The following is a 57,671-nucleotide window of genomic DNA, read 5'->3' as shown; positions in this document are numbered from 1 at the left end:
TCAAACCGGACGGACACAAATCGACGGTCACCAAGTGGGCAGCCCTAGCTCAATTGGCGCAATTCGCCTTGCAAGAGGGGACGTTCCGTAAATATCACACGTATTTGAACCTGAGCGGATCGGCAAATATTTTTTTACAGCGGGCTGTTTCTGCTGCTGAAGAGATTATGAAATCGGCCAAATTTTCGATCAGTACCACCGGCGGTGTCAACCGTGCCTATCGGGATCTATTTATCAGCCTCAATCTACAGGCAAATCCTGAAACTATCCTATTTATTGATTACGATAAAGATCTTAGAAGAATGCGCAATGCGCATACGGTATTGGACTATGAATGGGCGTTGAGCCAAACGTTGATGGAAAGTTATCTGATGAAGGATGGAAAACGTTTTACTGAACAAGCAGGTTATAAAACAAAGAATATTGATCAGGTTTTCGTTAACCGCGATCCGCGTTTTGAGCAGACCTTTATGAAACCCGGATTTCAGCCAATCAATGTTTCAACGCCACATCGTCTGAAACCAACATTGGGTGGTTACAATCAGATCAAGTTTTACCCCGAAATAACAGAAATGATCGCCTGGGAATCGGCCTACACAGATGCTTTTGTGTTTCGTTATGCCGAAGTTCTGTTAATCTTCGCGGAAGCCAAAGCCGAGCTGGGAATTCTCACGAACCAAGCTGATCTCGATAAATCGATCAATCTCTTGCGGATGCGTGTGGGAATGCCGGTCATGCAGCTGGGGGAAGTTAATGCCAATGTGGACCCGGTATTGCAAAACTACTATCCAAATGTGAAGGGAGGCAATGTGGGACTTATCCTCGAAATCCGCAGAGAAAGACGTGTCGAACTAGCCTGTGAAGGTCAGCGATACCGGGATGTCTTTCGATGGGAAGTGGGCGAACGCCTGGCCGATCAACAACAAGGGATGTATGTAAAGGCATTAGGCCCGATGGATGTAACGGGAGATGGTAAAATTGATATAGCGATACTCGAATCTGCAAAAGATACGGGTCCGATCAAAGAGCTGACCGAAGAGCAAAAGAAGAATATTTCCCTGTATTATTTAAAGGATGCCAATGGCAACAATACGACCATCTATCTTGAAAATGAAAACAGCGGCCATATTATGTTTACGGTGGCAAGAGATAAAAAGAAGACATTTGAAAAACCCAAATATTACTATTATCCAGTGGCCAATAGCCAAATGGTGCTGGATGGCAGTAAATTGGTGCAGACAAATTTTTGGTAACTGAGAGATTTTTTTTGAGAAAGGTAAAGATAGGTGAATCCAATTGTCGGAATAGATCCTATCTTTCCTTGTATATATAGCTAATGAATTTTGAATAGATAATTGATATGAGACGACCGATACAAAAGTTTATACTTCCACTCTTGCTTTTGTGCAGCAACGCGATGTATGCGCAATATCAGGGACATGTCTTTTTGGATCTTGATAAGAACAAAAAGATGGATCGCAATGAAAAAGGAATGCCGGGTGTGGTCATATCCGATGGTTACGATGTTTTACCGACTGCTGCTGATGGTAGCTTCAGCCTCAAGGGGAATGAGAAGGCAAAATTCCTCTTCGTGCGTATCCCGGCAGGCTATAAAGCGAGCGGTACCCATTATATAAAGATTGACCCCAAATTGAAACGTTATGATTTTGGCTTGACGCTGGATGATAAGCAGCAAGGAGATAATCTTCGTTTTATCCAGATTACGGATACCGAAACACCGCTATATGGCGACTGGATAGACAATATCCGTAAATTTTCGCAACAACAGCAGGCTGCGCTGATTATGCACACGGGCGATATCTGCTATGAACCGGGCATGGAATTTCATGCGCGGCAGGTCAATAGCCAACTGATGGGAGTGCCGACTTATTATACGGTAGGAAACCACGATCTTGTCAAAGGTGAATACGGCGAGAAGCTATTTGAAGATTTATTTGGTCCGGTGTATTATTCGTTTGAGGCCGGACCGGCACATTTTGTCGTTACCCCGATGCCCGGTGGTGACTATGCAGCGAGCTACAACCTGGATCAGGTAATCGCTTGGCTTAAAAAGGACTTGGCCCTGAAAGCGAAAGATAAACCACTTGTTTTTATCAATCATGATCTGATTGTCGGCAAGGATTTTGTCATGAAAGGCAAAACCGATTCCATCGATTTAAAACAGTATAACCTAAAAGCTTATCTGTATGGTCACTGGCACAACAACTACAGTTTTGGGAGTAGGGATGGGGTAGCGGTGATATCAACAAATGCACCCAACAAAGGTGGGATAGACAATTCTGTGGCGCAATTTATGGTCATTGATATGGATAAAAATGGGGTAAGGAACATCACACCCAAATATCCCTATCTGTCGGATCATATCGCTTTGATTTATCCGCAGAGCGGGCTGATGCAGATTTCAAACGGACAAAAGCTCGAGATTGGCGCCAGTGTATACCATACCGAAAAATCTGTTCTTTCTGTATATGCCAAGTTGTTAAATGAACAGGGCAGTGTCCTAAAAACAGCCACGCTGAATAAAGCGAGTGACTGGAACTGGCGTGGAACGCTAATGAGCACTGCGTCGATGAATCAGAAGCAAACGATCCTGCTGGAAGTGAATTATGGGGATGGCACGCAAGCCTTGAAGAAATTTGGATGGAATAACGAGCCTGCTTCGTCAAATTTGCTCCGGTTGACCTGGTCAAAAAACATTGGGTCTAATATATGGAAGAGCTCACCTCTAGTACAGGGACAGCGGGTATATGTGGCCAGTATTGATGATGCTATTGGTGGTAAAAGTAAAATCCAGGCCTTAAAAGCCCAATCGGGTGAAACCATCTGGACTTTCCACACCCAGAACTCCGTTAAGCAGAAGTTGGCCTATAGCAATGGCTTGATACTGGCGACAGACATGGGCGGAACAGTTTATGCGATTGGCGAAAAGGACGGTAAACTTGTCTGGAAAAAAGAGTTGAGTGGGGGAAGGCTCCCTGGATATGTAAGTGCTGGTGTCGTCCGTGATGGTATTTATTATACTGGGGCAGGAAATTATCTGTCGGCATTAAAAGCTGATGACGGTACGATCATCTGGCAAAACCGGGATTGGAATGGAGGTGAGGGTATGCCCGGAGAGCTGCTCATCACAAACGATTATTTAATTACTGGTGCCAACTGGAATAGCTTATTTGTACATGATCGCAGGAGCGGAAAACTACTATGGAAAAGAAATGAAGATGGTTTGCGTTTTAGAACGGGTGGAGCAAGTGCCGATAGCAGTTCTTTTTATGTCGCTGGACTGAACAATGTTTTTCAATTGGATCAAAAGACGGGGGCAGTAATCAATAGGACACAGAGCCAAGACGATTTTAAAGTGATGGCTTCGCCGCTCCTGACCGAAAGTTTGCTGATCATGCCAACGGCGACCGATGGGATAAAGGCTTTCGATCGCGGAAATTTAACCGAAAAATGGAATTTCCGGACCGGTGAAGCGCTGATCTATACTTCAGCATACTCTAGTCCGGATCAGCATAAAAAAGTGAGTACTGTTGAGTCGAGTATTCGTTATGCGGCTGGAAAATTGTTTTTTGGAGGGTCGGATGGTTACTTGTATGTCTTAAGCCTGGACGGAACTTTAGTGCAAAAAATTAACCTAGGCACGCCGATTTTGGCTGAAGTCACTATTCAGGGAAATGAGGTCTATGTTGCGGATTTTGCAGGTAATGTGTATTGTTTTACCATGACAAATAGCTAAACAGATAAATCCGGGTATAGCTTTTCCGCTGGCTTTGTCCTTAATAAAGGCTGATTTTTGCAATAGAAGGTATCAAGAGAACTTCATGAAAAAACTAGTCGTAAGACTAGTTCTTTTGCCTGATTAATACTGGTCGGGAGGCCGTCCGGAGCTTTTTGAACCGTTATCGCCAAGCCCCATGGATTGCATAGGCCGTTTTAGATAGGTAAAGGGGATTTTCTAACTGTACAGGAAGGCTTTCATCAGGCCGTGAAATTGGTGTCAGACCGTGATATCCAAGTCGTGGAGAATCAATTCGGTAAAAATAGTTGGTTTTAAAAAGGTCCGGGTACAGCTGATACCCGGACCTTATATGCGGCATTAACGTCTTACGCCTAGCAGTTTCTTATATTCATTCAGCAATTTTGATTGAGATCTTTCCTTTTTCCGCTTCTGATGTGATGAAGTACTAAAATGGTCGATTTCGCGTTCGAGTTTAAGATAATTTTGATAAATCTTCTGATCCAGGTTACCATTCTTGACTGCTTCCAATACGGCACAGCCGGGTTCATTGTGGTGCGTGCAGTCTTTAAAGCGGCACAATCCAACATAGTCTTTCATATCCAGTGTATCGGTCAACGTTTCGGTACCGTCAGTGGCCAGTCCAAATTCGCGGACCCCGGGGGTATCGATCAGTATCCCGGCATCAGTCATCTCAACCATCTGCCGTCGTGTGGAAGTATGTCGCCCTTTGCCTGTGGACTCGCTGATCGCGGAAGTGTGAACAGCCGGTTTTTCGCATAGGGCATTGACTAGTGAACTTTTTCCTACACCGGATGAGCCCACCAAGACAACAGTTTCGCCTGTTCCGATAGAGCTGCGTAAAGCCGTAATTGTCTCCGGCTGATGTATACTTGTCAGGTAAACAGGCATCCGTAGCTGAAAGTGCTTTGTCGCCTCTGCTATCGTTCCGTGGTCGAAATCCAGGTCGGCCTTGTTGAGTACCAGTATCGGCTGGATATTTGCCTCAAAAATCTGGACGGCAAAACGTTCAGCACGGCGCATGTTAAAATTTGAGTCGAGGCTCTGTACGATAAGTGCTTTGTCTATGTAAGCGGCTATTGCCTGTTTATCTGAAATAGTGCCGTTTTTTTTACGGACCAATACACGTTCTCTCGGTAGCATGTCTACAATAATACCCTTATCTTCCTCAAATTGCTGGAAAATGATCCAGTCTCCCGTGCAGGGAAGCTCATAAGCTGATTTTCCGAAAAGCATATTTCCGGTCAGTTCACATTGCAGCAGTCCATTTTCGGATACAATTTCATAGCAGGTCCGATGGACAGTCGCAATACGACCGTGGGGAAGCGATTTAAATAGAGAATTTTGTTTCAGTTGATTTAATTTATCGTTCCAACCATATTGATGAAGGTTAAAACTGAATTCGTCTCTGTTGACGAGATGCTCATTATTCATGATATAGCAAATTTTGGCGCATGCAAAAAGATTGCGTTGTTTGCACGGCATTTATAAAAAAAAATACGTAATTATTCCCGGATAGATTTATCCAGGAGCAGTTGGAGAGACACGATATACGGAGCGTACGACGTGTTTACTAAGCTATATCCGATTGATGTGTTTTAAGCATATGGCAAATATACACAATAGCATTGATTTATTTTCATAATATGCACTGATAAGGCCCATATAACTTACATCTATTTGGAGATGATTATCAATAGGGTACAAAGTTAATCTTTTTGGACCAACTCACGTAAATTGGGAAATCCCGGATCTGACTGGATACAAACCGGCCTCCGCTGCCACATTGTTAATTTATCCATTTTTTTTACCATAGATAATGACCGATCAGTAGCGGGGAAACGTCTACCTGGAAAAGACTGTCCGTGATACCACAATTGTACGGCCTGAAATTTCCGTCAGCAAAACCTAGGATCGGTTGACGCTTAGCTATGGCGCCATACCATTTAGTTGCCAAACCGATAACTCAATGACAATAATACTTTTCTGTTGTCCGGAAAATCGGAGTAAAATACCTTCAGATCTCCGTATTTACTGATTAACTGCGGATTAGCATTTCGGAGTAGACCATTGGCTGTAAGCTTGATCATGCCACGGTCACCAAACATCTTCTTTTCTGCAGCCAGATCCAGTCCGTACCTTTTGTCGGTCCGCGAAGGACCGGTGGTAATTCCCGAACGATAATAAAGTGCTATTTCAGCGCGCAAGCCATACTTGAATTGTAGCGTATGGCGGCTATTGGCCGTCCAGCTGGAACCTTTTGAATCTAGGTTTACATCGCCGATTTCACCGGAATAGTTGTTGTAGAATGCATTGATATAATGGCTTGCTGTCCACCAGGAGCGCAATGTCTGATTGTACATCACGCTGGCGCTGTAATTCAGATAGCGTCCTATATTCTCTGGCCGCGACAGATTTTCGCCGACTTGATCCCCTTGTCGAACAATCCAATTGATCATATCACGGCCATAAGAAATACCCAATGTAGTGAATAACTTATTTTTATAACCATGACCGATTTCAGTAATGTAACTCTTCTCCGGTTTTAAATCCGGATTCCCTTCGTTGTAACTATAGGCATCCTCATAGATCCGAAATATATTGATGTCGTGATCGCCCGGTCTCTCAATTCGACTGCTGAAGGATGTCCTTATGGTATTTTTATCATTGAGGTGATAAAGCAATGAGCCACTTGGGAACAGGTCGAAATAGCGTTGGTCATTTTTCTTGTCTAAGGTCACCTGATTGGCATCTATAAAGGTATATTCTCCACGTAGACCAGCCTGATATTCGAGTCGCTTGAATTTGCCAGAGTAGATGGCATAGAGTGCTTCAATATGCTGGGTGTATTGAAAACGGTTGGAAGTCGCATCATCACGTATCCATGTACCTTTATCCAATAGGGTATTGACCACATCATTATTAATGAAAAAGTAGGTCCCTTTCCAGCCAAGTTCGATTTTACCCGAATCAGTTAAGGGTTTGCTATAATCGAGTCTGCCGGAATAGGTCGTATTACTTAAATCCTGTACATTGGTACGTCCTGTACTCGTTTTCGTATCGGTTTGTAAATTGAACTTATCCGTTTCAAAACGATTGTTGTAATCGTTGCCATGGGGTGCGAAGTCAAAATTGAATTTTAAAAAATGATCTTCTCCTTCGTATTTATTGCTATAATTCACATTAAATGTCCAGTTTTTAAAAGTCTCGTCAAAGCGGTTCTTACTCAGCGCCTGTTCTGTCTGGATGTTCGCGGGATAGTTCCATGTATCCATCTCAATGGAGGCATAAGGTTGATAGTTGCCTTTCATCCAATGTACGCTTCCATCGAGGATTCCCCCGTCGGAAAATTCATATTTTGCTCCCGCCCGTAGGCTATGGAAAGAGGCGTCATCCAGTTTCTTGCTTTCATGCTGCCGTTGAAAGGAAGTTAAGCTGCCTTGGTTAAAGAAGCTTCTTTCGGTCAGATTATGGCTATTGCCACGGTCGTAACTTGTGTTGCCCTGCAGGTACATATCCAGGCCGTTTACTTTATAGTGGAGGCCCCCGCCAAAACCACCATGGAATTTTCTGCCTTGGCCGGCACGGACAAACGCATCGCCACAAAAGCCTACTTTCCCATTTCGCTTGGTTACGATATTGATGATCCCCGCTGTCCCAGAAGCATCTTCGCGGGCTGAGGGATTGCTGATCAGTTCAAGTTTTGAAACTTCGGCGGCCTGGAGGCCGCGAAGGATACTCGCGAGCTGTTCGCCCGATACATACATATCGCGCCCATTGATCCGTATATTAGCCCCGGCACGCCCCTGAATGGAAAAATTTCCCTTACCATCGGAGACTAGGCCGGGCGTTTTTTCTAAAAGCTCGAGCACATTGTTCCCTTCTGCTAATACGCTTCCTTCAATATCAACAACCATTTTATCGGCATATTGGCGCACAGCGGCTTGTTTCCCGGTGACATGAACCGTCTCCATGATCTGTGCGAGAGGTTGTAAAAATAGGGGTGTGGCAATTTGCTCTGCACCGGATAATTGATAGGACCTGCTGAATACCGTCGTGAATCCAACGGAACTGTAGCGAATCATATAATTCCCATTTTTAGCTGCCTGTAACAGAAATAAACCATCTTTGTCGGCATCGGATTGTGCGACTAATGTCGAATCTGGTAAGCGTAAAAGACTGGCGGTAGCTCCTTTAAGTGGCTGCCCGTCTTTGTTAAATATTTTTCCGGATAATTTCGTCTGGGCCAGGAGCCCTAGAGTTGAACTTGAAAGCAGAATCGCTAATAATGTGGATTTCGTCATAAATAATATTCCCTGTTCTTTCAAGAGAAAGAACCTTCTTAAGCATAAATTAAACAAGTTTTATTGTCAATGAATTCAAAATTTAGCCTTCCTTTTTGAACGGTGATTCCGGACCTATAAAATCTTATAAGTCCGTAGGCTTCGGTCGAAAACGGACCGGCGGTTTTCTTATCGTTGTAGGTGCGACCGTATCGGAATCGCGCTTATCTTCGGGGGTGGCAGTACCCTTTAACAATGTATTGCGTCCTTTTTTCTTTCCCCATTTGCGGTTGTACCAAATAATAAATCCTGTAATAGGTAAAGAACCAGCGATCAAGGTGAGAACAAAGGCCAGCACTTTCGTCGGAAAGCCCCAGATAGACCCCACATGAATATCGTAATTGAGCCGTCTGAATTGTTCCCCTGCCCGGAGTTCATAAAAATCCTTGTTAAAGAGTGTTATATTATTGGGCAGAAAGGCACCTGTATACCGGTCGAACGAATAATAGCGGTTGTTATACTGCCTATCCATGTCGTTGCGAATATACACCGAAATTGTAGCATCTTTTTTTTCAGCATCCGGATAAGTGATCGTCAGGTAATGTGGATCTTTATATTGTGTAAGTATGCGATGGATCTCTCGATCAAAAGCTTTCGGAAAATGTGCCAGCTGATCAATTTTTGTTGAATCGGAATGAACTGATGTTCGTTCGGCGAGGGGAGTTCCCCAGTTGGTTGACCAGTATAATGCGCGGTTGAACCACTCGATACCATAATACATGCCCGTTACCGCCAGTAATAACACCAAAAGAAAAGAATAAAAGCCTACTACATTATGAAGATCCAGGTTGACGCGTTTCCAGCCGGCTTTCCATTTTATCCGAAAGCTTTTTTCGCGGGTGGATTTTGTCCATTTTTTTGGATACCACCATACCAAGCCTGTGATCAGGGTAATACTGAATATCAGCGTCGCATAATTAACGATAGGGCGGCCGATATCCCTTGGTAGCCAAAGGAAGCGATGCCCGTTCAGTGTCCATGCAAAAAAGCTATTCAATTTCTCTCTTAACTGTGCTTCTTCGGAATTATCTTTCACTTGCAAACCCAGGTACTTACCCGTGTAAGGGTGCAAAAGATGCACCTGTGGTTTTACTTTTGGATTCCGACCCTTTCCTTTATCCTCTTTTTGTTGGATGGTAAAAGAAATGGGGTGATCGCGGGTATAAGTAATCTCCCCTACAACAGCATTCGGATCGAGCGAATCCGCGATCCCAATAATGCGCGACGGAGAAACCAGGGACTGACCGGATGCAGAGATATATTGGCGCTCTTTTTTCGGGATGAGGAGATCGATAATTTCATGATTAAACACCCAAAGGCAACCCATCAGGCAAATCACAAAGACAATACTGCCAGAGATTAATCCCATCCAGAGGTGCAGCCAGTTATTGACCAGTCGAAATACCGAATTATTTTTCTTTTTTCTTACCGCCATCTCGGATTTAGTTTACAGCAAAACTCATGGAGCTGGCACGGCTATATTCTTCAAAAGCCTGTCCTTCGATCTTTTCTTTCCGGGATACCTCGGCGTAGTATTTGCCTTGCCATTCCGGAATGAATTTGATGACACCCTGTGCATCTGTTTCCAACCATTTGATCCAGCCACTTGGGGCAATGATCTGAACAGCAGCATTTGGTGCGGGTTTGCCTTTTTGAAATAAGGTCAGCGAGACCTCTTTTTTATTTTTAAAAACAGTTTGGTCGGCAAAGACAAACAACTCATTGGCAAGATGTGCGGAAGTATGACCAAGGGTGACGCTTCCAACTTGAATTGTGGCGATTGCATTGATCTGATATTGTGTCTTGGCGCCTTCTTTGCGCTCTGTATCTCTTTTTAACGAAACATGATAGACACCATCCTGATCAGGAATAAATGTGGCCAATAGATGATTTCCCTGCGGGGTAGTCGTTAGTAATGCTGTACTCCCGTCCGGTTTGATCAATGTCAATGTAACCTGCATACCTTCTTTGTACCACCACCATTTGGAGATGAGCTCGTGTTCATCCGGTTCGCCATAAACCACTTTTACGGTATGGGATTTTCCTTTCGTACCTTGCAATGAAGTTTCAATAAATACGGCATGTGCCGATGCAGACAGGAAGATAAAAAAGCTTAGGATGCTGAACAGTAATTTTTTCATATGTTTAAATTTTGGGGTGTTGGATAGAGAAATGCCCCGCCTCGATTTCGCGTATGCTGAAATCTTACCCATCCCCTTTAAAAGGGATATCGGCAGGGTACTTCTTACGTTTTGCCGGAACTTATCTGAGCTTATTTAGGTGATAAACTTGGCTGATTCCAGGATCGATCTCAGCTCCGCGTTTTACAGAATTTTTTGCCGGATCATATTCATATACATACCATTTGGACTCGTCTGTTTTAAAGACATCGTATAGTTTGCCATTCTCCATAAAATTCATCGTGGTTTTTGACTCACCGCCACCCACTAATATTCTGAGGTCGGCAACAATCTTTTTATTTGCTGGATCGATGACAAAAGGGCTGATGTAAACTTTACCATCACCTAGTTTCTGTACCTGCGATATATTATTGCTGAATACGTTGTAATCTTTTAAATCGAAGAAATAATCTGGATCAAAGGTTGTCTGTCCCGATTTAATACGTAATAGGCCATAGGTCGCCGCATCTGTCTTTTTGGTTACAACATAGAGGTCCTTATTGTCATCGGTAAAAGTAAGTGTCTGCACTTCCCAATGGCCAGCTGCAAAACCGCCTCTAGCATCTTTTATAATTTTTCCGTTGGCCAAACTTGGGTAATCACATACATACATATAGGCGGTGTCGATAATATCCTTACGCGTTTCATTACTTCTATATTTGTGACCTACAAATAGTTTGTCGCCTCGTTGCGTGAAGCTTGTAGGTACGATATAAGGGTTATGATCTTTGCCCTCCGGTGTTTTGGGATTAAACGTGATCATCGGGATTTCGATACCGATGGTCTTGTTGATTGTCAGATTGTTGACGTTCATGAAATAGATTGGTTGTTCCAATACATTTTTGGTCTTATTGGTGGTCCCTGCTGTTTTGGTCATGACCATCTCATCTTTGGTGCTAATATCTTTTAGGACTTTGCCTAGGTAAAAATTTCCAGGGAATGCATAGTTGTTCGTTTCTTTCCAGGATTTACCGTTGACAACTTCAAATTGACTGAATCGTGTGCCATCGTTTGAAAGGTAATACTTTCCTTCGTAGGCATAGGCGTAAATCGCATAAAATGCTGCTGGCAAATGCGATGTGATATCGATGCCTTGATTGTTTGCGGCGGTCAAAAGGGTATCTTTCATCAGATTATCTGCTGTCAGTAGGTAGGATGAACCAGCCGCGGTTGTCACCCAAACACTGTACAGACTATTTGAAGTAGGTGTTGGTTCTTCCGGTGAAGTGATTTCAGGTGATGATTTCTTGCAGGAAGAGAATAATACAGTCGCAGCGAATATAGCGACGGCGAATTTGTTGATTTTCATAAAAATATGTATTTATTTGTTTTACATGATTGATAATCTCAGCTTGACGTAAAATGCACGTCCGGGCCGTTGGAGACGGAAATTGTCGTATGCTCTTTCATCTGTCAGGTTTCTTGCTTCAAAGGATACGTTGTACTTATTGCGATCCCAGGCATAGCTGAGCACAGCAGAGTGGATATTTTGGGACGGAATGAGATCTTTGGATTCAAGCGATCCTTGATCTGATTCGGTGAGATAAAACCAGTGGGTATATTGATATAAGTACGATAGTTGAACTCTGCTTCCCTGTTGAAACCAGTTATTCTGAATTAGGCTGATATCGGCATTTCCATAGACCCAAGGCCGGTTTATGAGTTGTTTGTTATAATTTGAACTGATTTGTTGCCTGGAGTCGTCTGTGTATTTTTTATTGTATAAGGCTTTATCGTAAGATCCATTAAGGGTAACCGCCAGCAGATCTTTAAAACCGTATTTGACTTCGGCCTCGAAACCATAGAGCTTCACCCCCTCTTCGTTGTAGCTTTGAAAATAGGAAATTCCATTCTGAATGACCGCCCGGCTGTTTATATAGTTTGCTGCCAGGCGATAGAAGCCTGTCACATCTACGTTCAGAAAATGATTTTGGTTGATGTAGGTATTGTAATAAAATCCGGTGTTGATGTTGTCACTACGCTCGGGTTTTACAGCCCAGTTCCCTATTGTATTGACACCATCGCCAAAAAGCGCAGTCATGGAAGGTAAGTTGTATGCCCTTTCGTAGGATAGTTTCCATCCGCCATCCTTGGTTATTCTATACCGGGAGGCAAGGCTCATGCTATAGTAATTACCTTGTTTTTTTTGATGAATTATTTCACCGCTGATCAAATTGTTGTTTCCATCGAATTTGCGCTCATCAATATCTTTCGAAGCATCCATGCGATAGTATTTTACCGCCAATACATTTGATAAGCGCTTGTCAAACCATTGGTTCTGCCAGGATAGCCCCAAAATATGTCTTCCCAAATAGGATGGTAAACCTGAGCGGTTATAATTGCCGACCAGATCATACTCTTTCTGATCATTGCTGTTAAAGTTGTAGTTGAAATTGATGCTTTGGTTACGGGCTTCGTCAAAGTCATAGTTTAAATTCACCCGCGCTAAATAGTTCGACAGATTATACTTCATGTCTTTTTGGGGATTTGGTGTTGTGCCCTCGTAATTTGAGACCCAGGCACCGGTCCAGTCGTAATTATACATGGCGGTATCTCTCACATATCGGGTGTCGTAGCTATAACTTGTGAAAATATCCGCATATAAGCGATTGACCAGAAAATTGCTTTTTTTATAGTTTAAGGTTGGCATCAGATAGTTGCTTTCGGACCATGCGCCACCAAATACCTTGCTGAGGGAAGCGCCGATCTGATTTTCCTTATGATTTTGGGAATAGGTGAAGCCTGCATAAAATTGATCTGCCCAGGATACATCGCGAAAACCAACCTCCAGTTGTCCCATAGTAGAGGTATAAGCATCGTTAAATCGCTTAGCTTTGGGGACGGCGAAATACTTGTTGTCGACCGTTTTCTCGATAAGAACATTGTACTTTTCGTTGGTATACATATTATAATCATTGTCTGAATGATTGTAATATGCATTCATTCGAAATGATAATTTGTTTTTTGGATTGGTAAAGGTGCCCACGATCGCAGCTTGATGTGTATTGAAGGAGCCATAGGAATAACTCAGGTCCAGGTAAGGTCGCGCGCGACGTTTGGTAATGATATTGACAGCACCGCCTAGTGCGTCGGAACCCAAAAAAGCAGGTACCACACCCTTATATACTTCAACACGATCAATCAAATTGACAGGAATATTATTTAAAGACATCGAGGAACCAAAATTCTCCATAGGAACACCGTCAATGTAGATCTTTGCATCGAGTCCATTGATTCGGAACACAAAGTTAGAACCGAGTCCACCATCTTCACGTATGGTAACTCCCGTAGCGCGCTTCAAAATCTGTGTCAGATTGGCTGCTTCGTTGGCATGTTTGTTCATGTCAATGACGCTAACATTGAATCCTGATCGCTTGATCTCGGCTACTTTCTTCTCATTTTCAGTTTTCCCATATGCCGATACGGTCACTTCCTCCATATAATTGCGATCTTCAATAAGCTGAAAATCCTGAATGAGTTTTTCGTTTACGGCTCTTTCTTCGCTGTGGTAACCAACAGCAGTGACATGTAAGATGGCGTCCGTTGAACTGTTTAATTGTAATTTATAATAGCCGTCTATATCGGAAGATGTGCCTGTATGCTGATCTTTTAAGCGTATGGTTGCTCCTGGAATGGGTTTCCCAAAGTTATCTTTGACAAAGCCTGAGAGGGCATGCTTTTTTGGGCTCTGTGCCTGTGTAAACAAGGTAAAAATTAATAATAGAATAAAAGTAGATGTTGACTTCAACATTTTATTTAGATTAAGTATATATAAGAGGGTTGCTTATACTTATCCTTTACCGAATGTTGATAGGGGGTATTTTTTTAAAAAAATATACAAATGGTTGATTGTGAGGTTGTTTTTTTTGTAGGGATAGAGCTCTTATTTTAAATAATCCATCCGTACGATAAAATTGGTGTTATTGGGAAGCTTAAGTCCTTTCGAAATTTCTTTCGTTTGTAAATCATATTTCCAGACACGGTGCTGGTCATTTGAGCCATCTATGGCAAAATACACGTACTTTCCATCCGCCCATACGTTTTCTTTCTGGGTACCTTTATCCAAGGGAATCTGGATTTTCTCTATAGAACCGGATTGTAGATCGACCAACCTGTATTCAAACTGATAGACAGCATGAAAATTGGAGAAATCGGTATAAAGCTTCTTTTGTTCGTTGCGGATAATTGCCTTTCCGTTGCCAACATACCAGATCCCATAGGCGTGATTTCCGATTGATCTGGAAATATTGATCATGTAGTCCTGGTCAACGAGCAGCTGACCTTTTCTTTTTCTAAAGATAGCTGTTGGTAATTTGGGGTTATTTCCCAGTGCTATGCCAGGATTAGTCATAAAATAATAATCACCTTCTTCGTCTTTAAAACTATAGGATTGTATGATATTGAAGCCGCCGGGATAAGTTGAACGTGTTTCTATCTGAATATTTTTAAGTTTAAAACTATCGTATTTTATGGTGGCGTAATAGGTTGTGTCAGATGTTGTATGCCCATACTTCCCCGTGGATTTAAAGAAGGAGTAGGCCAGCCAAAGATCGTCGTTTTCAATATTCACAAGCCCTAGGTGCAGCGCGCTATATTCCTTATTGGCAAAGGGGAGAACAATCGTATCTTGTTTCACGATTTTCATCCCCGCAACATTAATCTGATATAGTCTAGCTTGCGGTGTTCTATTTTCGGCATCCTCTCGGCAGACGGCAATTAGGTTGTCGTCATCTTTCCAGGTAATGGTTTCAAAATCACGGTTTTTTAATTGTATACTGTCTACAAGGACAAAGGATGAACCCTGTAATTGGTATTTTGTAAAGACACTCGTCTGACTCGATAGTCGATAAAAGAAGCCATTTTTGTAGATATATTCCCTCTCTTGAATACGCGAACTGGACAGTGGAATCTGAAAGATAGGGCGTCCGTCGTCATCTAAACTTTCGGTAAACAATAAGCTGGTGGGGTTTTCGTCTTTATTATACAGACAAAAGACAAAGTTGGGGTCTATATTTTTTTCTGAAATTTGTGTACATGAAAAAATGAAAATTACAAGGAAAAACAACACTAGTAATCGCTTCATACTTGTCAATTAAATGCTTTGAAATTGTTCCCTGATTTTAATTTGCATATTGTATGGTAAAAAAGCCAGATCACTTTTTTGAAATGCTACAATTTTACCAAAATCTGGAGAATTCGATACAAAATACTCTCTTCCGGCTTTAAATACCAATTTGTTGTGATGACTATCCAAAAGTTCAAAATCCCGTTTAGGTTTTATGATAAAGTCACCGGAGAATGCCAGTTTTTTATTGACCAAATCAATATTGGCCATACTATTTTTACTTAACTGCACATCGTAATAATCTTCGGTGAAGAACTTACTATTTTCAGCAGATGTATTGGTAAAGGTATGATTATCCAAAGCAGGATTGGAAAAATAGAAAATAGAAAAACCGATCACTAAAATAACCGCTGCTGCTGCTGCTGCAATTTTGCGCCATTTTATTTTGCCGTTTTGTGTAGCATCCGCCGTGATCTTATTCCACATGGACGATCCAACTTCTTCATTTACTTGAGTGCTTTCGGCGATACTGTCCCAGGAATCATTGTTCAACCATTTCTCAACTAAATGCCTATCAGCCTCAGAACATTGACCTGAAGCATATTTTTTTAGTATATTTTGGTTGATTTCCATTTGTTTTGATAATTCGGATACATTCAAAAGTACAAAAAAGTAAGCAATAGAAATCTAGTAATATTGATATTGCAATACTTTTTAAGTCTGATCTTAATAACTGATAATGCCTTGCTGATATGATATTCGACCGCTCTTTCCGAAATTAGTAAGTTTGTTGCGATTTCTTTATTGGTCAATCCCTCGTCACGGCTCAGTTTATATACATTTTTACATTGTCTTGGCAACGATTCAACTGCATCATCCAGATGATTTTTAAGTTCTTTGTAATAGAGATTGGTATCTTCGTACAATTCAGTTTTACTGCTTGACAGCGATTCATGGTGCCGTTGCTTAATACCCTTATTCCTTAAAAATTCCAGTGATTTTAATTTCACCGAGCGCAAAAGATAGCGTTCTGCATCCTGTAACTGAAGATCAGCTCTTCTTTCCCATAGGGATTTAAAAACATCTTGGACAATCTCTTTGGCATCATCTTCATCGCCAATGCTTTTTAATGCGAAAGAATACATTCTCTTCCAATACAATTGGAAAAACTCCTCAAATTGCCTTTTGTTGAGTGCTATTTTATGTACTGAGTTTTTCAAAGCGAACAAATATACGTTCTATTTAGACTTATTACAAATAAAAAAACAGTTGATTAAAGACCTACGGTCTAAGATTCTATTCCTGAGTATATGTTTAATTATTCTGGTGCTAATTTTTTAATTATAATTTTATTCGGTAGTTTTGGTGGCTGGTAAACCATACTATTATTTTCTTATTACTCTTTATTGTGGATAATCAAACTATTATTACACTGCTTATTGTCGGAATTGTTATCAGCAAAACACTTATCGGTGTACTGATTTACTTTTTGATTCGAAAAAACCGTCTGCTGAAATCCGAGCAGTTCAAGCTAGCCGCGGCCAACACTGCTCTGCATGAACAGGCCCAACGTATCCGGCATTATAATCAGGAACTTAAAATAGCGGAGAATTTTAAAACAAAGGTCCTGTCAATAGCATCACACGATCTACGCGCGCCATTTGCGTCGGTCGAGGTGCTATTGACGATCAACGATATTTCTTTAATCGAGAAGGAAGATCTCAGCCTGATTTTTACAAATTTGAAGGGGCAGGTTGCCCGATCCCGGAAGATGCTCGAAGAGGTGTTGCGCTGGACAGATGCCCAGTTGCGGGACAAACTTGAGAATACCGAAACCTGTAATATACTTGATCAAATAAATGACCTATTGGAAATGTATCGCCTAGAACTTCAAAAATCCAAGATGCTGGTTTTAAATACTGTGGACCGAAACTTTTCGGTCGATATACATAAAGAAATATTTTGTTTCGTGGTTAGAAATGTCATCAGCAACGCAACTAAATATGGGCGGACAGGCGGGAAGATACAGATCCTACTGAGGGATAATACGGTCGATCACTGGGAACTGACCATTATAAATGATGGTGATGAATTGTCTCCGGAAGTTCTTTATCATCTAAATTTTGTCAATAGCTGGGAACGTAAAAAAGCTGAAAATAAGAACGGTGCTGGATTGGGTATTTCCCTCTGTAGAGATCTCCTGAAGCGAATTAACGGAAGTCTGCAATTTGCGAACAGCAGTGGTGAGGGTGTTTCCGTAAAATTGATGTTTCCCCGTAAGCGTATAGGTGCATAACGCGAAAGAAATTGGACCGTCCAAAACATTTTAGTGCACATATTGTTGTAAATGCAGGGTATGGCCAGAATGATGAAAATATTTCTTTTAAGAATAAGACCTTTTCTTGTATTGCCTTTTCTGCTTTTGACCGGCTGTTCAACGTTGATCAACAATGTTCAGGTGCAGACACTGACAAAGAACTACTGTGCACCGAACGTAGCCTACGGATCAATTCCCGTACAAACAATTTCAGCTGCTGACAGTACCAGGCTCAGAGCTGTTTTTTCTTACCATGATTTTTTATTGGTTAAATACCTCAACCTTTGGCCACATATCATCGGTTATCTGGACAATTCCGGTAATCCCACGGTGAAGCTGGCGGCAAAACAAAAGGTGAACGACAGATACATGCTTTTTGAGACCGAATTGAATGCCATTGCGGCGGAACTGGACTGCAATGGAGAGCGCATTGATAAGCTCGCAGGCTACATGGACGAATTGAATTCGAATACACAGACCCGACTGACAGTGGCCTCTATTCTTTTGGGGGCTGTCACGGCGGTTACCGCAACGATTGTCAAAAATGATAAGCTCAATAATGGCTTGAGTATCGCCGGTGGGGTAGGCACAGCGGTTTTGGGATTTATGACCTTAAATCCCAAAGGAAAAAAGGTGAGTATGCATCTGACGCGCAATCTGCTCCAAAGCATCTGGTTTCAGAACAACCATGCGCAATTCTATCCAGCTTCGATATGGGGGATATTATCGGAAAAAGGGTTTAGTAACTCCGAAAATCTGTCGCTGGTAGAGACCACCCGGCAACGCTGGTTAAAATATGGCCTCGACGATCAGCAGGGCAGTCCTCTGGAAAAACTTTATTTTAGGGAGGGCGGCGTCTTTACGGCGGCGGAACTGCATGATCTGGCCAATATGCACAATGAACTGCAGGCAACCATACGGTCCGTACAACAGGATATGCGGAGTCTGATGCAGACCCTCAGTACACTGGACTGAGCTGTCGGTCTGTCGACACTGCTTTTGCGCTTTTTTGACTTTCTATTTTAGTTTGACGCCCCTATTTCCGTCTGATCTGCAATTTGACACCCAGGGCAAGCCCAATATAGTCATCAAATTTTAGGTATTTATTCTGAATACCACTGACCAGATACAGATCACTGGTATGTAGGTCATAATAAAATTTTATTCCTTCAAAATAGGAGGAATTGGATTTTAATTTATAGCTGAAGTCTTGACCAACAAAAATATTGATGCGTAGCCTGGTAGAGAACCTATAATAACTGTTCGGATATTTGTCGGGCTCCTTGTACCAGAACTGTTTGCCCAGCGTTGTGTTGAGGTAAACCCCGGTGCGCAGCGGATGGTAGCTGATCTGCTCATGCAGCTGTACTTTAAAAGGCGTATAGGTCTGACGCAGGGTTAAGGTGAGCTTGGCACGGTCGGTATCATATTTTGGGACATAACCCATTAAAAAGTCCGTCGACCACTGTTTCTGCCGACCATAATCCCAGCCCGCACCTGCCGAAAATAAACCGATGGATCCAGCATACTGAACCAAGTAACTGGAGGGTACAAGGCTGAAGGCCGCTTTTTTGAGTTCTTTGGTTTTGTTGCGTCCCGTAGGTGTTCTGCTGTCGGAGCCCGAAATTATGTCATACTCCCCGGCGAGTGTCTGGGCTGTCGTGATCGTGGAAAAGAAAAGGGAAACAAACGCGAGGAGTGATGTGCGTGCTTTAATAGGAAACAAGTTCATGAGCATAGTGATCCTTGGTGATTGTAAAAATTAGAAATTGGCGTTTGCCGATGTTGGGAGTGCCATAATAAATGATGCCGTCCTTGAAAATATCATCTTTCTGGTAAATATGGTCATGACCATTATTGCAGTAAAGCAGGTTAGGGTACTGTTTAATGCTGTATTGAAAGACAGAAGCCACATTGTTGTTGAACTGATCGGACATAGGCCTGGCATGCATGATCACTACACTCTGCTCAAAACGCTCTTTATCCGTCTGGCGCTCATGCTCAATAAATGAAAAATCAGGCACCGGTGTGGAATAATCCGATTCCAAGGCGTTTGTATTTAAGCATAGAAATTTTGTTTTTCCGGCTATAAAGCTATAATTAGGGCTGCCAAATACCTGTTGAAAAATCTCTTCCCCATTCGCCAGACAGTCGTGGTTGCCAAGCAACGCGACGTAAGGCTGTTTCAGTTTATCCAGAATATCGCGCTGCCATAGAAATTCTTTGGTAAGCCCAAAGTCACTGAGGTCACCGCCATGAATGATAAAGTCTATATCATTTCGAAGGTTGACTATTTTTACAAAATCGTCAAGTTCGTCATGCCATCGCTGCGAGTCGCTGATAAAAGCGTATCTTATGGTATCTCGATCTGCATAATCATGTTCTATTTTTGCGATATTTTCAGTGTTAATATGCTGCCTCCCATCGATTTTTCCAGAATAGGGATGGACATCAAACATGTCACAGCCTTGGATAAGAAAGAGGACGAAGAATAATGCGATGTATGTGCAATTTTTTTTCATGTGAATGCTGTTATTGACTTTTTGAACTCAAAAGTAAGTTTTAAACCCTGACCTCACTTTTTTACGGATTATTATTACCTCAATATGATATTACACGACATTGCATTAACATAAACTCATTCATTTTTTTTCTTTTTTTTATGGGTATATGTGTACATATACCTTCCATTTACGATAACGTTACCGCTACTTTATCCGGTAAATCTGTTGGATTTCTGTTCGTTAAGGTCTTTCTTTGGACTATAACGCAATTAAATAAACTCAAAATCTTACCTAAAAATGGATAAATTATGATAGTTCATATCCACAGTAATCGCAGAGTTGCCATTGGCACGACGCTGGGCTGTCTCTTCCTCTGGACAGGCATTGCCGCCGCGCAGACGACAACCATCAAAGGAAAGGTCAGCAGCACTACGGACCAAACTGCCCTGGTAGGTGCCACGGTTAGCAACCTGATGAACAAACTGGCTACAAAGACCGACAAACAGGGGAATTTTAGTATTAGCGCCAACGCAGGGGATAAACTCAAGATTTCGCTGCTCGGTTTTAAGACCATTGAAATCGCTGTTCCCGCCACGGGAGACCTCCAGGTCACGCTCGAAACGGAAAGCCAGCAGATGGAAGAGGTCGTCGTCACTGCACTGGGCATCAAGCGGCAGGTCCGGGGACTGACTTATGCGACACAACAATTGGATGGTGCCACGGTCAACAATGCCCGTGACAATAGTGGTAATGTGCTGAGCAGCCTGACGGGGAAAGTCGCCGGTGCTGTGGTCACCACCGCAGCAACAGGGCCTGGGGCATCTGCCAGGGTGGTTCTCCGCGGCAACAAATCTATTACGGGCAACAACAATGCGCTTATTGTGGTGGATGGTGTGCCCTACGATAATTCCAGTGCGCAGCAGGCCAGCGGCACCACCTACAATTATGGTACAAGTGACGGGGCAGCGAATATCAATCCCGATGATATTGAATCTATTAATGTGCTCAAAGGCCCTTCGGCAGCAGCGCTTTATGGAAGCAGGGCCGCAAACGGTGCCATTCTTATTACCACAAAACAGGGCAGAGCGGGGCGGTACCAAATTGACTACAACGGCAGCGCATCCCTGGACCAGGTCAACCTGCTGAGTAGATTCCAGAATAGCTATGGCCGTGGAAATGGGGGTGTCACGGGAACCAATGTTGGTGAAAGCTGGGGTCCCCAGGGCAGGACTTACAAAAATAATGTCCGTGATTTTTTTGAAAATGCAGCTACCTTTAACAACAGTGTCAGTACCTATGGTGGTACCGAAAAGGTCCAGGGCTACGTTTCCTACACCAATAATAAGATCGGCGGCATCATTCCGGGCAACGATCTCAAACGGAACAGCCTCAACCTGCGTGTCAATACGGAGCTGATCCCTAAGCTGAAAACCGATGTTAAGCTCAACTATGTCAACCAGCAGATCGACAACCGACCCCGACTGGGTGATATGGGAATCCCCGTGGAAGTCTATGTGATGCCAAGGGATATGGATAAGGCTGAACTACAGGATTATGAAACCATCGATCCCGTCACCGGCGAGCCACAACGGAAATATTGGTCTGGTTCTGCCGTCTACGACAACCCTTACTGGAGTACCAACCGTACCTCGGTCAATGAAGTTCGGGACCGCATCACCGCCATGGGCTCGGCAACCTACCAATTGACGGACTGGTTAAATGTCATGGGGCGGTTCAGTTATGATAAATACATCGATAAGACAGACGGTTCTTTCTATGCGGGTACAGTGTCCATAGGGGATGTCCGTCCCGGCGGTAAATATTTTGAAACGCATGCACGCTACCAGGAACGCAACTTTGATCTCTTATTTAATGGAAAGAATTCGATCAGTGAAGCCGTTAAAATCACTTACAACGTTGGCGCAAGTTCGTTAGACCGGCGGTATTCCAGCTTTCAGAATATGGCCAATGGGTTATCCATTCCCAATGAATTTAGCCTAAAGATGGCCACAACGCCTGAATTTTTGCTGATCAATGGCTATCAGCGCCGCCTCAATTCGATTTATGGAAGTGCGCAGCTAGCTTTTTTTGACAATATTTTTCTGGATATGACAGCAAGAAACGACTGGACCTCGACCTTGAAGTCACCGCACAGTTACTTTTATCCTTCAATCGGTGTATCTGCGATTTTTAACGAATGGCTCAAATTACCGGCTTGGGTCAGCTATGGCAAGCTGCGTGCCTCCTATACGCAGGTGGGCAATGACCCGGATCCTTATCTGCTCCAGCAGCTGTATTCTTTTGGCCTTGGTGCAGGAAAGGGCTTTATCTCACGCTCACCGATAAAAATGATCCCCGAACTGAAGCCGGAGCTGACAAAATCCTATGAAACAGGGCTGGATATGAAATTCTTTGCCAACAGACTGGGGTTTGACCTGACCTTGTACAAAAGTAATACGATCAACCAGCTGCTGACTCTTGGTCTGCCCATGGCGAGTGGTTATAGCCGGCAGTACATCAATGCCGGAAATATCGAAAACAGGGGAATCGAGGTCCAGCTGACCGCATCGCCCCTGAAAAAAGAAAATCTGGAATGGCAGACCACTGTCAACTTTGCCGCCAACACCAACAAGGTGATAGAATTGCACGAAAAAACAAAACGTGCGACGATCACAGAAAATACCAAATATGCTTCGGTGGTGGTTAATGAAGGGGAGCGATACGGTGATCTGTATGGCTATAAATGGAAAGTGGACGGGCAGACTGGCAAATATGTGGTGGACAATAGTGGCCTGCCCGTGGTTGAGGCCAATCAAAAACTGGGTAATTTTAATCCAAAGGCTTTATTGGGCTGGTCCAATTCAGTGCGGTACAAAAATTTCACGGTCAATGCTCTGATTGATACCCGTATCGGTGGTGAGATCGTATCGGGAACCTCGGCTTACCTGGCGGCTTTTGGTGTGGCGGATTATACCGCTGATTACCGCGATGGGGGGCTGGTGCTGGATGCCGTGGATGCCTCTGGTGCCGCCAATACCAAGGCCATCACGGCACAGCAGCTCTGGACCCGCGTATCGCAAAATGGCCGTGATGCCTGGGGTGAATTCTTTACCTATGACATGACCAATGTACGCTTGCGTGAACTGTCTGTCAGTTATAAGTTTAACCTCAAGAACACAGCAGCGATCAAAAGTGCGCAGCTGATGTTGACGGGCCGCAACCTATTTTTCTTTTACCGCGGAAAATCTAAGCTGGATATTCCGGGCATAGGCAAAACGGATAATCCTATCGATCCGGAAGCAGCGCTTGGCGCCGGTAATTTTCAGGGAGTCGAAGTGGGCCTGCCGCCTACAGTGCGCTCCTTTGGGCTGAATGTGAAGTTAACTTTTTAAATCCGTGAGAAAATGAAAAAGAGCACGATATATACCTCGCTATTAGCATTAAGCTTGCTGTCCTGTACCAAAGACTTTCAGGATGTCAATACTGATCCCAATAATATCACGGTGATCACACAGCGTGAATTGCCTTTTATGTTTGCCAAGGCCCAGTCTTCGGCTGCAATGAACAGATCTTTTTACCAGACAGTACAAAACCTGGGCGCAGATTTATATGCCCAGTATTTTGCACTTACCACGAATTCCTTCAGCACGGACCGCTATCTGCTGACGCCGGACTGGCAGCGCCGGTTCTGGACCGTTGTCTATGTGGATACGGCACCTCAGCTCAAAAGTATTCTTGAAAATACCGATCCCAAATCTGGGGAGGCTGCATTGGCCAATATTATGTGGGTCTATGCCTTCCATCGCCTGACAGACCATTTTGGACCGATCCCGTATTTCGGGGCTGCCGAAGCCAATGATGTCATTCCCTACGATCCCATGGATAAGATCTATGCGGATTTCTTTGAAAGACTGACGGTTGCAGTGGCCAATTTAAAGGCGCTGCCTGCGGGGACGAAGATTTTTCAGGGCTACGACCTGATTTTTGACGGGGATACCGATCGTTGGACCCGTTTTGCCAACTCACTCCGTCTGCGACTGGCCCTGCGCATTGCTAAGGTCGATGCGGGTAAAGCAAAAACCGAAGCGGAGGCCGCTGTTGCAGCAGGATTAATGTCAAACAATACCCACAATGCCAGCATGCTCAAATCTTTATCGGGCAATGATACCAACGGACTGGCCCAGGTCGCCGTATGGAATGAGTTTTCCATGAGCTCCACCATAGCCTCTTATTTAAAAGGCTATGCCGATCCGAGGCTAGGTATTTATTTTCAGCCCAGTTATACCGGAAAAGCATTTAATAGCGTCCGTAATGGTGCCACGGCAACCGACCTCGGCAATGTACGCAACCAGTCGGGGTCCAATTCGAATGTGGGTACATACTGGGTACGCTACAATGGTGCAGCCATTGAAGGCAATTTCACGCAGAACTTTCATGTGATGTGTGCCGCTGAATCTTTTTTCCTTCGTGCAGAAGGAGCGTTAAATGGTTGGAACATGGGGGGCGAGGCCCGGCAGCTGTACGAAGAGGGTATAAAAACCAGTATGGAGCAATGGGGGGTAACAGAATCGGCTCAGATCAACAGCTACGTGCTATCGGATCGTGTACCAGCAGCTCCGGGTGACTACCACAATTCAGCTGCAGTCGCCAGTATTCCTGTCAGATGGGCGGCAAGTCCGGCTGAACAGCGGGAGCAGATCGGTATACAGAAGTGGCTGGCCATATACCCCAATGGCATGGAAGCCTGGGCTGAATACCGGCGTACCGGATTCCCTAAAATGTATCCGCTGATCCAATCGGATAACGCGGATCTGCCTGTAGGGACGTTTATCAAGCGATTACCTTATCCATTGACTGAAGCGACGGACAATCTGACTGAACTTAACAAGGGACGCGCTCTGCTTGGCGGCACCGACAATGCTGCAACAAAACTCTGGTGGGATGTGGATTAATTTGGGTAAATTAAAATGATAGACTTCAAAATAGGGCTGATATCTTTAGGCATATTTATGGGATTAAATTCGAACATACAAGCACAACAACAGCCGGCATTACCTCGTGTGCTGGCGATGCCGGCAGAAATAGACCCGTTAAGGGTCGGGTTGGACGACCGGGTGGAACAGCTAATGGCAGGACTGGATCATCACACTACGGCAGATCCGCAGGAAATTATCCGGACGGTGAGAAACAACCTGAAGCTGGACGGATACGCCGTACCGCCACTGGATATGCAGCTTATTTCTTCGATTGAAAAGGGTAGCTACAGCATCCATACCCTGGTGTTCCAGAGCCTGCCCGGGGTATATGTGCCGGCAAGCTTATATGTGCCCAAGGGAAAGGGACCCTTTCCGGCGATACTGAACAGCCATGGGCATTGGCCTCCGGGACGGCGCAGTGAAATTGTCCAGCGAACAGCGCATATGCTGGCATCCAATGGCTATGTATGCCTATGCATTGATGCCATGGGCTCGGGCGAGCGCGGCCGCGGGCATCAGCATGAATATCATGGGGCCAACCTGGGTTCGGCGCTGCTTGATCTGGGCACGCCCCTGATGGGGATGCAACTGCTCGAGAATAGCCGTGCGATCGACCTACTCTGCGATCTGCCTGAGGTGGATCCCGAAAGGATAGGAGCTACCGGAGCAAGTGGTGGCGGCAATCAGACCATGTGGCTGGCTGCCATGGATCCTCGGGTCAAAGCAGCTGTCCCCGTCGTTAGCGTCGGTACCTTCCGCGCCTATATCATGAACAGCAACTGTGTCTGTGAACTCCATCCAAATGGATTGCTACATTTTGAAGAAGGGCAACTTTTGCAGGCAATGGCTCCCAAAGCAATCAAAATTATTACGGCACTCCGCGATGGTAATGCGGCCTTTAATGCGCAGCAGATGCTCAAATCTTTTCGCATTGCGAAGCGCGCTTATGAGCAGCAGGGGGTAGCGGAACGGCTCGACTATGAACTCTTTGATGAGCCGCATAGCTTTACCGAAGAAATGAACAGAAGTATGATCAGCTGGTTTGACGGGGTGTTTGCTATGCAGCGCAGGGGAGATAATCACCGGGTTTCCGACTTCCAGCCTTTGGATACCAATGCGCTGGCTGTATTGAAACAAGGGAGTAAGAGAGCTGGGATCCTCAGTATCCCAGCATTTGTCAGTCGAGAATTCAGCCGTGTAGAATCGCAGATAGCCACCTCGCCGCTGGACGAAGATGCATATAAAAAACAACTGCAAAAAATGGCCCTGATCGACACTGCTGACCACTTATTCCACGTGCAGTCGCTGGAGCCGCAGCAGGGCTGGAATCGGGTTATTCTGGAGCATTCCGCTGGGCAATTGATTCCGTTGTTGATCAGCCCGCCCCAGGCAGCGACGAATGCTATGCATGTCTACTTTCCTTCAAAAGGTAAACAAGAGACGCCATTGTCGGAAATTGACGCTCTACGGAGTAAAGGCGAGGGTGTTGTGCTGGTAGATCTATACGGGCTTGGCGAGCGCACCTCCATGAACGCTGATCAAATTGATGGCGCCCTGCCACGCTTTCATACGTTATCGCGCTCCCTGCTCTGGACGGGCAGCAACATGATGGGAATCTGGGCAGCTGAAATCGGGCTTATCAACAACTATCTGCAACAGGAATATAGTAGCTACAAACGGCTGCTTGTTGCTGATCGTGAGACCGCCATCGCTGCATTGATCAGCAATGTGCTGGCTGACACCGGACAGCCCTTGTTGCTGCGGCAGATGCCTGTCAGTTATCTGCCGGACGAGAGCGGTGTACTGGACAGCTACAATATGGCGATTCATATGCAGGGTATACTCCGCTGGGGTGATATCCCGATGCTACTGGCCCTCAACAAACAACAGACCAGTATCGAGGGACTCTATCATCTGAACGGTAAATTGTGTGAACAGTCCGAAAAACAGCAGTTACAGGACAAAGTACAGGGTTATAAAAAGCAATTGAGTAACGAAGGAGTACTCCTTATCAACTAAATACTATGGGAACAAATCGAAGATCATTTTTAAAACTGTCAGGATTGGCCGGCATTGGATTGATGACTGGCTGTACGCAGGAAAATAAGGCTCCGACAACGGCCAAACTGGATCATATCAGACTGGAAGCCACAAAAAAATACAGTTCTACCTTTAATATGTCGGGCTATGCAGCTCCAAAAATTCCCACGGTACGGGTCGGCTTTATCGGTGTTGGTAATAGGGGATCAGCTGCGGTAGAGCGTTTGAGCCAGATCGAGGGTGTAGCTATCAACGGCATCTGTGATGTACGGCCTGAGAAAGCTGCTGAAGCCAAAGGCCGGATCAAAACTGGCGGCCACCCTGCGCAGCTTTATACTGAAAATGCAGCACACTGGAAAAAAATGTGTGAACAGGCGGATTATGATCTAGTCTATATTGCCACGCACTGGCAACTGCACGCTGAGATGGCCATCTATGCGATGGAACAGGGGAAACATGTTGCCCTGGAAATCCCTGCAGCGACGAGCGTAGAAGATTGCTGGCGACTGGTACAGACTTCGGAGAAAACCAAAAAGCATTGCGTCATGCTCGAAAACTGCTGCTATGATTACTTTGAACTCCTGACCTTAAACCTCGCCCGGCATGGATTTTTTGGCGATATCGTTCATTGTGAGGGCGCTTATATCCACGATATCCTAGAGAGCTTTTTCGATGCTGAAAAGCGCTTTGATTTCTGGCGGCTTAAGGAGAATGCAGCACGCAACGGCAATCTATACCCTACACATGGTCTGGGACCAGTCTGTCAGGTGCTGAAAGTAAACCGTGGAAATAAGATGGAATATATGAGCTCCATGTCTTCCAAAGATTTTATGCTCCAGCAAAAAGCGAAGGAAATGGCAGCGAAAGATAAACAGTTTGAAGTCTATGCGGAAAAACCGCTTCGCGGAAATATGAATATATCCAATATACTGACCCATAGTGGCAGTACAATCATGCTGCAGCACGATGTGAGTTCGCCTAGACCTTATTCGCGTCTCCATCTGATCAGTGGCACCAAAGCTTTTGCGCAGAAATATCCACTGCCGGGCAAGATCGCCATCGGCCATGCCGACTTTCTGTCAAGCGAAGAGATGGTCAAGCTGGAACAGCAATATACCCCAGGGATAGTCAAAAGGATCGGGGAACTGGCCAAACAGATCGGGGGCCATGGCGGCATGGATTTTATGATGGACTGGCGCCTGATCGATTGCCTGCGCAATGGCCTACCGATGGACATGGATGTCTATGATGCGGCCAGCTGGAGTGTCATCGGACCCTTGAGTGAATGGTCCGTCGCCAATGGGTCCCAGCCCATTGAAGTGCCCGATTTTACCTGTGGCAACTGGAAAAATAATAAAGTACATGATATTGACCTTGCAGCAGCAGAGACCCAAGCTGCCCTATCATAAGTTAAATTGAACGAAAACAACGCTATAAAATCAAGAAACGTGAACATTAGAACATTTAAAACCCGGGAAGAACTCGGAGTACATGCAGGAACTGCAGGAATTGAAGCTATCCAAGCCGCCATTGCGGAAAAAGGCGAAGCCAACATTATCCTGGCGACTGGACAGAGCCAGTTTGAAACTCTTGAAACCTTAGTGTCCAGTGATTCCATCGACTGGAACAAGGTACGCATGTTTCACCTGGACGAATATATCGGTATGCCCATCAGTCATAAGGCCAGCTTCCGAAAATACCTGACCGAGCGTTTCGTGAATCAGGTAGGACCGTTAAAAGAAGTGGTACTGATCAACGGAGAGGAGGATCCGGCCGCGGAATGTATACGTCTGCATAACAAGATCAAAGCGCATCCGATCGATGTTGCCTTTGTGGGAATCGGGGAGAACGGTCATCTGGCTTTCAATGATCCACCCGCCGATTTTGACGTCAAAGAGGCCTATCTATTGGTCAACCTGGATGAACAGTGTCGACGTCAGCAGTTGGGGGAAGGCTGGTTTGGTTCACTGACGGAAGTGCCCTTGCAAGCCATCAGTATGTCTATCCAGCAGATTCTATCGGCCCGGAAAATTATCTGTGCTGTACCGGACGGGCGCAAGGCACAGGCGGTAAAAAACTGTCTGACAAAACCGATTTCCAACCTGAATCCAGCCAGCATATTGCAGCAGCACAGCGACTGCACCTGCTATCTGGACGCAGAATCAGCATCACTTTTAGACTAATTGGAATCATATGACAGCACCAGCACCCGATCGGAAAACCACTTGGGTATCCATAGGCATCATAGGAACGATGTTTTTTATCTTTGGATTTGTATCCTGGATCAATGCCATCCTTATTCCGTATTTTAAAATCGCCTGTGAACTGAGTAATTTCCAGTCATACCTCGTTGCTTTTGCATTTTATATTTCCTATCTGCTGATGTCGATGCCATCCTCTTATCTGCTAAAAAAAATAGGCTACAAGAACGGAATTATGGTGGGCTTCTGGATTATGGCCCTGGGGGCGTTTTTATTTGTTCCCGCGGCTTATAACCGGGCCTATCCGATCTTTTTGCTGGGGCTATTCACCTTGGGAAGTGGTCTGGCGCTGCTACAGACAGTGGCCAATCTTTATATTACGCTGATCGGCGAAAAGGAGCGGGCGGCGCAACGCATCAGTATCATGGGTATCTGCAATAAGGGCGCCGGAATACTGGCCCCCTTACTCTTTTCCTATGTCATTCTGCGGCCCCAGGACAATGAGCTCTTTAAGCAGTTGCCCCATATGGCGGATGCTGCACGTACCCTGGCTCTGGATGAATTGATATTACGTGTTGTCGGCCCTTACACCGTGGTTGGTATCATCTTGTTTCTGATCGGAGTACTGGTCAAATTCTCTATCCTTCCTGAACTCGACCAACAGCAGGGGACAGCGGAAAATAACAAGGGTGGCAACAAAAGTGTTTTACAATATCCGCACCTGATCTTGGGGGCTGTGGCCATATTTCTGCATGTCGGCACCCAGGTCATTGCAATTGATACGATCATAAACTATGCTGGTGTGATGGGGCTATCGCTGCTGGAAGCCAAAGCGCTGCCCTCTTACACATTGACAGCAACAATACTGGGCTATCTGTCCGGAATTGTACTGATCCCCAAGGTTTTTAGTCAGCGGACAATGCTGCGTTTCTGTACGGTTTTTGGACTGATTTTGTCTATCTTGGTGGTGACGGCACAGGGGCATGTGGTGCTCTTTCAAATGGACCTGGATATCTCCATCTGGTTTATTGTGCTTATCGGGTTTCCGAATGCACTGATCTGGGCAGGTATCTGGCCGTTGGCACTGGAGGGGCTTGGCCCACTGGCCAAGCAGGGGTCAGCCCTATTGATCATGGGGCTCTGCGGGAATGCGCTACTACCGCTGCTCTATGGGGTACTGGCGGATGCCATTGATCCTAAATCGGCCTATTGGATACTGACACCCTGTTTTTTATATCTGGTATTTTATGCCTTTAAAGGACACCGGATCCAGCGATGGACCGGACAAAAGAAAATAACAACTTAATATGCGGATCATTACGAATGCCAATATTATCATGCCTGACCACGTGATTGCGGGCGGAACACTATGGATTGCCGATGGGAAAATAGTAGCCATTAAGGCGGGCTATGTAGCCAGAGAAGCAGTCGATGCTGCCTGGTCGACTGCTGAATGGATGGATGCGCAAGGCTTTTATCTGGCACCGGGATTTATCGATATTCATGTACATGGCGGTGGCGGTGCAGATTTTATGGACAATACCGTGCCGGCATTTCTGACGGTTGCCGAAACACATCTGCGCCATGGTACCACCGCCATGCTGCCCACAACCTTGACCAGTGAACCCGAAGAACTGCTGGAGCTTTTTTCGGTTTATGAGCTGGCACGCGAGCGAAACACTTTTGGTAGCCGTTTTCTGGGCCTGCATTTAGAGGGTCCGTATTTTGCGATGAACCAACGTGGGGCACAGGATCCAAAATACATCCGCAATCCTGATCCGAAGGAATATTTGCCCATCCTCGAGCGTTATCACCCGATTATCAGCCGTTGGAGTGCCGCACCGGAATTGCCCGGCGCGCTGGACTTTGGACGTGCCGTACGCAAGTATGGCATTCTGCTGGCCCTGGCACATACCGATGCGGTATATGAAGAGATCCTGCCTGCAGTGGAGGTGGGCTATCGTCTGGCCACGCACTTTTATTCGGGGATGTCCGGTATGACGCGCCGCAATGCCCACCGTTATGCCGGAGCCATTGAAAGTTGTTTTCTTCTCGACCAGATCGACGTAGAGATTATTGCCGATGGGGTCCATTTGCCTGAACCTTTCCTGCGGCTGATCCATAAAGTGAAGGGCACGGACAAAATGATCCTGATTACCGACGCAATGCGTGCCGCAGGCATGCCCGAAGGGAAAAGTGTGCTCGGAAGCCTGCGTAGAGGGACCGAAGTGATTGTGGAGGAAGGGGTAGCTAAATTGCTTGACCGCTCTTCCTTTGCGGGCAGTGTGGCTACGGCAGACCGCCTGCTCCGGACGATGATTAATCAGGGGGGCGTGAGCCTGTCAGAGGCAGTAAAAATGATGACGGTCAATCCGGCGCGCCTGCTTGGACTAGATCATCAGATCGGATCGATAGCAGTAGGCATGGATGCGGATATCGTGCTTTTTGATGATCATATCAATATCCAGCACAGCCTGATCGGAGGTGAACTGCGGTATAGCAAATAAAGACTAGCCACTCGTCCGTCTAGTCGAATCCCTTTGGATCAACTTTCCGGGCAGTATGATGTCCTGAACTTCAAAATCCCGATTTTTGATATGACGGATCAGCAGCGCACAGCTTCTTCGGCCGATCTCCATGGCAGGTTCTTCGATGGTGCTTAAATTTGGCTCGACTACAACGGCGATGGGATCGTTTGTGAATCCGATGACACCAATGTCCCGGCCCACCCAAAGTCCCCGCTGTTTGATGGTCAGGATAGCACCTACAGCTTTGCGGTCATTGGCAGCGAAGATGGCGTCCGGAGGATCAGGAAGAGCAAGCAGTTGCTGCGTATCTGCAGCACCCTGTGCCTGTGAGAAGCCGGAGAATACAATGAGCTGTTTATCTACGGGCATATCATGTTGCTCCAATGCCCGAAGGTAGCCGCTTAGGCGCTGCTGGGTAAACTGCAAACTTTCGGGACCGGCAATGTGGGCAATACGACGGTAGCCCTGCTGGATCAGGTATTCGGTGGCCTGCATGGCACCGGCGAAATCATCCTGAACAACTTTTGAAGCGTGGATATCGCGGGGTACCCGGTCGAAGAACACGATGGGCATTCCTTTGGCCATGAGCTGCTCGAAATGCGCATTGGTCGATGAGTCGGAAGAGATCGAAATCAGAAGCCCATCTAAACTGCTTGTCGAAAGATTTTCCAGGAGCGTTTGCTCACGCGCTACATTATCGTTCGTCACATACAGTATGACATTATAGTCACGTTCATAGGCTTCCTCCTGGATACCTGAAATCACCATGGAAAAATAGTAATTGGTGATAAAGGGGATAATCACGCCAATATTTTTTGTTGAACCGGAAGCAAGCGCCGACGCATTTTTGTTGGGTTTAAAATTCAGTTTCTTGGCAAGTGCCAGTACCTTTTTTCGGGTTTCAGGGTTGACATCATGTGTATCCCGAAAAGCCCGTGAAACCGTTGATACCGAAATTTGGAGCATCCGGGCGATATCCTTGATGCCTAAAGGGTTCTTCATAGTGTTAGATAGGTTTAACCAAATTTAGGATACAAAATACTAAAAACTATCGAAATAAGCAGGATCTCTCTAGCTATAAATGACAACTTTATTGTTAGTTCATTTGAGGGGTTCTTCTTTTCGGAGATGTGCCTTGACTGTATATTAATCCTGTTTTTGTAAATGTCCCCTATGTGACTTCTTGTTGTTTTGGTGGGCCTACAAGGATGGCTCTGTTTACCAGTACCGCTTAAGAGGGCTTAAGGAAAGCGGAACTGGAGACTTATCCTGATAGTGGGAAGATCTTCTGGTTTAAGAATCTCGCATGCGAGTAGAAAAAGCTCATGATCTGAATCTAGCGAAATCCCTTTGTTATATGAATAATCTACTTTTATAGTCGGATGGCGTAGTGCCTTTGATGGATTTAAAAAATTTATTAAAGTTGGGTAAAGAATTGAATCCACAGGCATAAGCAATATGGGTGATCTGGTTTTCGTCTTGGCCCAACAGTCTGCAGGCTTCTTGTATACGGACTTCATTTACGAACTGCGAAAAGGTTTTTTTTGTACGTGCTTTAAAAAACCGGCAGAATGCGGGTTTTGTCAAGTTAGCTAACCTAGCCGCTTCTTCTAACGAAATGTTCTTTTCGAAGTTTTTAAAAACGTAATCGTAAACATTATCAATGGCCTCACCATAATTCTTTAAAGGACTAATAAGATAGGGTTCACTGTGTAGCAAAGTATACTCATCTGTATCAAGAAGAATTGCTAAGGACTCAAATAAACAGGCTGTTTTTTGAATGTCGGATGCCACAAGCATTTTTCGGAGCAACTTTTTTAGTTTACTTTTTGTATTGCCATACAATAACATCCCTTGCTTAGATCTGGCTAAGAATGTCTTGAGAGCTGTATTGTCGAATAACGACGAGCACAGTGAGCTGATAGCATCGGGATGGAAAAATAGAGATAAGGATTCGGGGACTGGGCTGTTTATACCCAGTTTTTTTTCATGGTACCAAACGTGAGGAAGGCCCGGTCCAATAAATGTTAGCTCGTCAGCTTCAAAATCATCGAATTGATTTCCTATGTATCTGCTGCCATTCCCTTCAATAATGTGAGTCAATTGGCATTCATTATGAAAATGATATGCTCCGGAAAATTGATTCTCTTTTCGGATTTCAAAAATACGGTGCTTATAATTTTCAAGCGCTTTAGCATAAACTGGCCTCATGGATTCTAAGATATTTTAATGGAGCGTCCAGCGATGTGAACTCCAAGCTGATTAATGATTTGACACCTTAATCAAAAGACGGGATATAAATCCAGTAGGCCATGTAATAAATGCTTAAAATCATGTAAAAAATTATTCTTCACGATAAAATTGAGTCGTCTTTTAAGTTCTCATTTTAGGCTGATAAAGCTTTAGGAAGATATTGTCGATTTTGTGAAAGTTTTGGTCGATAAAGTGGTTTTTATTCAAAGAGATTACTTCTAATTTTGCTAGTTAGATAAAACGAACCAATAGAAAAAGAAGGCATTTTATGTACTTTTGGTTGCCACGCCTGTGTCGTCGCAAAGTAGGGAGATACCTAAAAAGCATGAATCAATAATATCTGACTTAAAAAAACAAAATATCCATCAAGGGAATGAAAGCGATAAAAATTATAAAAGAAGGTCTTGTACAAAGCGTTGAGTTGCCACGACCTGATTTGCGGGTGGGGCATGTGTTGCTCAAAATAGATTATGTGGGGTTTTGTGGATCTGACCTCAACACCTTTCGGGGACTGAACCCGCTTGTCAGATTGCCCATTATTCCCGGCCACGAAATTGCGGGGACGGTAGTCGAAATAGGAGCGGATGTAGCACCTGAAATTCAAATGGGTATGCGGGTCACCGTAAATCCATATTCCAATTGCGGACGTTGTGCCGCATGTAAAAATAATAAACCCAATGCCTGTCAATTCAATGAAACCATGGGGGTGCAACGTGATGGTGCTATGGCGGCTTATATAGCGGTACCGTATGAAAAGGTAATCCCCGGAGACGGCCTGTCGGCAAAGGAGCTGGCACTTGTCGAACCGATGAGTGTGGGCTTTCATGCCGTAGATAGGGCATCGGTAACCGACAATGACGTAGTATTGGTCTTGGGATGTGGCATGATCGGTATAGGGGCAATAATTCGGGCCGTCAGACGTGGAGCTTCGGTTATCGCTGCAGACGTAAGCGAAAGTAAGCTTGCTCTGGCCAGACGTCTTGGCGCAAAATTCAGTATCAATACAGCTGCGGAAGATCTAAAGCAGCGACTGGATGAGCTGACCAACTTCATGGGCGCAGATGTCGTCATTGAGGCGGTCGGTAGACAGGAAACCTATCTGGCGGCAATTGATGCCGTGACGTTTACTGGAAGGGTGGTCTTTATTGGCTATGCAAAGGAGCCGATTCCTTTTGATACACAGTTTTTTGTGAAAAAGGAACTGGATATTATGGGGTCAAGGAACGCATTGCCAAAAGACTTTGAAGCGGTGATGGATTATTTAAAATCAGGAACCTGCCCAGTGGACCAACTGATTACCGCTGTCTGCACTCCTGACGGGGCACATGCTGCTCTTAACGCCTGGGTGAAAGATCCAGGAAGTGTGTTCCGGATACTGGTCAAATTCTAATCAAAAATATATTCTGAAAATGGAAGGTAGATTAAGCCAATCCTTTGGGAAATATCACAGATAGAAGTCCGAAGGAAATAGTAATTAGGTCCTAATGAAAACAAAGCTAATGATCGCTGTTTGTGTAGGTGTTTTTTTACACAATTTATATGCGCAAAATCCCAATTCGAAAGCACTGGATCTGAAAAAGACCTATGTCATCGAAAAGACAGACAGTAAGGCAGAAGTTGTTCGTAAAGCAGTGCATTTAATCCCGAATGATAGGCAATACCAAGCGCTCAAGGATGAATTTATAGCATTTATCCATTTTGGTCCCAATACATTTACCGAAATGTATTGGGGACGCGGAAAGGAAGATCCGGCAATATTTGACCTCAAAGAGTTAGACGCAGATCAATGGTATACGGCAATACGGCAAAACATCACGATGGTTTTGTCCTCTGGCAGAACCGTTATACCAAACATGGTATTATGTCTACAGGTTTTCAGCAAGAGCATGGGATACCTGATCGTCGCTTTTGAATACATGGACAGCCCTAAATCAATTCTTTAGGACGAATGCTAAAATAATTGTAGCTCAAATGGCAACAATTATTATATTTGCTACATTGTCAACTCATGAAAGCGAAACAATTCATATGGATCTTACTGCCTTTGATGCTCCTACAAAGCTTCTCAACTGTATGGATATGGACCGTTTTTCAGATCAATAGGGATTATATAGCCAAGTATGAATGTGTCAACCGCTTTAACGGACAAGCCCTTTCCTGTAGAGGGCAATGTATATTGATGAAAAAGATGCGTGAGCACGAAGAAAAGGAACAAAAAAACCTTGAAACACGCATTATTGATGTTGTCTTTATCAACAATCCCCTGAATTTTATCTTCGAAACTTCGGTATACGACGAAGCTGCTGCAACACGCGCTTTTCCGCAAGTGAACGAAGAATATGCTTACAGCCCTATCTTTTCTATTTTTCGCCCACCGCTCGTTTAATTTCTTTTTAAGGAATTTGCCGGATAAATCCATTATCTTTTTATACCAATGAGGCAATTCCTATGTGTTTTCCTTTTAGGGATGACTTTTCCATAGTTTTCTGTGGCATTTATCCCCCCCCCGATGTATGTTTGGAGGGCGATTGGGAGACCAGTTGTCTGCTTCGGATCAGTAAGCTTGAATATCGAATTGTCTGATCTACGGTAGCAATACGGCTGGGAAAACTGATTTATACCGTTGCAAACAAAATTAAAAAAGAGAGCGAAATGAAAACTAGAATAAATATGGTAGGGTCAAACGCCGTACACCCGAATGGATCATGAATATAATGCTCGATCCTGCGACCATGCTTGACAAAGATCCGGATGCTAGGGCACTGCGTAAAGGGTGTGCTTCTCCAATGATAAGTCTGGGCTTGCAGCAAGAAGAAGCGCGCACAATTTTGGAATACCTCCGTGAACGGAATAGTGTGACAAAGTGATAAATTGAAGCGAATGAAATCCTACAAAGTGAAAGCACTATTTGGAGTATTGATGGCCTGGGCAATTTGCCTACAGGCAACAAATCTGCTGTGGGTATTTATTGGCTTTGAATGCAATCGTGATTATATTGAACAAAACGTATGCATCAATCGTTATGGCCCTGTAGCGACCTGTAAAGGTTTCTGCTACATCAGCGAAAGAACAGTCCAACAGAAAGATTTCAGCGATGTACTCGTTAAGGTGAAAAGTGCCGAAATACTGCTATTTGCACGACTCGACGATGCCGTAAGTTGGGTGCAGCCGTTTAGCCTGATTTTAAAAATACGTTATCCGCAATCAAGGGGTCATCAATTGTCTCAAGGTATTTTTATGCGGATTTTTAAACCCCCTATCGTATAACCATTTCCCTTTAAATTTTTTATTGAAGAAAAGAATAAGACAATGGTAATACGAAAAGAAAAACTAGATTTTTTAAGACTAGAAGATATTGATTCGGCTTCCAATGGGATTGTTATAATGCCCATCGCCGAATATTTACAGGTCAAAGGAAACCAGAACACATTGCATGCACGTTCGTTCTACAGTTTGCTGTCAATAAAGAGCGGAAACCTGATGATGGTGGCAGATAAAAGAATGTATGCCATGGGCAGACATGATATCGTCAGCATAAGCTGCAATTGCGTTTGTAGTTTCCAGCATCATGTACCTGTTGAAGGATGTGCTATCCTATTTACAGAGACATTTTTTATGCAGCGGTACAATAAGGAAGTGATACATTATTTTAACTTTTTAAAATGCAACCAGATGCATGGCTTTGTATTGACAAGTGATGAAATTGAACGTTGTATTCATCTAATGGAATTGATGCAGGTGGAATATGATACAGCAAACTTGGGTTCAAGAGAAGTGCTGCGCAATTATCTGAATATTTTACTTCAGATGCTGGGCCGTCAGATCACCAAAAACTTCGGCTTTGTGCAGATGGATGAAAAGGAGGAAAAAATAGTTGCATTTGAGGCCTTGGTTGATGAACATTATAAACATCAGCGATTCCCGTCTTTCTATGCGGAGCGATTGAATATTTCAGTGAATTACCTGAACCGCATTTGTCGTGAGAAGAGAGCCACAAGCTGTGGTGCACTGATCAGAGACCGGATCGTGATAGAGGCGGAGCGGCTATTGTATCATACCTTCAAAACGGTAAAGGAAATTGCCTTTGAACTGGGTTTTGAAAATGTGCCTTATTTTATCACTTTTTTTAAATCCAAGAAGGGGCGTAGCCCAGAAGAATTTAGAAAAAAACAGGAGGCATAAACGACGGCAGAAGCGTCTTTTTCATCGAATGAAAAAGACGCTTCTGCCGTATAACGGGCTAGAGTTACGAAAATGAAAATATATTGACTCTTTATTGAATGAGATCGGATAGAAACAGAAGGCATCGGAACTGTTATTTCTACTTTTTGGAGAGATATAGTTTGATCTTTGAAAAAAAGAATAGCGATGGATTTTCCAATGTTTCATTTAGATTGGTTGAATGATGGTTTTAGGACAGGTTATCTATATATTTTTGGAAATAGTAAATTAAACAGCATGAGAATGTTACAAGTTTCAAGAGGCTATCTGTCTTTTATGTATCTTTTAGAGATAACTATATTGATCGCCTCGGCCTGGACATGGTATCAATACAAAGAGCCTCTTTTGTGGTTGATGGTGCTGACAGGAATATTTTCTGCACTGACTATCGTTTTTCAAAGTATACATATTTCTAGTCTGTACTTATTGATGCTAAAGGACAATACGCTACGGCATAACGATGAATGTCTTGAAAAGAACTACCAATTTATTAAGGGACTTTATTAAGATCTTTTACATAACCTCAAGATTAGACAGCAGGCTAGAATTTAGCTCATTCGCCTGCTGCTCCAATCCCTTTTTTAAGTTGTTGGGTTATTCCGCCAGTTCGATTTTTGAGACCAGGTAGGTCTTTCCGAAATTTTACGGATCATGACTGACAGTCGCCCGGATGGATTTCCATTTAGATACAGGTCCATTGCCAGTATGGATATTTAGTTTGATATATTGCCAGATCTCTTCTAATTTTTCGCGACAATTTCATCGCTATAGCTGAGATGGATGGCGGTTCCGATACGTCGGAAGGGCCTCCGTCCATTAGTACGGGACCTTTATAAGGAACCATCTTTGCTTTAACTTTATAATTATTCCCCGGTTTTCGATCCTCAAAGCCCGACAGTGGTAGCCCCGGGGATACATTTTGTGGTAAAAGTAATAGGTTGGTCATGTATAGAGCCATAACGGTGGCTGACCAGAAGTTCGACCTCTTGCCCTTCTTTCAAGTTAAACCGGCCATATCCTTTCTCTTTTGAGCATGCTGAAAAAATAAATACGGTCACTAATAATAAAATGTGCTTCATGGCTAAATGAAAAGGTTTATAAAATTATTTCATTAACCTTTATAACGATAAGGCAAATCTTTATGCAACATCTACTCACTCGCACTCATTTTTTATTTTGATGTCATCCTTTTTCCATACCCCGTTTGACGAGATATAAAGTGGGGTGTCTAGCTCTTTGTTTTCTAAATACCAAAGAATAATCCCATTGTTTTTTTGAGATCGTGTCAGTGCTGCATTTGGTCAACGGACAGCAGCAATACGTCAAAATGTTTTCAGCTTCCGGGCGGCAAAACCTTCTTTTGCTGAAAAAACATGAAGAAAAAAATTTTATGTGCCATTTTGTTCAGTAGCTTAGCGACAATGACAGCACATGCTCAAAATGCAGTATCCGGACAGGTTGTCGTTGATTACGCCCCACTGTCAAACTATATCCGACCGGAAGATAGTGTAAAGACTGGTTCAAAAAGTGATTTCAAAAGGATACGGTTTAATCTGGAGATCCCCTTATCGACCAAGGTGGATTCCATGGGCAACATCAAACGCTGGTCATGGAAAGTGGGGGCTGCCTACGCGAAAATGGAAAACCGTAACTATGAGCAAGCTCTCTTTCCGACCGAAATGTTAAATGCCGAGATTGGACTGCAATATTTGACGTCTTTAAAGAAAAATTGGTCTCTGCTGACCTTTGCATCTGTTGGTATTTATTCTGATTTGGTCAAAGTAGACGGTAAAGATGTGCTGGGGCAAGGAGGAGCGCTTTTTATTAAACGATTTAAACCTAATTTGGCTTTTGGCTTCGGCCCGATACTGAGTAATAGCTTCGGTGTACCGATGATCCTACCTGGATTGTATTTCGACTGGAAGACAAATGGAAAAGTAAAATTCAATGTGAATTTTCCCCAAGGTCTTTCTGCTGCTTATCAAGTCAACAAGTTTATGGATTTGAGAGCGGTGGTGAATCTGGACGGGATGACGGCCGAACGCGAAAAGGACGGAAAGTCCACACTCGGAGGATTTATGCTATTGACAGCTGGTCTTCAGCCCCAGTTTAACCTCGGCAAAAACCTCAAGTTACAACTAACGGGGGGAAGCACACTCGCACGGATGTATGTTGAAAACGATAGATCCATAAAGAGTATTTTCAAAGACAAGAAACAGGCTGATCCCCGTTTCTCGCCAACGTTCTATGCCTCCGCTGGATTTAAATGGAATATGCCCTATTAACGGCTGAGGAGCTTCTTAAAAACGACGTTTTGGAGAAGCTCCTCTCTTTTTGTACGTGAAATGGGTAATTCTCGCTCAGCAATGTATACCCGTCCGCCGGAGATGATATCAATATGGTTGACATTGACTAGGTAAGATTTATGAATGCGAAAGAAATGATTAGCAGGCAAAGCCTCTTCTAGTGCCAGCATGGTCTGATGGATCGTAAGTGTTCGCTCTTTAAAATGTAATTTGGTGTAATTTTGCATACTTTCGGCATAAAGGATGTCGGTCCATGAGATTTTGACAAAGGCGTCGCCTTGTCGGACAAAGAGCATGGTGTCGTTGGGACTGGGATCCTGTAACGTTTTGGTACGTTGCACAAATTGTTGATAGGCTTTGGTTGCCGCCTGAAAAAAACGCTGAAAAACAATTGGTTTTAGAAGATAGTCTATTGCCTGTAAGCGGAAACCTTCTAATGCATACTCCGAATAGGCTGTAATAAAAATGCATAGGGGAGGATTGTCGAGTGACTCCAAAAAATCAATCCCATTGAGGTAAGGCATATTAATATCCAAAAATATAAGGTCGATATCACTCTGTTGTAACCTAGACGCCGCCGCAAGGGCCGAAGGAAAAGTATCCACAAGTTCCAAAAAATCAACTTGCTCAGTCATTTCGGCAATATGCTGCCGTAGCAACGGCTCATCGTCTACTATGATACATCTCATCTTTGTTTGTTCCATTTTTTTAGCAATTAAGATCAATTGTCAATTCGACACAAAAGCTGTCCTCATGCTTTTTGATCGCCAGGGAATATTTTTTTTCGTATTGCAGCTCCAATCTCTTTTTGACATTTTCCAATCCAATTCCGGAATGTCTGGTCGAAGCTTGCTGTGGATAGACCTGATAGCTGTTGCTGATTTGAAATCGGAAATGACCATTTTTTTCAATACAGTTAAGGTTGATTTTGCCTTTTTGATTTGGAAGCCGGTCCACATGTTTGAAGGCATTTTCGACAAAACAAATCAACATCAGCGGTACGATATGGAGATCTTCTGTTGACTGTGACCAAGTGCAGTTGACTTCCAGTTCATCTCCCCAGCGCATTTGTTCAATGCTGATGAAATTCTGTAAATATTGTAGTTCACGACTTAACAGCACGAATGACTGGTTGCACTCATAGAGCTGGTAACGTAGGATGTCAGAAAATTTTAATAGTAAATAATCGGCCATCTCTACATTTTTTTTCATTAGGATATGGATATGATTCAATACGTTGAACATAAAATGGGGATTGACCTGGTCTTGCAATAATTTGAGCTGGCTTTCCAGAAAGTTCTGCTGCAACTGGCTATGGTCTTGTTGAATATTGGCATGTTCCTGATAGAATCGGATGCCACAGGCTGTGCCATTGATCAGCAAAGAGGAAGGAATAGATTTATAGCATTGAACAAGTAATAGGGAGGCTCGTTCATCTTCCGGTAGTACTTGGCTATGCATAATAAAATAGACATCCACCACACTGATCAGTAGCGCTAAAATAACGACGAAAAAGATAGCTTTGAAAACAAAGGGCTTCATTTTTTGTGTCTTAATAGCTTTAGGCAAAATATTGTCACTCAGGAACTGCGAGATACTGATGGAACAGATCATGATTAATGAGCTATGGATCAGTGCGCTGGCTGTATCCATATCCTGCTTCACCTGTATCCACAGGGCAAACCAGAGGACAAGCCAGAAGAGTGTGAGAAACAGGTGCCGATGGAGGTAGTTTTTTTTGAGAAACATGGGACAAAAATAGTCAAATATATAACAAAAACCTTTGAAGGCGATACAATTGCCTCCAAAGGTTCTCATGTTAAAGGTTATGTTAGAATAAGAAATAACCTACCCCAATGGAAAATGCCTGCGGCTTGGATTTAAATGAATTGCTAAGGTCAGAAAATCCGCGTTCGTAACGAAGATCGATGCTGAACTTTTGGATATCTACACCAAGGCCGCCTGTAAATTGGATATTGGACTTATCGAAATGTTTGACTCCTTCTTTAATGGCTTTAAGCGGAGATAGGTTATCATTCAAGGTGTAATTGTATACCGCACCCGCAAATATTCGTAAGTTCATATCCTGTTGTTGAATGAATTTATAGCCGACCATCAGGGGAATATCGATCGCATTCCATTTGAGTTTGGTTTCGGTCTGTCCCTGTGGTTTAAGAGCGGCTTTCCGTTTGCTGAAGAGGGCCTCCCCTTGAATGTAGGCGCTACCGAAGTTGACACGTGCCATACCACCTAGATGAAGGCCCAAGGCGTATTTGTCGTCCAGATCCGCCAGTTCCGTATTGAGTTTGTTCAGGCTACTTCCACCTTTTATACCAATCTGAATGCGGGGTTGTTCCTGTGCGAATACCATTTTGCTTAACATCATCGCGAAGAGTACAACGCATGATAAAATTGTTTTTCTGTTCATTTTTATTGTTTTGATATGCGCAAAAAAACGAATGTTTGGGCCAGTACGGAAAAATCTTTGACGAATGGCGTCTTAGCGTTGACGAAAGCAAAAATGACGATGACGTCATCGGAGACTGTATTTTGCATGATATCGATATGTGCATACTTTAAGTCGATATAGCATAAAATATATTGTACTATTCTCCGTAAAATTGGTCTCTTAAAAAGAGAATTAATGACGTCTAAAGGAATCGGGAAAACGACTTTTGCATGGCTTCCAAAAGTCATTTATGGTACAAGTAGTTTAGGCAATTTGTATAAAGAAATGTCTTTTGCAGATAAATTAGCGATTATCCGAGCCTGTATTCAGCATGCCGAGGGCTTGGCTGTTTTCGATACGGCAGGTAAATATGGCGCGGGCCTATCGTTGGAATCCTTAGGTGCAGGTCTCAAGCAACTGAAAGTTGATCCGTCAACGGTGTTGATCAGCAACAAACTCGGCTGGTATCGCATTCCTTTGGAAACGGAAGAACCTACCTTCGAATCAGGGGTATGGAAAGGACTTCGTTATGATGCTGAACAGCGCATTAGTTACGCTGGGATCTTATCGTGTTACTATCAGGGAAATCAATTGCTGGGAGATTATCCAGCACAATTGGTCTCGGTACATGATCCTGATGAATATTTGGCAAAAGCATTGAATAAAGCCGATGAGAACCAACGCTATCAGGATATTTTGGAAGCTTACCGTGCGCTAATTGAATTGAAAAATCAAGGCAAGGTACGCGCTGTTGGAGTAGGATCCAAAAGTTGGAAAGTCATTCAGCGCATTGCTCAGGATGTTGAATTGGATTGGGTGATGATCGCCAATAGCCTAACATTACACGATCATCCGGCTGAATTATTGGAATTTATTGCCGAATTAGTGGCCGCAAATATTACCGTGATTAATTCGGCGGTATTTAATGGCGGATTTTTGGTCGGTGGTGATTACTACAATTATCAGTTGGTCAATAGGGAAACTTTGGCTGGTGAAACATTGTATAAATGGAGAGAGCAATTTTGGGAAACTTGCGAAAAATTTGCTGTTAAGCCCGCTGAAGCTTGTGTTGCTTATGGTTTCGGAATTGATGGTGTCAAAGCAGTCGCATTGAACACGAGTAAAGCGGAAAAAGTGAAAGACAATGTGGCCATGGTGAATCGGGTGATTCCAATGGAATTTTGGGATGAATTGGCGGTTTCCGGCATAATCTAATCAGGGGTAGATGGCTCATTTGTTAATGTTGCCACGCTGCGTTTGTAACTTGTCGGTGTCTCTCCGGTCACTTTTTTGAATAGCCTATTGAAGTAAGATATATTTTCAAATCCCAACCTAAAGCTCAGTTCCTGAATGCTGCTATCATCAACCAGCATCATTAACTGGGCTTTTTCTATTTTTTTTCGGTTCATATAGCTCACAGGGGTGTCATTCATGTGTTTTTTAAAAAGCCGGATAAGATGATCTTTAGAAAGAAAGATCAGATCGGCAAGTTGGTCAATGGAAATGGACTGGTGGATATGCTCGTCGATATAGTTCAATACTCGAGTGAGACGCTTTTCGACCTGAGTTATTTTATCGCTTGCAGCAGCTAAGAACCGGCTCATCAGTAACTGTATTATTGCGTGGCTTTCGGCTTCACGAGCAAATGGGGATGCTACCTGTAAGGCAATGCTTCTCATTAATTCGGTTGAGTTTTCATAACGCTGAGGGTCATAGATAGACAAAGCACTTCCGGGGTTGATCTGATGTAGGCGAATGATGAGTTCCTCCAACAGTTGATTGGCCTTGATAACCTTGGGAAATATGTAATGGTCAAAAATACTTGACATAATGTTAGGATTTTCATAGATATGGATATAATACAACGAGAATTTACCGTTACATTCATAGCTATGGTGGATATGGGCTGGTGTCAGGTATAGATATCCGGGCTGCATTTTAATCACTTCGTTCTGTAAAATTATCTGTGCTTCTCCTTCGCAGACATAGTGTATCCTGGCAAAAGGGCTTTTGATATTTTTAAAATTCCAGTCCGCATCATGCTCGGCATATCCGATGTTTAACAATGTAAAATCTAGTCTATTCTTTTCCCTTTTTATCATAATGAGCTAGGTGAGTTATTCGGTACAATAATAAATAATTAGATCAGAAATTGCTGCAAGATATTGCAAGTAAATGTCGATAATGTGCTATTTATTATCGGTAATTAAGTTTCTGTATCTGGTTAATTACGACTTCGTTCAGGGAGAAAGCTGTAACTAGCTGTTCGGTAAAATTATTAAAATATAAAAAAGGCATACTTTTTAATGCAACAATATTGCATTTAATGGATATTGTTTTTAATTTTGTTCGAGACAAAAGCAAGAGGTGTATTGCTGCAGGGAATTGGAGAGAAGCGATGTCCAAAGGATGAAAAAATTGAAAATTAAATTTTAATGGCAATCACAATGAGAAAAAAACTACCTGTAACTGTATTGAGTGGCTTTTTAGGGGCTGGAAAAACTTCTTTATTGAATCATATTCTACATAATAAAAATGGTCAGAAAGTTGCGGTCATTGTTAACGATATGAGTGAGGTCAATATTGACGCGCAGGCTGTAGAACGGGAAAATGTACTGTCCCGGACGGAGGAAAAGCTTGTGGAAATGAGCAATGGCTGTATATGTTGTACACTTCGGGAGGATCTTATGGTCGAGGTTGAACGTTTAGCAAAGGAAGAACGATTTGATTATCTTCTGATCGAAAGTACAGGAATCTCGGAGCCAATTCCGGTAGCGCAAACGTTCAGTTACGCAGATGCTGACAACAATATTGATCTATCTACATTTAGTTATATTGATACGATGGTTACTGTGGTCGATTGTTTGAATTTTGCGAAGGACTTTGGAAGTGCTGAAACTTTGCGGGATAGGGAATTGACGGACGATGATCATGACAATAGAGCAATTGTCAATCTTTTGACTGATCAGATCGAATTTGCCAACGTCATCATACTCAATAAAGTGGATCTCGTCGCTGAAGAAACAATAGGCACTCTGGAGGCCGCTATCGGTAAGCTTAATCCTGAAGCTAAGTTGATCCGGACACAATTTGGAAAGGTGAATCCGGAAGCGATTATGGGGACTGGTGCATTTGACTTTGAGGAGGCGTCAGCTTCCGCGGGCTGGATACGTGAGCTTGAAACTGAGCATAGGCCGGAGACAGATGAATATGGAATATCTTCGTTCGTTTTTCGGTCCCAACGTCCTTTTCATCCACAGCGTCTACATACTTATCTTAATGAGCGCTACCCGCGTAATATCATACGGGCTAAGGGACTTCTCTGGATGGCGTCTCGTCCTGATATCGCGATCAGCTTTAGCCAGGCAGGAGGAAGTGTGCGGATGGAAAGCGCTGGAGCATGGTGGTGCAGCATGCCTGAAGCGACACGCAGCCAGTATCCGATCTATGCTGAAGTGAAGAACGATTTGTTGAGGCGCTGGCATCCTGAGTGGGAAGACCGGAAAAATGAGCTGGTATTTATTGGGCAGCATTTGAAAAGAGAGGAATATTTGGCTGAATTGGAATCCTGTCTGTTGACAGTACAAGAAAGCGAGGATTGGCGCTTTACCTGGTGGAAAGATGAATTTCCTGAAAATCTTTAACCGATTTCAGGATACCGGTGCCCAGTTATTTTAGTAGAACAAAAAAACAAGTTGATTAGTGTATAGTTAAAGGCTGGATTGTTATAAATCGGAACTTTTTCTTTGATGTTATCTTGCTCATTAATAGTAACTAAAATTGTAATAATAGAAATCAGGACTTTTATAAATAATATAGGAGCAGTTCATTTTTTGAAACAATTTCAGATTATATATTGTCTTAAGAATAGTTAAATGAGTAAAATATATAATCTTATGAAAAAAATAATTCCTTTTGCTTTAATGTCGAGTTTATTGGTTCTTGTTTCCAGCTGCGCTGCCATTGAAGGTATATTTAAGGCAGGTGTCTGGTCGGGTATATTGCTGGTCGTAGTCGTCGTGGCAATTGTTATATGGATTATTAGCAAATTATTCGGCGGATCTAAATGATCGAAAGAGTGATCAGAGCAGGGCCGGGAGTAAGCGTGTTATTTATTGGCCCTGTGCTGATGATTACCTATTGTTTTTCGGTCAAGTATTTCCAATATCGCTTGGGAACATGTCTCAAGTGAAGTTTTAAATTCTGCCGAGATTCGATCGTAGTGCTTTTAAAATAGGTTTTCCAGAGATGCTGGAATTCTTTTTCCTTCGGGTCCAGATCTATTTCTAAACTGTAAGGATTCTGAACTTCATCCTCACCATAGCTAGATACCTCCTCTACATGGCGGCAATCGTAATAAAATCCGTATTTTCGCCGTATATCATAGATCAGCCATTGTTGATCAGTAAAGCGATTCTTAAAAAAGTCAACTACTAATGGGATGACATTAAAATCAGGTTCTACAATAGCTGTATACAAGCCATTGTCGGATTTGACAAATCGTATAAAAGCCTTCATCCGGTGTCTCTCCCGGCTCACTTTCTTAACCGTCTGATGTATGCGTAGCAAATCTGGTCGTCCATAATTCTGCATATTTATTTTTCCGGATCTGAAAAGTTCTACCATTAGCCGAAAGCCGTTGATCCATTCGGAGGGACTATCGCTTAGAAAATTGTGATAAAAGATCTTGCCATTTTGCGGTCCAATTATCTTATTCATTGCAGTCAAGATACGTAAGGCTTTAAGTTCATCTGTATGGATCTGCCGTTTCTGTGAAAAGATATTGATTTCCAGCTGCTGTGAAGTGGTTGGAATAGCGTCAAATTCTTTTCGTTCAAAAGCTTCGAAAACACAACATAGATAGCCATAATAACTTCCATCGAAAATATAATTCATCAAAATAATGTTAACTGCGTTTGAATGCTATTTGATTTGGTGCTGGTCTGGTGTCCAATAAGAGTTTTTCGAATCTGTTCCGGGTAATGAAATCCGGCACTTATGACGGTATCTACGCAAATCATAAAGTATTTGGCTCTGTTAAACGCAATTCCTAGCTTACGCAACTGGTATTCCTTTAATTTTCCGTATTGACGTGCCTGCACGATTTTGTTTGCGGACTGTCTGCCAATTCCAGGAATTCGAATAATTGAGCTGTAATCGGCCGTATTGATATCGATCGGAAAAAATTGGGGATTACGTAAGGCCCAAGCGAGCTTGGGGTCTATATCCAGTTCAAGCTGTTGATGTTTGGTATTTAGGATTTCATGAAGGGAGAATCCGTAGAACCGCAATAACCAATCTGTTTGATAAAGTCTATTTTCACGAACAAGGGGAGGTGTAGTGCCGATTTGCGGAAGCGTACTATCTGTCGCGTTTATGGGTATATAACCTGAATAGTAAACGCGCTTAAGTTTATAATCTTTATAAAATTCATCAGCGGTCCGCATAATCTGTAGGTCTGTCTCTGGGGTAGCTCCAATGACCATCTGTGTACTTTGGCCTGCAGGGACAAACAACGGTAGTTTTTTGACAATATTTTTATGCTGTTGAATGTTAAGGATTTCATTTTTGACAATTGCCAAAGGCTCACGGACGGATTGATGGTCTTTTTCTGGGGCAACAAGCTTTAAGCCCTCCTCCGTAGGGATCTCCAGATTGACACTCATCCTGTCAACATATAGGCCGGCCTGCTTCAATAGAGACTCGCTGGCTCCAGGGATAGCTTTTAAGTGAATATAGCCATTAAATCTCTCTTCGGTGCGAAGCTTTTTTACGACGAGCATCAATCTTTCCATCGTATAATCTGCGGATTTAAAAATACCGGAACTTAAAAACAGGCCTTCAATATAATTACGGCGATAGAAATTCATCGTCAGGTCGACGACTTCCTTAACTGAAAATGCAGCTCGTTGGACATCATTGCTACGTCTGCTGACACAAAATGAGCAATCGTAGATACAATAGTTGGTCATTAAAATCTTCAGCAGGGAGACACACCGGCCATCCTCGGTATAGGTATGGCAGATACCGCTCGCTGATGCATCACCAATGCCATTGGTATTTTTGCGCTTTCCCCCACTGGAGCTACAGCTGACATCATATTTTGCCGCATCAGCTAAGATTCTCAACTTATCGTCAAATCCAATCATGATCAATATTTTAGTAATTTATGTAAAATTACTATTTTTATTAGTAAATATAATACAGCAAGGGCCAAAAATAATTCTGTAGGTCTGTGTTGGCAAAACGAGTCCAAAGTTCTTTTTCCAAAGATGGTAACCTAAAAAGACTCGACTTCGAGTTGGAGGGAAACTATGGAAGTGCTAATAAGATCATCTCTTCCATTCCAATAGGTTGCTATTCTTTCAATCATCTTTTATTTGTTTATGTCTACAATTTATCCATATTACCCCAAACAAATGGTTGATTTAATGTCAGGAAGAATAATTATACATAGGCGATGATAATAGAAGTTATAACGGAATAGATTCTTCGAACGTATCCATTTACGGAAATGAACTTTATACGGTGGATTTCGCTGTTATATAAGTCGTTTGCGATAGCATAAAGTTGATGTAAGATGTCGATAATATTGTCCAGGAAATATAATCTTTTACCGGATATGTACCTGTAGCAAGTTTCAAACTTAATCGAACTATTTGATGGGAGTGGTTGTTCAATAGTAAACGACATATTATGGCAGAGAAAAATATGAAAAATCAGGAAGCATTGGATAAACTGAAAACAATCATTGATCAGATCGACGTAGGTACTATTTGTTCTTTTAGCAAAGAGTCTGTATATCCACATGGTGTTCCTATGAGTAGACAGGAGGTTGACCCTGCGGGGGACATATGGTATATTTGTTCCGCAGAAAGCGAAACTCATCAAAATATCGAAAACGATCCTAGAGTGTCGCTCTTTTATGCAGATCCAAAAAATTATACTTTTTTGAGCGTCAATGGTACGGCCAGTTTATCCAGGGATCAGGCAAGAATTGATCGTTACTGGAACAAAATGATGGAAGGCTGGTTTAAAAAGGGGAAGGAAGACCCCAATATCCGGCTAGTGCGTGTAACTCCTCAAGATGCGCATTATTGGGATTCGAATTCCAATAAGATTGTCAATATTTTTAACATGCTGAAGGCGACGGTAACTGGTCATTCCGAGGATATTGGCAAGGAAGGGGATTTAAATCTCAGAGCCGGAAGCTAAGATATCATTTACGCCCGCCCAATATAAGAAAGATAACCTTTTAAAGGGGTGGGAACAGCATATATAGGAATAAACATATAGCTGAATCGCAGGCAATGAATAGATCCAAAAGTCTACATATATTATTTCATGTAGACTTTTTTGTTGGCACGTTTAGTTTTTAAGATGATTTAATAACGGATTTTCCCGTTATCAATGCATAGGATCCCAGACTTTCTTAAACTCAAAAAGTTTTAAATTACATAAAAGAATTTAAGGTATCCATCTTCTGGAAAAAAAAAGAGTAGATATCCTTGCAGTGACATATGCGGATAATTTTTTGTGTGTATATTTGATTCATATGGACTGACCAAAATATTGACACTATGAAAGAACGAGAATTAAATGAATTGACTGACCAGGAATTATTGGAAAGAAAAAAGCAGCAAAAAAGCAACAAACTGATCAACGCCGTGCTAGTTGGATTTTGTGCCGGTGTATTGATTTATGGTATCGTGAATAAGGGTATTACTATTTTCACATTTATGCTCCTCGTCATGGGCGCTTGGGCATTTATGCGTTGGAAAAAAAATGACGAAGCTCTTGATGATGAACTAAAATCCAGAAACCTGAATAAAGAGTAATCTATATGTTTAAAATAATGATACCGAAGCATTTAGCGCTTCGGTATTAGGATTGTGAAGAAATCCAGATGTTAATTTAACCTTGTCAGTCGTTATTTATAGCGAAGCATTATCACGCAACATTTTTATGTTGTCATGCGCTTCCAGCTGTTTGTTTAATTGCATTGCCAGTACATTTTTTAAATTGGGCGTTAGCTCATCAGTGTCTTCCTCCAGCACCTTTTTATAAGTGGCTTTAAAGGCGTCCTCACCTTTTTCACAGCTTTCCAGCAGGCTTTTTTTATCGTTGCCAGTGACATTCACTTTTATACCCATCCAAGCTCTAAAAAGTTTACCACTGAGCATGGTACCGTCTGTAGGCTCTTTTCCTTCAAGTTCCATGTAAGGTGTCAAATCTGCAATAAACGATTGGGATTGATCGATGTATTTTCTAAAGTCTGGTTCCAGTTCATGCAGTCCGTGGTTGTGTGCAAGTTCTATCGCTTTGTTGTAGCCTTCGATTCTATCGTTATTGATCTTGATAATGTCATTGATAATTTCGGGGTTATTGATGTTATTTTCCATATTAAATTTGATTTATTTACATTTAATAAACCTATCAAAGGGCTGCTCCGTTTGCCCTATATGCGATTCAGGTATTTAATCCTTTGCTCAGTATTTTTACGAGCTGGTTATCGAAACTTTAAAAATGGTATGATAACAGTGAGATTCAATAATTACAATTCCAATGCATGGGCGTTTTTTAGACGTTAATGTCCCCCGATAAATCAGGTTTATCATTTTCTTTGTCTTCCTGCTCATCCTGAGCCTCATCAGGATCATGTGTGCGATCATCTTTAATACCTGATAAATCTGTATTTGGATTGTTATTATGATCGTCCGGATCTGCTGTGCGATCGTCTTCGTCTGTGAAAATGCCTTTATTTTGCTTACTTAGATCTGGGCTTGGTTCCCTTGGGTCCGGGTTGGGAATAATTGTCATAAGAAAGATGTACATACCCCGATGTACAATTTTTGGGTTATTGAATGGTTTCATATAATTGTCTTTTTTATATAGAACCGATCGAAGAGGTTTAAAGTTGACCGAAGTAATACGCAACTTGCTGCGTTTATACCTGAATGATAGGAATCGAAGAATCGCAACCTAAGAAATAACCATTTATTAGTAAACGTTTTTTATAAAAAACAATGCATGGTGCCATCGTTTGGATTTATAGAATTAATTTATAGTATTTCGTGCGGATGAATTATTAAATTAAGAGTTGGGATCAACAAACAAAGTAGCTCCATCTTTAGCGGCTTTGTTTGTTGATTCGTGAGGGGTAAATGCCAGTGAAATAGTTTATAGCAATATTACTCTTTTTTAATTGTTATTTTTTGGCATCAATATAAGGCTTGTGGTACTGCTCATTGAACCGTTTTTTGTCGTCGCGATAGCTACTGACGGCACCTAACTTGTGCATCAACTTGATATAACACCAGGCCAAGTCGATCTGGTAAGGCCTAAAGCCACTACGGGCGCTTTTGGGATAGAGGTGATGGTTGTTGTGCCACTCGCCCGCTACGATACCGGGCCAAAGTTGATTGATGGATTTGTCTTTTTCATTAAAATCTATCCCTTCCCGTTGTTTATCTTCACCTTTGGCATGGCCTTCATAATTAAAAGTACGTACACCAATGGCCCAAAATCCAGCCGCACCAAACAAGCAACAAGCCAGAGCGTGTCCACCGATCAAAAAGAATACAATATACCAAAATGACCAGTTCAACACCCAAGATAGAATCGCATGGGTCGGATTAACATAAGAGCCCCATTTTTGATATTGTGCATAGCTATTGGCGGTAACCCCAGTGTGCTTCATAAGCAGTTTTACACGGTTATAAGAGTTTTCGTTCAGATCTTTGGCAATGGGTTGATGGTTTACATCTGCTAAGAAGCAATAGAGAAATCCTGCCTGTGCATTGTACGGATCTCCGGGTTGATCGGATTTTGCATGGTGGACATGATGAGAAATTACATAAATTTCTTCGGGTATTACATTTATAGTAAGATTTTGCGTAAAGAAACGCCAGAAGGAGTTTCTAAATTTAAAGGCACCATGTGTGGAAAACCGATGATGCCAGATGGTACCATGCGTACCCATAACGATCATACTGTAGATAAAAGCTGCCAGGACCGTCCACCAGCTAAGGTGGGCAAAGAGAAAAACAAAGAAAAATGGAATAAGACAAGCTACTTTCAGCCAGCTAAAAAAGGGGAGCCAGTTGCGTTGGTCCTTAAAAACATTCAATCTTTTGAAAAATTCGCTGAATATCTGTTTTGGGCTCGGTTTAATAAGGTCTCCATTGTCGTCTTTCCATCCGTAGCTGGGGGTTTGGAGTACATGATCTAAAAAGGGCATTCTGTTGGTTGATTCTAATTGTTGATAAAGTGCTAAGCTACGGTATATATCGGTTAAAAAGTGTTAATTCAAAAAGTTTAACATAATAAGACCATACTTTTTAATGTAATCGTCGGGTTTTGAATGACAATAGGCATTTTTTGTCTTCGCCCTACTACCGTCTCTTTACCAATATGCTGTCCATTGGTAGTTGAGCTGTTTCATAAAGGGAGCGAACGATATGAAACGCAAAAAAAAGCTATTACGATTATATTCAAGAAAGATCCGGGCTTTTTGAATATAATCGTAATTGGCTTCTTGTTCGCTAACGGTTGTTATTGGACTGAAATAGTACCTATATCTTTAACGCTTCCCTTTACGACTTGAACGCCTTCAATAGTTTTGTCCATGTAACCTGACACTGTAGGTTGAATAACGATTTTGTATGTGCCTTCTGAAATACCCGGAAAATAGAATTTCCCGACGGAATTAGCTAAAGTTCCAACGGTATCGACTCCATTGATGGCGAACACATGTGCCAGTGAAGCTGCAGGATTAACAGTACCGGTAATTGCACCTGAAGTCGCTACTGGAATTGCACGGATGACCGGTTTAAGCAGGTATTTACCATTGCCAGTTTGTACGATTGACTTCGATGCATCAAAATCAAGTAAAAGAGTATAGGCGACATTAGGAATCAGTTCGTCTTGCACTTTTATCTTAACTCCCGAAGACTGACCGCTGGGCGTTGTGAGCGGATGACGGGTCCCATCAACCCAGATTTCATTCCCCTCATCTTCAAGTTTTAGTCTGATTTCCTGAATCATACCTGAAGGAACGTCATCACCCGCAATTACGGTATCTTTACCCATTGTATAATTGAGAATGTTAAATGGGTTTCCGTCAACATCTAAACTTTCACTGCCTGAACTTGTACGTATTTCAACTTCATCAATGTTTAGGTGAATGGCATCATAATAACCAGGAGCGTCCGTAATTTTAATGGTAACGGGAGTTGTGGGAGTAGATCGGTAATCATCCTCACTACAACTGCCTAACAGCATTGTGGCTGCTAATGCAGTGAAAATTAAATTTATTTTCATAGTTAGTATTTTTATGACACCCGATACAAATGCTGTGCCAATGTATTTAAAATGTTACATGGGTATTGGAGGTGAAATGAAAATTATAGCACCGTTCATGAGAAATATATGTTGTTTATTTAAACCTTTTTAGTTGCAGCATTGTGTTATGATTAACATTATTTATCATTAAAAAATGGTGCTATGGGATTAATGAAATATAGAGACAAACGCACTGCCGAAAAAACACCGGAACCCTTTGGCGGAAAGCCGAACGGCAAGGAACTGAGATTTGTTGTACAGAAACATGATGCCTCTCATTTGCATTATGATTTTCGCTTAGAGATGGATGGAGTGCTGAAAAGCTGGGCCGTACCAAAGGGGCCTTCTATGGATCCAACGATCAAGCGACTTGCTATGATGGTCGAAGATCATCCCTATGATTATCGAATTTTTGAGGGAATTATTCCTAAAGGTCAATACGGTGGCGGAACTGTTATCGTTTGGGATCAAGGAACTTATGAGTCCGTAGAAGGTGCAAAGGATGATATCGCCACCATGGACAAAAGTCTCAGACACCAGCTCTATTCCGGAAAGTTAAAATTTAGGCTTCATGGAAAAAAGCTGAAAGGAGAATTTGCACTGGTCAAGGTTCATGGACGAGGGGATAACGGCTGGTTGCTGATGAAACTTGAGGATAAATATGCAAGCGATCAGGATATCACAAAAAAAGATAAATCCGTTATCTCCGGTAAGACCATAGCGCAGATGGAAAAATCACCCGATAAGGTATATGGGAAAAAGATTGTTAAAAAAGATAGCACACTAAAAGATAAACACAGTACAACAAAAAAGGCTGCTGAAATGATTAGCGAACAGTCTGAAGCAAAGCCTGAAGAACCATTAGAAACTCAGATGGTGCCAGATAAACTGTTGAAAAAATCTCCCGCGCAAGCCTTTTATACCCATATTGAGCCTATGCTTGCAACCTTGGTTGATAAACCTTTTGATAATGGTGACTGGGTTTATGAGGTAAAATGGGACGGTTATCGGGCGGTTGCCTTTATGCATAAAGGGGAAGTGGAACTGAAGTCTCGAAATGACAAGAGTTTCAACGAAAAGTTTTACCCCATTTACGATCAGCTCAAGAAAATAAAAATCAATGCGATTATGGATGGGGAAGTGGTTGTATTGGACAAAAATGGTGTAGCAAATTTCGGAGGTCTGCAGAATTGGCGCAGTGAAGCCGACGGTGATCTTGTCTATTATGTATTTGATATCTTGTGGTATGAGGGTAAAGATTTAAAGAGCCTATCTCTTCTCGAAAGAAAAGCCATTTTAAAAACTGTACTTCCGCAGAACGAACAAATTCTTTTCAGTGAGAGTTTTGATACTTCCGGTGCCGACTTTCTTAAGGAAGCGAAAAAGCTGGGCTTGGAAGGGATCATGGCTAAGCGAAAATATAGTAGCTATCATGCGAATAACCGCTCACATGACTGGTTAAAAATTAAAGCCAATAAGCGTCAGGAAGTTGTTATTGGTGGTTATACCCTAAACGATGATTCAGGTAAGTTATTTAGTAGTCTGCTTGTAGGCATATACGAAGAGAAAAAACTCATTTATACCGGAAAGGTTGGTACCGGCTTCAATACTAAGATGCAAAAAGAAATGATGACATTATTTAAGCCATTGATCATAGAAGAGGCGCCTTTTGCAGAAGAACCTAATGTCAACAAACCTTCGCGCTTCCGTCCCAATCCACCACATGCATCGGTGACTTGGTTGCGGCCTGAACTCGTATGTGAGGTCAGTTTTACGGAAATAACGAACGATGGCGTTATGCGACATCCTTCGTTTGTTGGTATGCGGGAAGATAAAAATCCAAAGAAAATAATGCTCGAAAAGGAAGAGCCAGTACAACAGATTGTTGCAGATAAAACGAATCATATGGTTAAATCGCGTATGGCTGGAGGACGCAAGACCTTGTTAAATCCAACAGAGAAAACTCAAGTAAAAAACATCAATAAGCAGGAGCTCAGGTTTACCAATCTTGACAAGATTTTTTGGCCAAAGGAAAAGATCACCAAAGGCGACCTTATCAATTATTATTACCAGGTTGCACCCTTCATCTTACCATACCTAAAAGGTAGGCCTCAGAGCATGAACCGATTCCCAAATGGTATCAATGGAGAGGGGTTCTATTTCAAAGATGTTACCGATACCGCGCCGGAATGGGCTGAACTTTATTTATATCAAAGTGAAGCGGATAATCGGGATAGACATTATCTCGTCGGGAAGGACGAAGCAACTTTATTATACATGGCCAACCTCGGTTGCATAGAAATGAATCCTTGGAACAGTACAGTTAAAAAACCTGATCATCCAACCTACTGTATCATCGACCTTGATCCGGATAAAAACTCTTTCGATCAGGTGATCGAAGCAGCTCAGGTGACCAAGCAGATTCTGGACAATATGGGAGTGCCTAGTTATTGCAAGACAAGCGGTTCTACAGGGCTTCATATTTATATTCCTTTGGGAAACAAATATACTTATGATCAAGCTAAAGAGTTTGCGCGTATCATCGTGACTTTGGTGCATGCTGAAATACCAGCTTATACTAGTCTCGATCGTACTGTACGTGACCGAAAAGGAAAGATGTATCTGGATTTTCTTCAAAATAGACCTCACGCAACTATTGCGTCGGTCTATTCTGTCCGGCCAAAACCTGGAGCTACTGTGTCCATGCCACTCCACTGGGACGAGGTAAAGAAGGGACTGAAGATGACCGATTTTACTATTTTTAATGCCATAGAACGGATAAATAGTATGGGTGATATTTTTAAGCCTGTATTGGGCAAAGGGATCGACCTAAAAAAGATCATTCGTGCCTATTCTGCGAAATAGTCTTATTTCAGTTAATATAGCGTCACCTTTCATTGTTAAATAAAAACGCCATTATAATAGGACTGAGCCTATAATAATGGCGTTTATAGAATAAAGCAATGTGCAATACCGTTAAACTTAGTATTTCTTTCTGCTATACATTCGGTATTGGTATACTTTTCAATCGTCAGACGACTATTGCTTCAACAGAGTTAGCAGTTCTTTTGCAGCCTCTTCTGATGAGCCGGGATTTTGGCCAGTGATAAGCTTACCATCTTTGACCACATGACTGCTCCAATCATCACCTTTACTATACTGTCCGC

50 protein-coding genes (2 of these 50 running past the window's edge) are annotated in these 57,671 nt (G+C 42.9%); 25 read left to right on the top strand and 25 right to left on the bottom strand.

Going from position 1 to position 57,671, the window contains the following annotated elements:
- Positions 1–1,253 carry the 3' portion of a RagB/SusD family nutrient uptake outer membrane protein gene (locus D7322_RS20280; protein WP_121126072.1) on the top strand. It extends 562 nt beyond the left edge of the window, so only the last 1,253 of its 1,815 coding nucleotides appear in the window; its start codon lies beyond the left edge, outside the window; the stop codon is at positions 1,251–1,253.
- A 107-nt stretch (positions 1,254–1,360) separates the two neighbouring features.
- The gene (locus D7322_RS20275) at positions 1,361–3,757 is read left to right on the top strand and encodes an outer membrane protein assembly factor BamB family protein (protein WP_245971394.1); all 2,397 of its coding nucleotides are present in this window, start codon (positions 1,361–1,363) and stop codon (positions 3,755–3,757) included.
- A 360-nt stretch (positions 3,758–4,117) separates the two neighbouring features.
- On the opposite strand, the gene rsgA is transcribed toward D7322_RS20275, so the two are convergent.
- The 9 genes from rsgA to D7322_RS20230 form a co-directional block, all read right to left on the bottom strand.
- The gene (gene rsgA, locus D7322_RS20270; protein WP_121126050.1) at positions 4,118–5,212 is read right to left on the bottom strand and encodes a ribosome small subunit-dependent GTPase A; all 1,095 of its coding nucleotides are present in this window, start codon (positions 5,210–5,212) and stop codon (positions 4,118–4,120) included.
- A gap of 512 nt (positions 5,213–5,724) precedes the next feature.
- On the bottom strand, positions 5,725–8,082 hold the full coding sequence (locus D7322_RS20265; protein WP_121126049.1) for a TonB-dependent receptor domain-containing protein: 2,358 nt from the start codon (positions 8,080–8,082) through the stop codon (positions 5,725–5,727).
- 124 nt (positions 8,083–8,206) lie between these two features.
- Positions 8,207–9,556, bottom strand: coding sequence for a PepSY-associated TM helix domain-containing protein (locus tag D7322_RS20260; protein ID WP_121126048.1), 1,350 nt, complete (start codon positions 9,554–9,556; stop codon positions 8,207–8,209).
- Between the two features lie 7 nt (positions 9,557–9,563).
- Complete coding sequence (locus D7322_RS20255) at positions 9,564–10,262, bottom strand: DUF4198 domain-containing protein (RefSeq protein WP_183078785.1); 699 nt, start codon at positions 10,260–10,262, stop codon at positions 9,564–9,566.
- A 121-nt stretch (positions 10,263–10,383) separates the two neighbouring features.
- Positions 10,384–11,610 (bottom strand): hypothetical protein, encoded by a 1,227-nt coding sequence (locus tag D7322_RS20250; RefSeq protein ID WP_121126046.1) that lies wholly within the window; start codon positions 11,608–11,610, stop codon positions 10,384–10,386.
- 21 nt (positions 11,611–11,631) lie between these two features.
- Positions 11,632–14,052, bottom strand: coding sequence for a TonB-dependent receptor (locus D7322_RS20245; protein ID WP_121126045.1), 2,421 nt, complete (start codon positions 14,050–14,052; stop codon positions 11,632–11,634).
- Positions 14,053–14,184: 132 nt separating this feature from the next.
- The gene (locus D7322_RS20240) at positions 14,185–15,384 is read right to left on the bottom strand and encodes a hypothetical protein (RefSeq protein WP_121126044.1); all 1,200 of its coding nucleotides are present in this window, start codon (positions 15,382–15,384) and stop codon (positions 14,185–14,187) included.
- 9 nt (positions 15,385–15,393) lie between these two features.
- Entirely contained in the window at positions 15,394–15,999 is a 606-nt protein-coding gene (locus D7322_RS20235) for a hypothetical protein (RefSeq protein ID WP_147430499.1), read from the bottom strand.
- Positions 16,000–16,022: 23 nt separating this feature from the next.
- Positions 16,023–16,586 carry an RNA polymerase sigma-70 factor gene (locus D7322_RS20230; protein WP_245971393.1) on the bottom strand — a complete coding sequence of 188 codons (564 nt, stop codon included), beginning with the start codon at positions 16,584–16,586 and terminating at the stop codon, positions 16,023–16,025.
- Positions 16,587–16,774: 188 nt separating this feature from the next.
- On the opposite strand from D7322_RS20230, the gene D7322_RS20225 reads away from it, so the two are divergent.
- Both D7322_RS20225 and D7322_RS20220 read left to right on the top strand, forming a co-directional pair.
- On the top strand, positions 16,775–17,662 hold the full coding sequence (locus tag D7322_RS20225; RefSeq protein WP_121126041.1) for a sensor histidine kinase: 888 nt from the start codon (positions 16,775–16,777) through the stop codon (positions 17,660–17,662).
- A gap of 69 nt (positions 17,663–17,731) precedes the next feature.
- Positions 17,732–18,658 carry a hypothetical protein gene (locus D7322_RS20220; RefSeq protein WP_147430498.1) on the top strand — a complete coding sequence of 309 codons (927 nt, stop codon included), beginning with the start codon at positions 17,732–17,734 and terminating at the stop codon, positions 18,656–18,658.
- 61 nt (positions 18,659–18,719) lie between these two features.
- Here the strand turns inward: D7322_RS20220 and D7322_RS20215 are convergent, their stop codons facing one another.
- Positions 18,720–19,415 carry a hypothetical protein gene (locus tag D7322_RS20215; RefSeq protein WP_121126039.1) on the bottom strand — a complete coding sequence of 232 codons (696 nt, stop codon included), beginning with the start codon at positions 19,413–19,415 and terminating at the stop codon, positions 18,720–18,722.
- On the bottom strand, positions 19,396–20,205 hold the full coding sequence (locus D7322_RS20210; RefSeq protein ID WP_121126038.1) for a metallophosphoesterase family protein: 810 nt from the start codon (positions 20,203–20,205) through the stop codon (positions 19,396–19,398). Before D7322_RS20210 ends, D7322_RS20215 begins: the two co-directional genes overlap by 20 nt.
- A 290-nt stretch (positions 20,206–20,495) precedes the next feature.
- On the opposite strand from D7322_RS20210, the gene D7322_RS20205 reads away from it, so the two are divergent.
- The 7 genes from D7322_RS20205 to nagA are packed head-to-tail and all read left to right on the top strand — an operon-like array spanning position 20,496 to position 31,911.
- Entirely contained in the window at positions 20,496–23,579 is a 3,084-nt protein-coding gene (locus D7322_RS20205; RefSeq protein WP_121126037.1) for a SusC/RagA family TonB-linked outer membrane protein, read from the top strand.
- 12 nt (positions 23,580–23,591) lie between these two features.
- The gene (locus D7322_RS20200) at positions 23,592–25,139 is read left to right on the top strand and encodes a SusD/RagB family nutrient-binding outer membrane lipoprotein (protein ID WP_121126036.1); all 1,548 of its coding nucleotides are present in this window, start codon (positions 23,592–23,594) and stop codon (positions 25,137–25,139) included.
- Positions 25,140–25,154: 15 nt separating this feature from the next.
- Positions 25,155–27,182 carry an alpha/beta hydrolase family protein gene (locus tag D7322_RS20195; protein ID WP_121126035.1) on the top strand — a complete coding sequence of 676 codons (2,028 nt, stop codon included), beginning with the start codon at positions 25,155–25,157 and terminating at the stop codon, positions 27,180–27,182.
- Positions 27,183–27,187: 5 nt separating this feature from the next.
- Positions 27,188–28,612 carry a Gfo/Idh/MocA family protein gene (locus D7322_RS20190; protein ID WP_121126034.1) on the top strand — a complete coding sequence of 475 codons (1,425 nt, stop codon included), beginning with the start codon at positions 27,188–27,190 and terminating at the stop codon, positions 28,610–28,612.
- Positions 28,613–28,651: 39 nt separating this feature from the next.
- The gene (locus D7322_RS20185) at positions 28,652–29,386 is read left to right on the top strand and encodes a glucosamine-6-phosphate deaminase (protein WP_121126033.1); all 735 of its coding nucleotides are present in this window, start codon (positions 28,652–28,654) and stop codon (positions 29,384–29,386) included.
- A 10-nt stretch (positions 29,387–29,396) separates the two neighbouring features.
- The gene (locus tag D7322_RS20180; protein ID WP_121126032.1) at positions 29,397–30,710 is read left to right on the top strand and encodes a sugar MFS transporter; all 1,314 of its coding nucleotides are present in this window, start codon (positions 29,397–29,399) and stop codon (positions 30,708–30,710) included.
- 1 nt (position 30,711) lies between these two features.
- Entirely contained in the window at positions 30,712–31,911 is a 1,200-nt protein-coding gene (nagA, locus tag D7322_RS20175; RefSeq protein ID WP_121126031.1) for an N-acetylglucosamine-6-phosphate deacetylase, read from the top strand.
- A gap of 3 nt (positions 31,912–31,914) precedes the next feature.
- On the opposite strand, the gene D7322_RS20170 is transcribed toward nagA, so the two are convergent.
- Together D7322_RS20170 and D7322_RS20165 are read right to left on the bottom strand one after the other, a co-directional pair.
- Positions 31,915–32,934: a LacI family DNA-binding transcriptional regulator gene (locus tag D7322_RS20170; protein WP_121126030.1), complete on the bottom strand. Its 1,020-nt coding sequence runs from the start codon at positions 32,932–32,934 to the stop codon at positions 31,915–31,917.
- Positions 32,935–33,285: 351 nt separating this feature from the next.
- Positions 33,286–34,143: an AraC family transcriptional regulator gene (locus tag D7322_RS20165; RefSeq protein WP_121126029.1), complete on the bottom strand. Its 858-nt coding sequence runs from the start codon at positions 34,141–34,143 to the stop codon at positions 33,286–33,288.
- Positions 34,144–34,558: 415 nt separating this feature from the next.
- Here D7322_RS20165 and D7322_RS20160 point away from each other — a divergent pair, with 415 nt between their 5' ends.
- The 7 genes from D7322_RS20160 (at position 34,559) to D7322_RS20135 (ending at position 38,913) form a co-directional block, all read left to right on the top strand.
- Entirely contained in the window at positions 34,559–35,575 is a 1,017-nt protein-coding gene (locus D7322_RS20160; protein ID WP_121126028.1) for a zinc-binding alcohol dehydrogenase family protein, read from the top strand.
- Between the two features lie 94 nt (positions 35,576–35,669).
- Positions 35,670–36,128, top strand: coding sequence for a hypothetical protein (locus tag D7322_RS28520; RefSeq protein WP_183078783.1), 459 nt, complete (start codon positions 35,670–35,672; stop codon positions 36,126–36,128).
- A gap of 65 nt (positions 36,129–36,193) precedes the next feature.
- Positions 36,194–36,571 (top strand): hypothetical protein, encoded by a 378-nt coding sequence (locus D7322_RS20150; RefSeq protein WP_121126027.1) that lies wholly within the window; start codon positions 36,194–36,196, stop codon positions 36,569–36,571.
- A gap of 319 nt (positions 36,572–36,890) precedes the next feature.
- Positions 36,891–37,052, top strand: a complete 162-nt coding sequence (locus tag D7322_RS28515) for a hypothetical protein (RefSeq protein WP_183078782.1) — start codon at positions 36,891–36,893, stop codon at positions 37,050–37,052.
- Between the two features lie 13 nt (positions 37,053–37,065).
- Complete coding sequence (locus D7322_RS20145) at positions 37,066–37,452, top strand: hypothetical protein (protein WP_121126026.1); 387 nt, start codon at positions 37,066–37,068, stop codon at positions 37,450–37,452.
- Between the two features lie 42 nt (positions 37,453–37,494).
- On the top strand, positions 37,495–38,367 hold the full coding sequence (locus D7322_RS20140; RefSeq protein WP_121126025.1) for a helix-turn-helix domain-containing protein: 873 nt from the start codon (positions 37,495–37,497) through the stop codon (positions 38,365–38,367).
- 282 nt (positions 38,368–38,649) lie between these two features.
- Positions 38,650–38,913 (top strand): hypothetical protein, encoded by a 264-nt coding sequence (locus tag D7322_RS20135; protein WP_147430497.1) that lies wholly within the window; start codon positions 38,650–38,652, stop codon positions 38,911–38,913.
- 377 nt (positions 38,914–39,290) lie between these two features.
- Here D7322_RS20135 and D7322_RS28345 read toward each other — a convergent pair whose 3' ends face one another.
- Complete coding sequence (locus D7322_RS28345) at positions 39,291–39,485, bottom strand: hypothetical protein (protein ID WP_147430496.1); 195 nt, start codon at positions 39,483–39,485, stop codon at positions 39,291–39,293.
- Between the two features lie 294 nt (positions 39,486–39,779).
- Here D7322_RS28345 and D7322_RS20125 point away from each other — a divergent pair, with 294 nt between their 5' ends.
- A complete protein-coding gene (locus D7322_RS20125; protein WP_121126022.1) occupies positions 39,780–40,691 on the top strand; it encodes a DUF6268 family outer membrane beta-barrel protein in 912 nt (303 codons plus the stop codon).
- On the opposite strand, the gene D7322_RS20120 is transcribed toward D7322_RS20125, so the two are convergent.
- From D7322_RS20120 to D7322_RS20110, 3 genes are all read right to left on the bottom strand, one after another.
- Positions 40,688–41,401, bottom strand: coding sequence for a LytR/AlgR family response regulator transcription factor (locus D7322_RS20120; RefSeq protein ID WP_121126071.1), 714 nt, complete (start codon positions 41,399–41,401; stop codon positions 40,688–40,690). The two genes, D7322_RS20125 and D7322_RS20120, sit on opposite strands and share 4 nt — an antisense overlap.
- A gap of 19 nt (positions 41,402–41,420) precedes the next feature.
- On the bottom strand, positions 41,421–42,461 hold the full coding sequence (locus D7322_RS20115) for a sensor histidine kinase (RefSeq protein WP_183078781.1): 1,041 nt from the start codon (positions 42,459–42,461) through the stop codon (positions 41,421–41,423).
- 82 nt (positions 42,462–42,543) lie between these two features.
- Positions 42,544–43,140 carry a porin family protein gene (locus tag D7322_RS20110; RefSeq protein WP_121126020.1) on the bottom strand — a complete coding sequence of 199 codons (597 nt, stop codon included), beginning with the start codon at positions 43,138–43,140 and terminating at the stop codon, positions 42,544–42,546.
- A 216-nt stretch (positions 43,141–43,356) separates the two neighbouring features.
- Here D7322_RS20110 and D7322_RS20105 point away from each other — a divergent pair, with 216 nt between their 5' ends.
- Positions 43,357–44,376, top strand: a complete 1,020-nt coding sequence (locus tag D7322_RS20105) for an aldo/keto reductase (protein ID WP_121126019.1) — start codon at positions 43,357–43,359, stop codon at positions 44,374–44,376.
- Here the strand turns inward: D7322_RS20105 and D7322_RS20100 are convergent.
- Positions 44,373–45,263 (bottom strand): helix-turn-helix domain-containing protein, encoded by an 891-nt coding sequence (locus tag D7322_RS20100; RefSeq protein WP_121126018.1) that lies wholly within the window; start codon positions 45,261–45,263, stop codon positions 44,373–44,375. The two genes, D7322_RS20105 and D7322_RS20100, sit on opposite strands and share 4 nt — an antisense overlap.
- Before the next feature lie 345 nt (positions 45,264–45,608).
- Between D7322_RS20100 and D7322_RS20095 the strand changes: the two genes are divergently transcribed.
- Both D7322_RS20095 and D7322_RS28510 read left to right on the top strand, forming a co-directional pair.
- Positions 45,609–46,805, top strand: a complete 1,197-nt coding sequence (locus tag D7322_RS20095) for a GTP-binding protein (RefSeq protein ID WP_121126070.1) — start codon at positions 45,609–45,611, stop codon at positions 46,803–46,805.
- A gap of 252 nt (positions 46,806–47,057) precedes the next feature.
- Positions 47,058–47,231: a hypothetical protein gene (locus D7322_RS28510; RefSeq protein ID WP_183078780.1), complete on the top strand. Its 174-nt coding sequence runs from the start codon at positions 47,058–47,060 to the stop codon at positions 47,229–47,231.
- Between the two features lie 67 nt (positions 47,232–47,298).
- Here the strand turns inward: D7322_RS28510 and D7322_RS20085 are convergent, their stop codons facing one another.
- A complete protein-coding gene (locus D7322_RS20085; protein ID WP_121126016.1) occupies positions 47,299–48,057 on the bottom strand; it encodes a TIGR03915 family putative DNA repair protein in 759 nt (252 codons plus the stop codon).
- Entirely contained in the window at positions 48,057–49,310 is a 1,254-nt protein-coding gene (locus D7322_RS20080; RefSeq protein ID WP_121126015.1) for a putative DNA modification/repair radical SAM protein, read from the bottom strand. Before D7322_RS20080 ends, D7322_RS20085 begins: the two co-directional genes overlap by 1 nt.
- A gap of 547 nt (positions 49,311–49,857) precedes the next feature.
- Here D7322_RS20080 and D7322_RS20075 point away from each other — a divergent pair.
- Together D7322_RS20075 and D7322_RS20070 are read left to right on the top strand one after the other, a co-directional pair.
- Positions 49,858–50,376 carry a pyridoxamine 5'-phosphate oxidase family protein gene (locus tag D7322_RS20075; RefSeq protein WP_121126014.1) on the top strand — a complete coding sequence of 173 codons (519 nt, stop codon included), beginning with the start codon at positions 49,858–49,860 and terminating at the stop codon, positions 50,374–50,376.
- A 365-nt stretch (positions 50,377–50,741) separates the two neighbouring features.
- Complete coding sequence (locus D7322_RS20070) at positions 50,742–50,999, top strand: FUSC family protein (protein ID WP_121126013.1); 258 nt, start codon at positions 50,742–50,744, stop codon at positions 50,997–50,999.
- 96 nt (positions 51,000–51,095) lie between these two features.
- Here the strand turns inward: D7322_RS20070 and D7322_RS20065 are convergent, their stop codons facing one another.
- The 4 genes from D7322_RS20065 to D7322_RS20050 form a co-directional block, all read right to left on the bottom strand.
- Entirely contained in the window at positions 51,096–51,563 is a 468-nt protein-coding gene (locus D7322_RS20065; protein WP_121126012.1) for a PA2169 family four-helix-bundle protein, read from the bottom strand.
- A gap of 178 nt (positions 51,564–51,741) precedes the next feature.
- Positions 51,742–52,035 (bottom strand): hypothetical protein, encoded by a 294-nt coding sequence (locus D7322_RS20060; protein ID WP_121126011.1) that lies wholly within the window; start codon positions 52,033–52,035, stop codon positions 51,742–51,744.
- A 334-nt stretch (positions 52,036–52,369) separates the two neighbouring features.
- Positions 52,370–53,401 carry a fatty acid desaturase gene (locus D7322_RS20055; RefSeq protein WP_121126010.1) on the bottom strand — a complete coding sequence of 344 codons (1,032 nt, stop codon included), beginning with the start codon at positions 53,399–53,401 and terminating at the stop codon, positions 52,370–52,372.
- A gap of 314 nt (positions 53,402–53,715) precedes the next feature.
- A complete protein-coding gene (locus tag D7322_RS20050) occupies positions 53,716–54,444 on the bottom strand; it encodes a DUF4382 domain-containing protein (RefSeq protein ID WP_183078779.1) in 729 nt (242 codons plus the stop codon).
- Positions 54,445–54,666: 222 nt separating this feature from the next.
- Between D7322_RS20050 and ligD the strand changes: the two genes are divergently transcribed.
- The gene (ligD, locus tag D7322_RS20045) at positions 54,667–57,369 is read left to right on the top strand and encodes a DNA ligase D (protein WP_121126008.1); all 2,703 of its coding nucleotides are present in this window, start codon (positions 54,667–54,669) and stop codon (positions 57,367–57,369) included.
- Positions 57,370–57,543: 174 nt separating this feature from the next.
- Here the strand turns inward: ligD and D7322_RS20040 are convergent, their stop codons facing one another.
- A protein-coding gene (locus tag D7322_RS20040; protein ID WP_121126069.1) for a type 1 glutamine amidotransferase domain-containing protein crosses the window boundary here: on the bottom strand, positions 57,544–57,671 show its final stretch. Its footprint extends 568 nt past the window's final position; 128 of the gene's 696 nt are visible here — the last part of the coding sequence; its start codon lies off the right edge, out of view; it ends in the stop codon at positions 57,544–57,546.

The organism is Sphingobacterium puteale (genome assembly GCF_003627955.1).
GTDB lineage: Bacteria > Bacteroidota > Bacteroidia > Sphingobacteriales > Sphingobacteriaceae > Sphingobacterium > Sphingobacterium puteale.
The sequence above is the reverse complement of the archived record's forward strand: the minus strand, read 5'-3'. Positions and strand labels throughout refer to the sequence as shown.

Bases quoted from the DNA above. Each gene is read 5' to 3' on its own strand.
- D7322_RS20205 (WP_121126037.1), top strand. From the start codon at position 20,496: ATGATAGTTCATATCCACAGTAATCGCAGAGTTGCCATTGGCACGACG.
- D7322_RS20165 (WP_121126029.1), bottom strand. From the start codon at position 34,143: ATGAGGCCAGTTTATGCTAAAGCGCTTGAAAATTATAAGCACCGTATT.
- D7322_RS28345 (WP_147430496.1), bottom strand. From the start codon at position 39,485: ATGAAGCACATTTTATTATTAGTGACCGTATTTATTTTTTCAGCATGC.
- D7322_RS20260 (WP_121126048.1), bottom strand. From the start codon at position 9,556: ATGGCGGTAAGAAAAAAGAAAAATAATTCGGTATTTCGACTGGTCAAT.
- rsgA (WP_121126050.1), bottom strand. From the start codon at position 5,212: ATGAATAATGAGCATCTCGTCAACAGAGACGAATTCAGTTTTAACCTT.
- D7322_RS20135 (WP_147430497.1), top strand. From the start codon at position 38,650: ATGTTACAAGTTTCAAGAGGCTATCTGTCTTTTATGTATCTTTTAGAG.
- D7322_RS20055 (WP_121126010.1), bottom strand. From the start codon at position 53,401: ATGCCCTTTTTAGATCATGTACTCCAAACCCCCAGCTACGGATGGAAA.
- D7322_RS20170 (WP_121126030.1), bottom strand. From the start codon at position 32,934: ATGAAGAACCCTTTAGGCATCAAGGATATCGCCCGGATGCTCCAAATT.
- D7322_RS20050 (WP_183078779.1), bottom strand. From the start codon at position 54,444: ATGCTGTTAGGCAGTTGTAGTGAGGATGATTACCGATCTACTCCCACA.
- D7322_RS20160 (WP_121126028.1), top strand. From the start codon at position 34,559: ATGAAAGCGATAAAAATTATAAAAGAAGGTCTTGTACAAAGCGTTGAG.
- D7322_RS20105 (WP_121126019.1), top strand. From the start codon at position 43,357: ATGACGTCTAAAGGAATCGGGAAAACGACTTTTGCATGGCTTCCAAAA.
- D7322_RS20065 (WP_121126012.1), bottom strand. From the start codon at position 51,563: ATGGAAAATAACATCAATAACCCCGAAATTATCAATGACATTATCAAG.
- D7322_RS20120 (WP_121126071.1), bottom strand. From the start codon at position 41,401: ATGAGATGTATCATAGTAGACGATGAGCCGTTGCTACGGCAGCATATT.
- D7322_RS20235 (WP_147430499.1), bottom strand. From the start codon at position 15,999: ATGGAAATCAACCAAAATATACTAAAAAAATATGCTTCAGGTCAATGT.
- D7322_RS20275 (WP_245971394.1), top strand. From the start codon at position 1,361: ATGAGACGACCGATACAAAAGTTTATACTTCCACTCTTGCTTTTGTGC.
- D7322_RS20255 (WP_183078785.1), bottom strand. From the start codon at position 10,262: ATGAAAAAATTACTGTTCAGCATCCTAAGCTTTTTTATCTTCCTGTCT.
- D7322_RS20115 (WP_183078781.1), bottom strand. From the start codon at position 42,461: ATGTTTCTCAAAAAAAACTACCTCCATCGGCACCTGTTTCTCACACTC.
- D7322_RS20095 (WP_121126070.1), top strand. From the start codon at position 45,609: ATGAGAAAAAAACTACCTGTAACTGTATTGAGTGGCTTTTTAGGGGCT.
- nagA (WP_121126031.1), top strand. From the start codon at position 30,712: ATGCGGATCATTACGAATGCCAATATTATCATGCCTGACCACGTGATT.
- D7322_RS28510 (WP_183078780.1), top strand. From the start codon at position 47,058: ATGAAAAAAATAATTCCTTTTGCTTTAATGTCGAGTTTATTGGTTCTT.
- D7322_RS20190 (WP_121126034.1), top strand. From the start codon at position 27,188: ATGGGAACAAATCGAAGATCATTTTTAAAACTGTCAGGATTGGCCGGC.
- D7322_RS20195 (WP_121126035.1), top strand. From the start codon at position 25,155: ATGATAGACTTCAAAATAGGGCTGATATCTTTAGGCATATTTATGGGA.
- D7322_RS20100 (WP_121126018.1), bottom strand. From the start codon at position 45,263: ATGATAAAAAGGGAAAAGAATAGACTAGATTTTACATTGTTAAACATC.
- D7322_RS20220 (WP_147430498.1), top strand. From the start codon at position 17,732: ATGATGAAAATATTTCTTTTAAGAATAAGACCTTTTCTTGTATTGCCT.
- D7322_RS20200 (WP_121126036.1), top strand. From the start codon at position 23,592: ATGAAAAAGAGCACGATATATACCTCGCTATTAGCATTAAGCTTGCTG.
- D7322_RS28515 (WP_183078782.1), top strand. From the start codon at position 36,891: ATGAATATAATGCTCGATCCTGCGACCATGCTTGACAAAGATCCGGAT.
- D7322_RS20140 (WP_121126025.1), top strand. From the start codon at position 37,495: ATGGTAATACGAAAAGAAAAACTAGATTTTTTAAGACTAGAAGATATT.
- D7322_RS20250 (WP_121126046.1), bottom strand. From the start codon at position 11,610: ATGAAAATCAACAAATTCGCCGTCGCTATATTCGCTGCGACTGTATTA.
- D7322_RS28520 (WP_183078783.1), top strand. From the start codon at position 35,670: ATGAAAACAAAGCTAATGATCGCTGTTTGTGTAGGTGTTTTTTTACAC.
- D7322_RS20075 (WP_121126014.1), top strand. From the start codon at position 49,858: ATGGCAGAGAAAAATATGAAAAATCAGGAAGCATTGGATAAACTGAAA.
- D7322_RS20265 (WP_121126049.1), bottom strand. From the start codon at position 8,082: ATGACGAAATCCACATTATTAGCGATTCTGCTTTCAAGTTCAACTCTA.
- D7322_RS20080 (WP_121126015.1), bottom strand. From the start codon at position 49,310: ATGATTGGATTTGACGATAAGTTGAGAATCTTAGCTGATGCGGCAAAA.
- D7322_RS20150 (WP_121126027.1), top strand. From the start codon at position 36,194: ATGAAAGCGAAACAATTCATATGGATCTTACTGCCTTTGATGCTCCTA.
- D7322_RS20085 (WP_121126016.1), bottom strand. From the start codon at position 48,057: ATGAATTATATTTTCGATGGAAGTTATTATGGCTATCTATGTTGTGTT.
- D7322_RS20125 (WP_121126022.1), top strand. From the start codon at position 39,780: ATGAAGAAAAAAATTTTATGTGCCATTTTGTTCAGTAGCTTAGCGACA.
- D7322_RS20180 (WP_121126032.1), top strand. From the start codon at position 29,397: ATGACAGCACCAGCACCCGATCGGAAAACCACTTGGGTATCCATAGGC.
- D7322_RS20070 (WP_121126013.1), top strand. From the start codon at position 50,742: ATGAAAGAACGAGAATTAAATGAATTGACTGACCAGGAATTATTGGAA.
- D7322_RS20110 (WP_121126020.1), bottom strand. From the start codon at position 43,140: ATGAACAGAAAAACAATTTTATCATGCGTTGTACTCTTCGCGATGATG.
- D7322_RS20240 (WP_121126044.1), bottom strand. From the start codon at position 15,384: ATGAAGCGATTACTAGTGTTGTTTTTCCTTGTAATTTTCATTTTTTCA.
- D7322_RS20245 (WP_121126045.1), bottom strand. From the start codon at position 14,052: ATGTTGAAGTCAACATCTACTTTTATTCTATTATTAATTTTTACCTTG.
- ligD (WP_121126008.1), top strand. From the start codon at position 54,667: ATGGGATTAATGAAATATAGAGACAAACGCACTGCCGAAAAAACACCG.
- D7322_RS20060 (WP_121126011.1), bottom strand. From the start codon at position 52,035: ATGAAACCATTCAATAACCCAAAAATTGTACATCGGGGTATGTACATC.
- D7322_RS20210 (WP_121126038.1), bottom strand. From the start codon at position 20,205: ATGAAAAAAAATTGCACATACATCGCATTATTCTTCGTCCTCTTTCTT.
- D7322_RS20215 (WP_121126039.1), bottom strand. From the start codon at position 19,415: ATGAACTTGTTTCCTATTAAAGCACGCACATCACTCCTCGCGTTTGTT.
- D7322_RS20145 (WP_121126026.1), top strand. From the start codon at position 37,066: ATGAAATCCTACAAAGTGAAAGCACTATTTGGAGTATTGATGGCCTGG.